A 57671-nucleotide genomic window follows, 5' to 3' on the forward strand; every position below is an offset into this window, starting at 1 on the left:
TCAGAAATAAGGTACGGTTAAAGTGTTCCAAAGCCAGACACTTAATCATGATGTTGGCTGTTGGATTGCACAACCTTAGAAATAAATTCAGAAAGCCAATAATAAATCATTCGTGATATTGTCTATTAATTAAAAATTATTTCAAACCGAGCTACGTTGAGGATCTTTATCAATTATAATAATCAAATATGAACAATTTAAATTAATATCGTGTTGACAGTGAAAAGTATACTCCGATGGGCAGAGACGATCCAGCCCTACGGCTTTAAGTGTGTTTGACACATACTTTGTTACGACATTTAAGGCATTTTTTAATATTATCTAATAATATGGCTCACAAAGTGGCTGTGTTTCGTAAAGAACACTTCAATGCAGCTCATCGACTTCATAATCCTGCATGGTCGGATTCGAAGAATGAGGAGATTTTTGGTAAGTGTAATAACCCGAATTATCATGGTCATAATTACGAACTTATCATTCAGGTAATAGGTGAATTGAATAAGGAAACCGGGTTTGTGATTGATGTGAAGGTACTGAGCGCTATTGTAAAAGATAATGTGCTTGACCGTTTTGATCATAAAAACCTTAACCTTGATGTCGAAGAATTCAGGAATTTAAATCCAACCGCAGAGAATATTGCGGTCGTTATTTACAATATTCTCAGATCAAAAATTGATGCAGAGCTTGCTCTGAAAATTAGATTATATGAAACAGAACGAAACTTTGTTGAATACCCAGTCGATTAACAATTATGATGTTGAGGAAATTGGTGATGAGCATCTTTTTTCTTCTATTGAAACGCCCATGCGTCCAGATGCTTTTGCATTGGAGGATGATGTGAAGATTGAACTGATCGAAAAACATTTTCGCCACATCATGGAAATTATGGGCTTGGATCTGACAGACGATAGTTTGAAAGGAACGCCAAAGCGTGTTGCAAAGATGTATATCAAAGAAGTTTTCAGCGGTCTGGATCCTAAGAACAAGCCGAAAGTTGCTTTGTTTGATAATAAGTACAAGTATGACCAAATGCTTGTTGAAAAAGATATTTCTGTTTTTTCCAATTGTGAACATCATTTTGTTCCAATTTACGGGAAAGCGCATATTGCCTATATTTCAAGTGGAAAAGTAATTGGTTTATCAAAACTAAACCGGATTGTGGAATATTTTTCAAAACGTCCACAGGTTCAGGAAAGATTGACTGTTCAGATAGCAAATGAGTTGAAACAAGCTTTACAAACGGAAGATGTAGCTGTTGTCATTGACGCGAAACACATGTGCGTACAGTCTAGAGGCGTTCGTGATGCAGGAAGCTCTACGGTTACATCATATTATGGTGGAAAGTTTGAACAGGAAGCTACTAGAAAGGAATTCCTGGCTTACTTAGGAATGTAATTAATGGTTAATTATTAATGGTAAATTGTTAATGCGGCATGTTGATTTAATTGGTACAGGTCCGCTTTCCTTTAAATTTAGATTATAAGTAAGAAACATATTCGCTCTAAAATAATAGCCTGATCCATCTAGTGAGATGAGTCAGGCTATTATCATTAACCATTAACAATTAAATAGTTGGTCCAACTCTTTCCAAAAGAGCCTTGGTTGCTTTAATTCCATCGCGTTCAGAAAGTTTGCTTCCTTCGTATTCGATACCGGCAATACCTTTAAATCCGCTGTCTTTTACGATTTTAAGGATTTTGGTATAATCTGTTTCAATACAGTTTCCTTTTTCATCAAAATCATATGTTTTTGCACTCACACCTTTTGCAAAAGGCATAAGTTCTTTTGTGCCCTGATAGCGGTCGTATGATTCCTCACATTCAAAACTTCCAGCTTTTCTTTTGATGCAGAAATTACCGAAATCAGGCAAAGTTCCTACATTTTTCATATTCACCTGTTTCATTACACCAGACAACCACTGGCCGTTCGAAGATGAACCACCATGGTTTTCAACGATTACATTGATTCCTGTTTTCTTCGCAAATTCTCCAAGTTTACCGAGTCCTTCCACAGCCGCTTTTGCGATTTCTTCATTGGTTCCTTTTCCAAATGCGTTCACACGAATGGTTTTGCAACCCAGATATTTTGCGCATTCAACCCATTTGTAATGGTTTTCTACCGCTTTGTTTCTTACAGCCGCATCCAATTCTCCAAGTCCGCCTTCACCATCTATCATGATAAGGTTGTTGGTGATACCGTTGTCCTTACATCTCTGTAACAGTTCGTTCAGGTATGTTTTGTCTTCTGCTTTGTCTTTGAAAAATTGATTGACATACTCAACGATTGAAATTCCAAATTCTTTTTTTGCCAATTCAGGAAAATCCATATTCGTGATTTTCTTGGCAAATAATTCCTTGTGAAGTGACCATTCCGCTAGTGAAATGTCAAAGAACATTTTTTTAGCGGCGGATTCCGCCAAAAGGTCTGTCAGGGTAGTAGCCATCAGCGCAGTTGCGCCTGCTCTCTTTAAAAAATCACGTCTTGAAAAAGTCATTTCCTGGTTAGAATTTAGATTTAAGATATAGAAAAATTATACATTCAGTTTAAGGCTGGCATCTTCATAAAGCTTTTGGTTTTTGACAAGATTTGCAGCATCCCAATCAATGTCTTTTACAAAATCATATTGTCGGACAGGACAAACTTTCATTTTGCAGAAGTAACAGCATTTTGGAAGACATGGGTCAGCATGGACAAAAATCTCGGTCTCACCTGTATGATTTTCTTTTAAGATATTTTCAAATTCATGAATTGCCTCATGTGCTTTTTGTAATTCCCAATAATAAGGCAATGTAAGATGGCAATCAATATGCAAATCAGAACCGTACTGCTGAACACGCAAATTATGTACATCAACCCAGTGATCTTTTTTATTTTCAGAAATTGATTGCACGATTTTGTCAAGCAAACTTTCATCCGTTGCATCCATTAATCCGGCAACGGATTTACTAACAAGCTGAAAGCCGTTGTAAGCTAAAAACAATCCGAACAATAACGAAGCCGCGCTGTCGATCCACACTTGCCCTGTCAGCAAAATTAACCCAACACTTACAATTAGAACTACACTACTGACGCTATCGGATAACAGATGTCGTCCATCAGCGGTCAGTGCAAGTGAATTGGCTTTTTTTCCTTCTTCAACAAGTTTATATCCGATCAGCATGTTAACGATGATCGTTATTACAATAAACACGGCTCCTTGCGCCAGATTTTGGATAGGCGCCGGTTCCATTATTCTTTTTACCGCTTCAATAATGATAAATAACGATGCGATAACGATTAAAGCGCCCTCAAAGCCGGCAGAGAAAAATTCGATTTTGCCATGACCGTAAGGGTGGTTTCTATCCTTTGGCTGCGCCGAAAGATAAATGCTGTAAAATGCAAATCCGCTCGCAATAACATTGATGATGGATTCAAGCGCATCGCTCAGGATTGCGTTGGAATCTGTCAGGTAATATGCGAAAAATTTTAATCCCGTCAGGAAAATACTCGCTACAAAAGAGAGCAGGATGAGACGTTGTTTACGCTTATTTTGGTTTATTTGCATCAGAGATTAATATTTCAGAGACCAAAAATACTAAGAAAATGCCGGGAATAAACACAGAAAATAATTGGAAGACGCTTTCTTCCAAGACAGTGTATGAGAATGCGTGGCTGGAAATCAGTCACCGTGAAGTGATTAACCCTGCCGGAAAAGATGGAATATATGGTGTCGTAAAATTTAAAAATAAGGCACTTGGCATTATTCCTATTGATGAGAACGGAAATATTTACCTTGTTGGTCAGTTTCGATATGCTTTAAATGAATATTCCTGGGAAATTCCAGAAGGCGGCGGACCTTTTGATGAAGACATGCTTGACGCAGCCAAAAGAGAATTAAAAGAAGAAACCGGTTTATTGGCCAGCAACTGGACTCAATTATCAAGAATTCACACCTCAAATTCTGCAACTGATGAGGAAGGATTTCTTTTTCTGGCGGAAGGTTTGAGCCAAAGTGAAGCAGAACCTGAAGAAACAGAAGAATTGCAGGTGAAAAAGATTCATTTGTCGGAGGCGGTGGAAATGGTGATGCGATCAGAAATTACGGATTCCATTTCAATTGCCGGAATTTTAATGGCCGCCAGACTGAAAGGTATTTAATATGATTGAAGCTTTGTTTTATGGTATCCTGACGGGTATAGGTTTGTGCCTCACTTTTGGGACGGTATTTTTCTCTTTGATTCAAAATAGTGTCGATAATGGTTATAGAACAGGAATTAAGATAGCTTTTGGTGTTTTTATTTCAGATGCTATTTTCGTCTTTTTTGCGATTTTTGGAACTGGCTTATTGCCTGATATCCATAATTTTCAAAAGTACATGGCTGGTGCCGGTGTTCTTTTTTTGTTGGTTTTGGGTGTTTCAAATCTTGTAAAAGGGCAGCCAAAGGTTGCTTATCCAAAAACCAGATTTGGTAATTTGTTATATTATTTTACAACCGGATTTTTTCTAAATGCTTTGAATCCGGTAAATTTTATTAGTTGGGTAACGATCGCGTCTTACATACGATCCACTTTACATTATAATTTCCACCAGGTTTTATTATTCTTCACGGCAAGTATAATCGCTGTTTTTCTTGTAGAAAGTTCGATAGCCGTTTTTGCAGATAAACTGAAAAAAGTTTTTACTCCGAAAGTTGTTTTGATTTTTAACAAGGTGACAGGTGTTGTCTTTATTTTGATTGCGTGTCAGATTGCTTATAGCAATTTTTTGAAATAGGAAAATGAAATTTTGAAATAAAAAAGGGCCAGAATTTAGATTCTGACTCTTTTTTATACTTTCATGAAACTTGTGATGGATCGCAAATGCGTTTTCCATGGGATAAATCCCATGGCTACAAAGTCGGTCGTGCCTAAGGCACTATGAATCTGAAATTTTCTTTAAATCATTTATAGCTTACAATGCCATAGGCATGACCTACATTGTAGCCGTGAATTTAAATCCACGGGAACTATTTAGAAAATACCTCATCCACAACATATCCATTGTTTTTCAAATATTCTTTCCAATCTTCGATCAAAAAGTTTTTCAGAACGCGTGGGAATTTATTTTGTCCACCCATTTTTCCTTTTGACTCCAGCCAGCCATAAAAAGCCTTATTGGGCAACACGGTTACGAAAACGTCTTTCAACGCATGTTTGCGTTCCACTGCGTAATCGTCGTTCAATTCACAAAGTTTTGCATCAATTTTGGTTTTCAAAATCTCAGGATCAACATTACTTTCATCTACGCCAATATACCAGTGATGCGCGAAAAGTGAATCGTGCTCAACGCCGCAAACCGTAAATTCTTTAACTGTCAAGCCTAATTCGTCAGAAATTAAATCAACGGCTTTGTTCATATTGTCAACCGAAAGATGTTCTCCGCACAAACTTAGATAATGTTTTGTGCGACCGGTAATTACGATTTCCGCCTTTGCTTTATCTACAAATTTAACGGTATCACCAATCAGATAACGCCATGCGCCTGAGCAGGTTGAAATCAAAAGTGCATATTCTTTTCCTTCTTCAACCTGATCTACCATCAGTGTTTCCGGAGAAGCAACTATTGTACCTTCCGAATCAAAATTCTTTTCATTAAAAGGGACAAATTCGAAGAAAATCCCATTGTCAAGAACCAAGGCCATTCCCGCTGCACCCGGACGATTTTGATAAGCAATGAAGCCCTCAGAGGCCAGGTAAGTATTGATATAAATGAGCGGTCTGGCCAGCAATTTTTCAAAACCTTTACGATAAGGTTCAAATGAAACTCCGCCGTGTGCGAATACCTGAAGATTGGGCCATATGTCGTGGATTGTTTTTACTTTATAATGCGAAATGATTTTTTCCATTAAAAGCTGTATCCATGCCGGTACGCCTACAATAAAACCAATGTCCCATTCATGGGCTTTCAGCGTAATTTCTTCCAGTTTTAATCCCCAGTCCTTTTCAGAAGCAATTTTTTCTCCCGGTTTGTAGTATGGGCGAAACCAGGCAGGAATCTGACTGGCTGTTATACCACTCAAATCACCTTCGTAGTGAGAATCCTGATTGTTAAGGTTTGTACTTCCTCCCAACATCAGAAATCCTTTTTCATATAAATCATCCGGAAGATCCTTATAGCTTCCAAGCGATAATATTTGTCGAATGCTGGTTTTCTGGATAGCCTTTGACATGGCCTTCGTTACCGGAATGTGCTTGGTCGCAGCTTCCGAAGTTCCTGAGCTTAAAGCATAATATTTAATGCTTCCCGGCCAGCAAATATCTTTTTCGCCATCCAGGGAACGATGCCACCATTCTTTAAAAATGGCGTTGTAATCATAAACCGGAACTGATTTTTTATACTGTTCATAAAACGCACCTTTATTGCCAAAAAGGATGGACGATAACAATTCATCAAAATTGTATTTTTCTCCAAACTCGGTATACCTGGCCTTCGCCAAAAGTTTTGCTAATGTCTTTTTCTGCTGCTGATGAATGGTTGCCTTCTTCCTGTTAGCAACGATGTTACTCAACCGGATTCCTCTTTTAAGCAAACTTCCTACTATGGCCATAGCTGATTTTCTAACGTGGGTTATAAATTCCAGGTTTCAAGCTCTTTCAAAGCTTTATACTCTGTTAAATCATATTGACAAGGTACAACGGAAATGTAATTATTATCCAATGCCCAAACATCTGTATCTTCTTTTTCTGTATCAAAGTTGACAAACTTGCCTGCCATCCAAAGATAACCCCGACCGTTTGGATCAACGCGATGGTCAAATTTTTCCTGCCATTTGGCATGGGCCTGGCGGCAAACTTTCACACCTTTAAGAGGTTCATCCGACTTCTCAGGAATATTAACGTTCAGGGCTATGCCCTTTGGTATACCATGTTTTAAGGCCGATTCTGTAATCGATTTTATGAAAGGTATACCATGACTGAAATCGGCATCTTCCTTGTAATCGCATAATGAAAAGCCGATTGCCGGAATGCCTTCAATAGCCCCTTCAATGGCTGCTGACATCGTTCCGGAGTAAAGTACACTGATAGAACTGTTACTTCCATGATTGATTCCGCTTACGACCAAATCAGGTTTTCTGTCTTGTAAAACATAGTTTTTCGCCAGTTTGACACAATCTGCCGGTGTTCCCGAGCATTCGTATTCTACAACATCTTGAAAAATATGCGTTTCATATAATCTTAACGGTTCGCCAATTGTGATGGCGTGACCCATTCCGGATTGCGGGCTATTCGGTGCTACAACGATAACATCGCCAATGGTTTTCATGATATCAACCAATGTGCGAATTCCTAACGATGTTATTCCATCATCATTTGTAACTAAAATAAGTGGTTTCATATATTAATTCAAAATTTACTCAACTTTATATCCGCCGAAATTCGAAGAATTTTGTACACGAAAATTAATTAGTTTTACGGCCAGCAGGATTCAACTTTACTTTAAAAAATCAAATTTAAGGAATATGCCTTCATTCTCAATAAAGCATGCTACCCTTGCCGACATACCCGTCGTGATCCGGATTCAGGAAAAAACGTGGGAACCGACTTACCGTGAAATCCTTACCAAAGAGCAAATAGATTATATGTTTGAAAAAATATATTCTAAAAATGCGCTGGAAATTCAAATGACAGAAGGCAAACAACAATTTTTACTATTGTTCAATACAGAAACTCCGGAAGGTTTTGCCGCAATATCTGAGGAAGAACCCGGATATTTCAAGTTACACAAGATTTATGTACTTCCAACAACTCAGGGAACAGGAGCGGGGAAATTTTTGCTGACGGAAGTAGAAAATTATGTCAGATCACTGGGTGGAAAAAAACTTGCGTTGAATGTGAACCGATACAACAAAGCCAGGTCATTTTATGAGCGGATGAATTTTCAGGTGACAAAAGAAGTTGATGTTCCAATCGGTCCTTACTGGATGAACGATTTCATCATGGAGAAACAATTGGAACAATAACGATCAGGCTTCCTCTTTGGCTGCAAGCTTTAATTTTTTGAGAGTCTTTTTCAGGCTTTTCATGCCTTGCAGCGGATTATAGTGGTTACTATTGCTAACATAATAACCGGTTCCGTCGTAAATTCTTTTATTCGGATGTGCCTTACATTCTGCTGAACATGCTCCTTCCATATCCTCACCACATTTGTGGCAAACGGGCACATGCGTGTTGCATTCCGCATTTGCGCAGTTAATCATCCGGTCGCATGGATCGTTACAAATGTGGCATTTTGAAATAACGGTCGGGTTCACCTGATTTACGTCAACGGTAATCCGGTTGTCAAAAACATAACATTTGCCGTCAAAATCTTCACCGCCTTCTTCCAGTCCATAACGGATTATTCCACCGTGAAGCTGGTAAACGTCTGTAAATCCTTTGTCAAGAAGATAGGCACTTGCTTTTTCACACTTGATACCTCCCGTGCAATAAGTGACAATTTTTTTATTTTTTAAATGCTCAATTTCATGAATATGATCTGGCAATTCACGCAAATTATGCATATCAAAAGTGATTGCTCCTTTGAATTTGCCTACTTCATGTTCATAATCAGATCGCATATCGACCAGAACCACGTCAGGATCCTGCATCATGGATTTCAATTCAGAAGGTTCCAGGTGTTTTCCCGTGCGTAAAAGTGGATTCACACCCAGATCAGAATTGACGATCTCGTCCTTTACACGTACATGCAACTTCTGAAAAGCAATTTCATCATGATCATCTACCTTGAACTGGACGTCCTTAAATCTTTCGTCCGAACGGACATAGTTCATGTATGCTTCACAGTCTTCAGGCGTTCCTGAAACTGTTCCGTTCAGGCCTTCCGGGGCAATGATAATTCTTCCGAGAAGATTGTTTTCAACACAAAATAAATGGTGCTCATCGCGATACGTTTCCGTATTTTCGATGGGAGCATAATAATAATAGAGTATTACTTGAAAAGGCTTCATTAATCTAATTTTCAAAGACTGAACGGGAAAGCAGCGGTTGATAAAAACGGTAACCCTTAAAATCGACTGCAAATATACGAATATCCCAACTTTATCCGAAACGTAAAAAACTAACTTTCGTCAGCCTTTCATTTAACGTTCAAATCCATATTTTTGTGCCACTTGTTGCACCACTTATTCATTACTTATTAAAATCTTAATTCAATGCACATTGCGATAATCGGGAATATCGGCGCAGGAAAAACAACGCTGACACAGATGTTAGGAGAACATTATGGCTGGGAAGTTATGTATGAAGCCGTTGAAGGGAATCCTTATCTTGCTGATTTTTATGAAGATATGGAAAGATGGGCGTTTAATCTGCAAATATTTTTCCTTAACAACCGCTTTGCTCAGGTTCAGACGATTCGGTCTACAACCTATGCCACAATCATTCAGGACAGGACGATTTATGAAGATGCTTTTGTTTTTGCACGTAATTTGTATGACTCGAAAATTATGACGGAACGTGATTATAAAAGTTATTTATTATTATTTGAATCGATCATGAAGACAGTTTCCCAACCGGATCTGTTAATATATCTCAAAGCGGATATTCCAAAGCTCATTTCGCAGATAAAAAAAAGAGGACGGGAATTTGAAGCAGATATTTCAGAAGAATACCTGACGAATCTGAACCGGTATTATGAAGATTTCAGTCAAAATTATGACCACGGGCGGTTACTCACCATTGACGTAAATAATATGAATTTTGCTTCTAATCCTGAGGATTTCAACACCATTATTTCAGCATTGAACAAGGAATTATTCTATGTTTAAAAACTTTAAGAGCTAACAGGATTTGACTCATTTTTGATTCTTCCTGTTAGCATTTGATCTTAAAAGCGGTCGGTTATTACTAATCCTCTTGCTACAATAGCGATCAGATCTTTTGAAGAAGTTGCTTTTTCCAGATCAGATTTCATGGATAAAAATTCAAACTTCTCTTTTTTGTCAAGACTCATTTTAAGGAATTTACTGATAGCTTTTGCTATGTAGCCTTTTACTTTATCGAGTTGTTTTACGTTTGAAGAAACCAGTTTGCTCAAATCTTTCCCTTCTTCAATATCGATCAAATTGGCCATCTGAATGCCGTGTTCGCCATTTTTTCCTTCCGAAGTTACATTTTTGAAAGCCCGGCGGATAAATGTTTCGTAGTCGTAGGCGTCGTTGTAAGCGTTGTCGTTTGTCATTATTCTTCTTAATTTTACCGCAAAGTACGGTTTTGCCGTTTCGTTACAATTTTATTATCCCTGATAATTTATTATTTGGATGTTCCTTATTATGAAATCGCAATTTTTGATGGGCCTGATTCGGTTATAATTTCACCCACTTCACCCATAGCTGATTCAATAAATATTCTCGACCAGAAACTTTGCGCTTTTTGATTCGTAGGAAACCAGTTTCTGTTTTCATTCACAAGGATAAGCAGTCCTTCTTCATTCCCTACAGCGGTGAAATTTTCCTGAGCAGGTTGTTTGTGAAATATGGACAGCTTATGTTTTCCTGAAATTGTGTTTGTAAGCGCCGGAACGTCATCCGTTACAATTCCTATTTCACTGACAGAAATAATGGATGAGGAATCAAATGTTTTCTCAGACTTATTGTCAAGATCAAAACGGCAAATTAATTCGAGTAAGTTTCCATTGTTGTCATAGAAGTAAATCGATTTTGCATTCCATAATTTTATATCTGCAATGTTACTTTCAGCCGTTACCGGAACTTTGGTAGAAAGCCATTCTATTGCTTCTTCGAGTTTATTATTTGGGATATCAAAGGCCAGATGATATACAGGTTCAGGAATCTGGGAAAGGATAAATTTTAAATGGGTAGTTCCGATGAAAAATGAAAGCTCATTTTCCATTTTTCGACTTACAGCTCTTCCTAAAAAGGCGTTGTAAAAAGTCTCAGTTCTATCCAGATTGTTAGTGAGCAGATGTAATTCCTTTATTTTCATTACAGTACTGAATTTAAATAATTTCGAGCAAAGGCTCTTACTATTTAAAAGAAACTGTAAAGGAATATAGTTCCTAAATATTTCGACAAGTTTACTCAAAATTGCCTGATGACAAAATGCCAAAAGGCCGTGGTACTGGTTTGTCTTATTGTCGTAAAATAATCCGTAATCATAATGGAATTATAATGGCACAATCGGATTCAGGAAAGGGTACGCGTTTTAGGATTGTACTACCAGTTTCCAGAGGTTAGGATATTCCCCTGATTTTCAAAAGATGACATTGTTCAAAAATTAGAAAAAAATCGTCCAGCTCAATCTGGCGAAAAACGGTGTTCCTGGTGTAAAATGAATTTCTTCAACAGGTGTTGTTTCATTTTTCAATCTGCTTTCGGTTGCAAACTGCGTTTCTTTCCATTTTGTATTTAAAATGTTTTGAATGGATAGCCCAATGTTATATTTGGGTTTGGTATAATTCAATTGTAAATCTCCGACAACATATCCTTTGGCTACAATAGAATTGTCTTCATTCGCAGCCCTGTTTGCCATATAACGATATCGCAATGATCCATTAAGTCCATTTTTCATTTGTAATGACAATCCTCCTGTTGAAGAGAAAAGAGGTGCGAGAGGCAAATAATTCATGCCAGTAGCTTCACCGATTGCCCGTGGTTTGGCAGAACTCACATCCACATCAGCATACAAAATATCGGTCAGCTGATATCGGATGGATACATCAATTCCCTTTCTTTTTGACTTTCCGCTCGGTTCAATGACGCCTGCGTCACCAACGTATACAAACTCCTGTTGAAGCCACAAATACCAGGCCGCTGCATTGATAAGCATTTTTGGAAATGGCTTCAAAATAATTCCAAGATCCGATCCATAAGCAGCAGGTAAAATCTGCTTTCCACCCTGTGGAACCACTACACGGGTATCATTGGAATGAAATCCTTTTCCCGAATTGAGATAGAGCTGCAAACGTGGGTTAAAGGTGTAATAAAAATTCAGTTTTGGAGAAACAATGGCATCACTTGCATGTTTTGTGTTGACGGGCTGTGCAAGCAAATCTTTATACTGGTTGTGGAAATAATCAATTCGGACTCCGGCATTGATCGTGAATTGGTCTGTTACCTGCACTAATTCATCTGCATAAATACCAGCATTTAGTTCATTCACATCGCCCAGCTGATATCTTTCAAGCGTTACAGATCTGTCTTTTGTATGAGATAATTCTGTTTTGTTTGTTAAATCATGACGGAACTGCGCGCCGACTGTTGTTGTAAACCTGGTTTTTCCGACATAGGTTTCCTTTGAAATACTTCCATTATATCCATACAAATTACGTTTTTCCTTTTGACGGATCTGGTCACCGTTGATAGAATCCTGTAAGAAAAATGTAAAATTGGAATATAATTCAAAATTATAATTGCTGTAAAAAACCTGATTTTTGATGACGAAATTCCTGGGAGTAACGGTTACAAATTGGGCATTGAAATTGGTACGGCTGGTTTCGCCACCTTCTGAAGGATCGATGGAACCATAAAAACCAATAAGCCCTGATTCGTAGGCGCGATCTGGAATTTGTCCGGAATGGTTCCATTTGCTGTAAAAGGTTGACCCTGTCAGCGTCAGATTTGTATTGGCTCCAATATGTCCGTGGTATTTCCCGACGATATTCAGTCGGTTAAAATGCTGAGGATTATCGAAGTAGGAGTTTGTGAAAGAATATTCGGAAGCAATGTAGGCCGACTGGTTTTTATTCCTTCCTTTTTGGCCTAACAGATCAATACCCGCCACGGCACGGTAAGAATCATATTGTCCGGCTTCCAGTTTAACAAAGGAATGGTCCAAAGCATCTTTTGTTCTGAAATCCACCCAGCCAGCGGTTGTGAAGTTTCCTTTTTCAGCATTGTATGGTCCTTTTTTGAAATCGACACCTTTCACAAGTTCCGGTATCACAAAATGCAGATCCGCATAACCTTGTCCGTGTGCGTGCGAAACCATATTAACAGGCATTCCATCGACAGTCAGGCGAATATCGGTACCATGATCAAGATCAAAACCACGAAGAAAAATTTGTTCAGCCTTCCCGCCACCAGCATGTTGTCCGATAAAAAGTCCGGGTACCATCCTCAGGATTTCCTGCGAATTGGTGATCGGCCTGAGCTTGATATCCATACTGCTGATGAGCTGTTGATCATGCGCGCGTTCCGAAGAAATAACCACTTCACTTAACTCAATATTGGTATTTGAAAGTGAAGTTTTGATAAATGACGTTAAGTTATCGGCAACTATTATTTCTATGATCTGAGAGCTGAAACCTACGTGAGAAAGTTCTATTTTGTATTTTGACGCCACCAGATCTTCAAATTTGTATTGTCCCAAATCATTGGTCACGCAAACTTTACCCTGGTTGGAAAGCTGCACATTCACGCCTTTCAAAGGAAGATTGGTAGTGATGTCATACACAGTACCAGAAATATTTCCAAGGTGCGCGAATGCACTCAGACTTACCAGCAAAAAGAGTAAAGAAAATAGATATTTTTTCATAAGTTTTGAGTTAACGCAATTTTAGGTGAGGGGCAAATATTCTTTAATCCAGTCTTAGAAAACAAATTTTGGATTCACTTTCTTTGCCTGTGCAATCAGCTTATTTCCTGATTCTTTATTACCCATGGCCAGTTCAATGTTGCTTGCTATTTGCAGTATTTCAGGGTCTTTACTACCAGTACTCATCGCAATATCAATGTGTTGTTTTGCTTTTGCCGTATTTTTTTCAAGGAAATAAACTTTGGCCAAAGCGTGATTTACATCAATATTCTGAGGACGTCTTGAATATTCCTTTAATCCGTAAACCAGGGCAGAATCAAGTTGGGCAGTTTTTGTAAATAATTTGCAAAGTTCAAGATCAACGGTATGTCCTGAACGAGCATCTTCACCCAGCATTTTTACAACGTCAGCATACTTTTGCTTCGCTTTCGGCGCATTTCCCTGAAGAGCATAAATATCAGCCATTTCTTCATGGAAAGAGAATTCAGGCATTATTTTGGCTGCTTTTTCAAGCTCTGTCAAAGCCTTGTCATATTCTTTTCTGGCCTTGTAAATCTGGGCTTGTCCGCGTAGTGCAAAGGCGTAACTTGGGCGCATAGCGAGAATTTGCTGATACTGGATTTCTGCTTCTTTTAACTGGCCCGTTGTTTCATATAAATGTCCAAGCGTATTTTTGCTCCAGCATTGTGGTTCCGATCCGGGTAAGCCTGCTTGTACCGCCAGCTGCATGGCAGCGATGGATCCAGGATAGTTGCCATAAATTTCACGCAGGTAAGATGCACGGGAATAAGATTCCAGCGAAGGTTTCAGCTCCTGCATTTTATCAGACATTAATACGGCTTCTTTATAATTTCCAAGTTCAACATTAGCATCAACCAAAACCCCGTAAACATAAGCGTTGCTGGGATTGATCTGACGGGCTTTTTCTGCCAGGTCTCTTGCTTCTGAAAACTGGTGCTGTGACATTTTTACCGATGATTTGAAGGTAAGTGCTTCAAAGTTTTTAGGGTCCATTGAAAGTACACCATTCAGTATTTTAAGTACAGCTGGGTAATAGTAAGGGTGCTCTCCGGTAATTCTTGCCTCTGAAAGATAGATGACAACAACTTGCAGACGTGACTTGATATCACTTGGGTTATCCTTTATTTTTTTCTTCAACTCATCGACCTTCTCTTTTGTCTTTGGCCATTCAACAGCGTTGGATAATTCGCCGTGACGTTCGTACAATGGAGGAATTTCCATGCTCACCTGATTACTTTCAGTGCTTTCAGTTTTCTTTTTTTCTGTACAGCTAAACTGGACAAATAACAGTGTGGATATGAATAGTGTAAAAAGAGCTTTCATGACAGGATATAAGTTTATAAATGGTGAAGGATTCTGGTGTTTTTAAAAAGGCCGGGAATCATAAGATAATTTGATTATCATTCCAATTCCCGGCCAATTCATGTAATATAACTAATTCTACCTGCGTAGAATTTTAATCGTGTATTTGTCGTCTGGTGTTGAAACACGAAGGAAGTAAATTCCCGGCTGGTTACCCAGTTTCACAGCACGGCGTTCTGTTGTATTGGCATTACCAATAACCTGCTGGCCAATAACCACCCCCGAATTATTAGCAAGATCAAGTTGTACTCTTTTTCCAAGAGCACCTTTTACTTCAATCACTACTTCTTCGTTGGTCGTTGGATTTCCCATGATAACGGCAGATAAAGGAACCACTTTTTCTCCGTTTTCAGGAACACCCATACGGGCAGCTTTACATGGCGCACGGAATTCAAATTCCAGGGAAACTTCCGAAGCAGGCTCGTTCACATAACGCGCTTTTGCATACAGTTTACTTCTGCTGTTGGCATCTTTAAAAAGTTCGGATTCGATCATTCTGTCAACCGAAGTTCCCCATTGCCCGTTTACAACGCCAGCTGCTGAGTATTCAACAGTTTTTGTTTTGTCGCCACCTGTGCGTCCAAATGTGAAACCGCCTGTCGTACAGTTAAGATTCGATATGGTAATAGCAAGTGCTTCCGGCATTTCAGAATCCTGTCCTTCGTAGCTGTTGCCACGGAAACCCGGCCATGGATTTTGAAGGTATGGGAAAGTCGTTTTAAGCGTAGTATCGTTTTTGGTAACACCAGCATTAAAACTCAAAACACTCACAAGGTTAGGTGTTACAGGGCTCGCTGTTACACTCGGAACGTAATCGTCATACCAAAGTCCAATAGCTGCAAGAACAACACCACCCACAGCTTGTAATTCAATCGTTGTAACATCATCTTCCAAACGACGACCATTTGGGAAACCGTCCATATTCGGGATAAATTGAAGATCTGTCGTTTTGTTATAAGTCGCATCCGTTAATCCAAGTGCAGCCGCCTGAACAAGTCCCAATGAACTAAATTTAGGATCGTCACGTGGCGTTGCTGGCACAGCCATATTCAGACGAAGCCAGTCACCCAAGGTAGGCAGGAAGTTATTGATGAATGGTTTTCCAGGGGCAAGCGGATTTCCGTTTTTACCTGTTGCCAATTGGTAAGGAGGCAAATTAGGAACACCCGTGTAGAATATAGGCAGAATGTCAACTGCGCGTGGACTCATGGCATCAGGAAGCAAAACTTTTCCAAAAGCTGCTTCTGATAATGCAGTACCATCCAGTGCAGCTGTTCCTTTCAAACTAAACAAACCAGCTTTTCCATTACGGAAATCAAATGCACCAAGCGATTTAGTCTGAATACGCAAAGGAGCAAGGCCTGGAACCGCAGTACCGAACGCAGAATCGTCCATATAAAGTGCCAATTCCGGGTTTGTGAAATACTTGGCAAATTGCAGATCGTTATCTGGCGTCGTTGCGTTCCATCTGTCTTTCATGCCAACCGGAATAACTGCTTCGTTGGTAAGCGGCATGCCAAGACGCGAAACTTGTACCCAGTCTCCATCATATCCTACATCACTTCCACCGTAAAGTGTTGTGATTTTTTTGCGGCTTGATGACGCATAAACTCCAATGACATAATCAGGGTCAAGAATATTGGATGCCATAGCCACAGCTTTATGACCTTTTTGCAGCGTTGCCACAGGAACTTCAATGACAATGGAATGACAGTTGAATTTGGCTACTCCATCTTTTCCGCTTCCGGCACGAATATTACCCAGGTCAAAAATTCCACCCAAATCTACGAAAAACGGATCGTCCACAGGGCCGCAGAATATTTTTTCTCCTGTGCTGGCTGTCATAATAGATTTTTTTACCAAAGCATCATAACCTGCGCCAAGTCCTACTGTTTTGTTATCAATCGAGCGTGGGCCGATGTGTGGCGGAGGTACTGAACCTTCTGAAATAATAGTTTCAAAAGATTTTCCGCCATCCATACTACGTTCGCACATGTAGGTTGTTTTCAAGTTTTCTTTTCCAAGACGGATGAGGAAAAATGTTGTAGGATCCTCATTCTTTTTCATGAACGTAAAACGGTAAACGATATCCGCACCCGGTGTGGCAGCGTTATTGTCAACATGCACTTCATACCTGATATTTTCTCCGAATGAATACCAGTTTGGTCCACCGGCAGGGTGTTCAAACGGAATATAATTCGCTACAAGTACAATGTTTTCTTTGTCAACAGGGCTTTTAAACGCATAAACATCCGTGTTATCAGCCAGGGGATCATTTGAAATGAGCGGCGCTTCACGATGTGAGGAAGCCTGAGATTGGTAGGGCTGCAGGCACAAGGCCGCCACAAACCCTATCAGATATAGAATATTTTTCATTTGAATCTTTTTTAGATTGTTGTTGATCAGAATCTGGCTTTTTCAGGATAGTCAAATCCTCTCCATGGATTTTGCACGTAAGGGAATTTGCTTTTCAGTTCCGTGTCATTTTTAGTAGGTCCGGCGTTGAAGCCAAGAACACTTAAAAGGGCAGGGGATACCGGAGCTTCCTTTGTAGCATCGTCGTAAAACAAACCCACAGCTGCAAGTACAACACCTGAAACGGCTTGCAATTCGATCGTTGTAACATCGTCTTCCAAACGGCGGCCATTAGGGAATCCATCCATATTCGGGATAAACTGCAAAGCAGTAGAACCGTTAAACTCAGGATCGGTAATACCAAGAACCGCCGCTTTGATAAGGCCCAGAGAGCTAAATCTTGGATCATTACGTGGTGTTGCAGGCACAGCCATATTTAACCTAAGCATATCTCCAAGTGTCGGCAGGAAGTTATGTATAAAGGGTTTTCCTTTGGCAAGGGGATTGTTGTTTTTCCCGGTTGCCAATTGGTAAGGTGCAAGGTTAGGAACACCGGTGTAAAAAATCGGCAGAAGATCCACTGCGCGCGGACTTGCATTGTCAGGAAGTAAAACACCTCCAAATGCTGCTTCCGCAAGGGCCGTACCGTCCAGGGCAGGATTTCCTTTTAAGCCGAACAAACCGGATTTTCCATTACGGAAATCATAAGAACCCAAAGATTTTGTCTGAATACGTAAGGCGTTTAATGAAGGAACCGCAGTACCGAATGCAGAATCATCCATATAAAGTGCAAGTTCCGGATTGGTGAAATATTTTGCAAACTGCAAATCTTGTCCGCCGTATGGTGTTTGAGAATTCCAAAGATCTTTCATTCCGATTGGAATAATCGCTTCGTTTGTCAAAGGCATTCCAAGACGCGACACCTGTACAAATTTTCCATCATATCCCACATCGCCACCGTTGTATAAAGTTTTGATCATTTTACGACTTGCAGAAGCCCAAACACCGATCACAAAGTCAGGATCCAGAATATTTGCAGCTTGCGAAATTCCCTTGCCGTCTTTTTGAAGAAGGTTGACAGGAACTTTAATCGCAATAGTATGCACGTTGAAGCGGTTTAATCCGTCTTTTGGTGCATTGGTTGTATTTCCCTCAGGGCGGAAATTCCCTACATCAAAAGCGCCAGCCAAATCCACAAAGAAAGGATCATCAACCGGGCCACAGAAAATCTTTTCTCCACTGTTGGCCGTTGCAATGGCTCCTTCAACAAGAGAATTGTAATCTGTTTCCAGGCCTACCGTTTTTCCTTCGATCGAGCGTGGCCCTATGTTGGCAGGAGGAACAATTCCACCCATCACGATTGTGGTAAACGAGTTGCCGCCATCCGTACTTTTTTCACACATGTATGTCGTTTTCAGATTTTGTTTTCCTAAACGGATATTGAAAAAAGTAGTAGGGTCTTCGTTGGTGCTTGAAAAAGTAAACCGGTAAGTAATGTCGTCGCCTGCTGATGTAGTTTTATTTTTGATGTGAATTTCGTAGCGAACGCTCGTGCCGAAATTGTAGTAATTGGGACCGCCTTCGGGAGATTCGAAAGGAATGTAATTGGCGATGATCGTGATACTATTAGGATCGTCTGGACTTTTAAAGGCGTAGACGTCGGTATTGTCTGCCAGCGGGTCGTTAGAAATTAACGGGGCTTCCCTATGGCTTGATGCGAAACTGCTGACCGAGAGCAGTAGTGCCGCGCAGCCAAGGAATCCAATCCTGAGCTGCCGTTGCAACGAAGAAACATGCATAAAGTAGAATTTTTAGATATGAAAAATGGATTAGAATGAACGTTTAAACAACTTCTAAAAGCAATAGGGCTTTATATCTCACACGATACAAGCGACACATCGAAAACACCGGATTTTGATTTAATTCCAGTCAAAAAAAATTCAAGTAGCTAACTTGATCACATATACGATGATGACTTGTTTTTAGATGTAATTAGATGTAGAATTTGTTTAACTTTTTTAAGTACATCAGTCTGGGTGGTCTCAAAGTCATATTTAGTCAAAATTATATTGTAAAATCTCTTGTATCATTCCGTAGCAATTGTATGCAAGCTTTGCTTGTTTTTAATAGCTTTTTGGATTAACTATTTTTAACGGTTTGATAAAGCTGAGGACTCGATGTGTGTATTAGGGTGATCTCAACACTATGTGAGGCAGAAATGTATGGCTTTGATATTATAGTGGAATATCAAAATGATTTAATTTGTTTTTTATTGATTATTTTTGATCGTTTTATTTGTTTCATAAATAACTTCCTGCTTATCTTTGGAGCATGGAATATCAATCTGCACTTTTTTTAAATTTCTGGTGGCGCAATACCCAATTCCGGTATTGTGAACGCTGACTTGCCTGTTAGAAAATTCTACTGAATTATACGCGAGACTCTCTGTTCACAGGGAGTCTTTTTTCATTTTAAACCAATATTCTTATGAACTATCAAGTTGATGAAAACGGGTTTTACGGTCCTTATGGAGGAGCGTATGTACCCGAAGTTTTGTTTTCCACTGTGCAGAATCTAAGCCAAAGTTATCAGGGGATTCTGGATGATCCGGAGTTTAAGAAAGAGCTATCACGTTTGTTGAAGCTTTACGTTGGCCGGGAAACGCCGCTTTATCCTTCTCCCTATTTATCCGGATTACATCAGACGAATGTTTTTCTTAAAAGAGAGGATTTGTGCCATTCCGGTGCGCATAAAATTAACAATACACTCGGTCAGGTTTTGCTTGCAAAAAGGTTAGGCAAAACACGGATTGTGGCCGAAACGGGTGCCGGATCACATGGCGTAGCTACCGCTATGGCTTGTGCGCTTTTGAAATTGCCTTGTTTTATTTATATGGGAGAGGTTGACATGAAGAGGCAATTTCCAAATGTCGAGCGGATGCGGTTACTCGGAGCAACGGTTGTTCCTGCACTTTCAGGTAGTAAAACCCTGAAAGATGCAACCAATGAGGCCTTTCGTGACTGGATCAATAATCCTGTTGATACTTTTTATGTAATTGGTTCAGTGGTTGGTCCACATCCGTATCCGGATATGGTCGCCCAGTTTCAATCGGTGATCAGCAAGGAATTAATACAGCAGGTTCCGGATTTGACTGGTAAGGAAGTACCTGATTATGTCATTGCCTGTGTGGGCGGCGGAAGTAATGCGGCAGGTTCTTTTTATCACTTTTTGGATAATCCTGCTGTAAAACTCGTTGCGGCAGAAGCGGCTGGCAAAGGTCTGGATTCCGGTTTTACTGCTGCCGCTACTTTCCGGGGGAAATCAGGGATTTTACATGGAAGTAAAACCAAATTTATGCAGACAAATGAAGGTCAGGTTCTGGAAGCGCACTCAATTTCGGCCGGGCTGGACTATCCGGGAATTGGACCTCTGCACGCTTGGTTGCATGATACCGGGAGAGCACAATTTGTAGCGGTAACGGATGAAGAAGCTTTGGATGCAGGAATTGCTTTAAGTCAAAAGGAAGGAATCATTCCGGCTATTGAATCTGCCCACGCGCTTGCCGCGCTTTCGCATCTGGATTTTAAGCCTACTGATGTTGTCGTGGTTTGTCTGTCCGGCAGAGGCGACAAAGATCTGGAAACATACATTCAATATTCAACTTCTAAGAAATCATCTCATGATCAAATTTAAAGAAAACCGGCTAAAAGCTATTTTTCAGAACGCTGGAAAAAAACTTAGCATTTATTTCACCGCGGGTTATCCTGATTTATATGATACGATACCTATTTTGGAATTGTTAGCCAAATCAAATGTTGATTTTGTAGAAATTGGTATTCCGTTTTCCGATTCTGTTATGGACGGCGAAGTGATCCTGAATAGTCATAAAGTTGCACTGGAAAACGGGATGACGATTGATATTTTATTCGATCAACTAGAAAAAATTCGGAAAAAAATTTCTATTCCGATTGTATTAATGGGGTCGATGAATCCGGTTTATCAGTATTGTTTTGAAGAATTTTGTCGGCGTTGCCATGAGGTGGGAGTGGACGGATTACTATTGCCAGATCTACCTTTGGACGATTATGAAAAATACTACCGCAGTTCGTATCAACAGAAGAATCTCGCACCGATTTTTATGATTTCACCTCAGACAAGTAATGAACGGATGTCCAGAATTGACGCATTGGGTGAAGGCTTTTTGTATGCACTTTCGGGTAATTCAACAACGGGAGGTTCCAGTGAAATCGGTAAAAGCTCAGATTATTTAACAAATCTGTCAAACCATACATTTAGAAATCCGGTTGTTCTTGGTTTCAATATCAAAACCAAAGAGGATATTCAGTTTGCACATGAGTTTGCAGACGGAGCAATTGTGGGTTCAGCTTTTGTGAAAATTTTGAAGGACGGATTTGATAAAACACGGATTGAACATTTTTTGAAACAATTGATATGAAAAACGGAAACGGCGACTTGGTATTACATCCTCACAATAGTTATTTTATTCAGTCGCCTTTTTCTGTTTTGCTTCAAACTAATTTAAACAACGATTTATGAATAAAACCAGTGTTTTTTTGAAAATTTTTGTATAATATCTGATTGTATATCAAAGCTTGGTTATATTGATTTCTTAAATCAAAACCGATCCGAATATGAGAAACAAAGTTCTATCATTCCTCTTGTTATTCACTTGTTTTTCTGTTTCAGCCCAAAAAACGAAAACCTATCAGGTTGGCCAGATCAAGACCAGTTTTGGGGAAATCCTCTTTTGGTTATACGATGAAACACCAAATCATAAAACCAGTTTTGTGAAATTGGCGAGTGAAGGTTATTGGGATTCTTTGACATTTAACCGGGTGATAAAAGATTTTGTAGCTCAGGGCGGCTGTCCGGATACACCAGCAGGATTCTCGGATTCGCCATATCTGCTCAAACCGGAATTCAACAAAAATATTCGCCATATTTATGGAGCTGTTGCATCCGGGCGCGACAATAATCCTGAAATGCTATCGGCCGGATGTCAGTTTTACATTGTTCAAAACAAAAAAGGCCTGGCAAGACTGGATGACAAATACACCATTTTTGGACAGGTTTTCAAAGGAATGGATCTTGTTGATAAAATTGTAAGTGTGAAAACAGATTCAACAAACACGCCGCTTACGCCAATAAAACTGGACGTTAATGTGATCAGTATGACAGAAGCGGATTTGAAAAAAAATGGCTATCTGGAAATCCTGAAATAAATTCAGAATTTCAAACAATTACTTAGATTCATTTCAAATCTTACCAACGGATTCTTCCTTTTGATTAATCCGGCAACATGCAAGTTACTTTTGTATATTATAAAGCGAGTTCATTTCTATTCCTAAAATAATACCAGCATTATGAAATTAAAACTGCTCGTTTGTTCCCTGGCTTTTGTCGCTATTCACGCAGAGTCATTTAGTCAGGCATTTAATAATTTTCCGGTTACCACGCAAAAACCACCTCTTCACGCAAAACACTGGATGGGTATTACCGGAAAACCGTTAGCGGCTACGGCCGGCGCAATGATTTTTAGTAAAGGTGGCAATGCAATTGATGCGTCCTGCGCTATGCTAGCGTCCACGTGTACGATGTGGGATGTACTAAGCTGGGGAGGTGAAACGCAGGCGCTTATCTACAATCCTAAAACCAAAAAAGTGATTGCACTCAATGCCATGGGCGTTGCGCCGACAGGTGCCACAGCGGATTTTTTTAAGGGAAAAGGAATGAAATATCCTCCTGAATTTGGGCCCTTAGCCGCCACAACTCCCGGAACAGCCGGAGGGTTAATGACGATGCTTGCGGAATATGGGACGATGAGCCTGAAACAGGTTTTGGCTCCGGCCATGCAATTGGCAGCTGGGTATCCGATTGAAGCCCAGACGGCAAATTCCATTGAAAGAGGAAAAGCAAAAATCAAAGAATGGCCATATTCCAAAAAGGTTTTTTTACCACATTTAGGTGAGAAAAGAGAGGCGCCGGATGCGGGTGAAATTTTCGTTCAAAAGGATCTTCTGGCTACGTTGCAAAAACTGGTTGACACAGAGGAGTTGGCTTTGAAAAAAGGGAAATCCAGGAAAGAAGCCATTTACGCAGCATATGATCGTTTTTACAAAGGAGATATCGCCAAAGAAATTGCCAGAAGCTGTCAGGAACAAGGCGGATTAATTACGGAACAAGATCTTGCCAGCTGGAAAGTGAAAATTGAGGAACCGCTCATGACGAATTATAAAGGCATTGAGGTATACAAAATGCAGCAATGGACACAAGGTCCGGTGATGTTACAGGCCTTGAATATGCTGGAAAACTTTGACCTGAAAAGTATGGGTTATAATTCTTCACGTTATGTGCATACGTTATACCAAACAATGAACCTGGCTTTTGCTGATCGTGATTTTTATTATGGTGATCCTGCATTTGCACCTGCTGGGCCGATAAAAGGTTTGCTTTCGAAAGAGTATGCTAAGGAAAGGATCAAGCAAATTAATTGGGAAAAGAATGATCCGAAAATTTTACCGGGTGATCCTTATCCTTTCGAAGGAAAGACAAATCCTTATACAGACCAGATAAAAAACTGGGGGACAAAACAGCTTTCCATGAGAAATGATCATGGGCTTGATGAGAAATTCATGGAAGAATTTACGGCCGGAACGACTTCCGTAGAAGCGGCGGATGAGGAAGGTTGGGTAGTTTCAATCACGCCAAGCGGTGGCTGGGTACCGGCAACAATTGCAGGAACTACCGGCGTAGGATTAAGTCAGCGTATGCAAAGTTTCGTTTTGGATGCCAAAGAAAACCCTTTCAATGTGGTTGAGCCTGGAAAAAGGCCACGGGTGACGCTGACGCCAAGTCTGGCTTTGAAAGATGGAAAACCATTTCTTTCTTTTGCTAAACAAGCGGGTGACGAGCAGGATCAGTTACTGCTTCAATTTTTCCTTAATATCGTAGAATTTGGGATGACGGTTCAGGAAGCCACCGAAGCGCCAAGCTTTAAAACTTTGCAGATGTATGCCAGTTTTGGAGAACATGAAAAAGATCCGGGCGGGTTAATTCTAAACGAAGCAATGCCGGATTGGACAAGAAAAGAATTATCAAGAATGGGTTATAGAAATTCATATCAGCCGCGTACCAGCGGGCCAATCAACGCCATTTATTTTGACTGGATCCATGGAAGCATGTGGGGCGGGTCAAGTAATCACGGGGAAGATTATGGCATTGGCTGGTAGGAATATACAGATATTTTGTGATAATAATTCCATTCAATTTGGCAAAACCTGCTTATTCCAAATACAGGCGACGCATACAAAAATAGTAAATCCAAATCAATCACGGACAGAGCAGGATAGTTACTTTACCTAAAAAATATAAATTGCCTTTACATGGTAAATTGTCATTTTTTAGATAATTAGTTATATTTAATTACAATTATTTGTAATTTCCTCTATGCTTAGAATTCCACTATTCCTAACTCTTATCATTAGCCTGGCATTGACATTTCAATGTTGTGACAGGGGAGCTTCAAATGAGGCAAAAGAAGAAAAAATACCGGAGAAAATTAGTTATAATTTTGATATTAGACCAATTCTTTCGGATAAATGCCTGGCTTGCCATGGACCTGATGCCAACAAAAGAGCGGCAGGTTTGAGGATGGATATGGAAGAAAGTGCGTTTCAGGCACTGAAAGAAAATCCAACGGCACATGCGTTGGTGGCTGGAAAACCTGAATTTTCACAGGCATATCTGAGGATCACTTCGAAAGATACAGCCTTACTGATGCCCCCGCCATCGTCAAATCTGAAACTTTCCAGCCATGAAATCAGCCTGATTGAAAAATGGATTAAGCAGGGAGCTAAATATGAAAAACACTGGGCTTTTGTTGCGCCTGTAAAACCTGCGATTCCAACGGTAACTTTGAAAGAATGGCCAAGAAATGAAATTGACTATTTTGTTTTACAAAAACAGGAACAAAAAGGATTTACGCCAAATCAGGAAGCGGATAAGGAAAGATTATTGAAAAGATTAAGCCTGGATATCACGGGTTTGCCTCCAACACTGCAAATGATGGATAGTTTTCTGGCTGATAACAGTGCCGGAGCTTATGAGAAAATGGTTGATAAACTCATGCAAAATTCTGCATATGGTGAAAAAATGGCACTTCACTGGCTTGATCTTGCTCGTTATGCTGATTCACACGGCTATCAGGATGACGGGTATCGTACACAATGGCCGTGGCGCGACTGGGTGATTCATGCCTTCAATGAAAACATGCATTATGATGATTTTGTAACCTGGCAACTGGCAGGAGATCTTATGCCAAAATCAACAAAAGAACAGCTTTTAGCCACGGGATTTAACCGAAATCACAAGATCACAGAAGAGGGTGGTGTGATTCCGGAAGAGTATCGGATGATGTACGTTACGGACCGTAACGACATGTTTGGTAAGGGATTGTTAGGTGTGACGTTGGAATGCGCCCATTGCCATGACCATAAATACGATCCTTTTTCTCAAAAGGAATATTACCAGATGTTCGCATTTTTTAATAATGTGAAGGAGGTTGGTATCGAATCCGTTATCGGCGGACCTGAAACCTATGCGAAAAAGCCGTTGATGGAAATTAGTAATGAAGATGCAAAAAGTATTTTAAAATTTGTTAATAAACAGGATACGAGCCGCTTGATTGTTTCGGTTATGGGTGATCTCGACACAACAAGAAAAACATATATTCTAAAACGCGGCGTTTATGATGCTCCCGGAGATGAAGTACAGCCCGGTACTCCAAAATCCATTTTACCATTCAATGATAAATATCCTAAAAACCGTTTAGGATTATCCCAATGGCTTTTTGATAAGAAAAATCCGCTCACGGCCCGGGTTTATGTCAATATTTTGTGGCAGGAATTTTTCGGACGAGGCATCGTCAAGACTTCTGGCGACTTTGGTATGCAGGGCGAACTTCCGTCACATCCTGCTCTGCTCGACTGGCTTGCATCGGATTTTATGGAGCACGACTGGGATATAAAAAGACTTGTAAAACAAATGGTAACTTCTGCCACTTACCGTCAGTCGGCTGTTTTTACAAAAGAAAAGCTGGCAATGGATCCTGATAATATTTATCTATCAAGAGGTTCGCGATATCGTATTCATGCAGAATTTATAAAAGATCTGGTTTTGTCGAGCAGCGGTTTGTTGAATAAAACGATAGGAGGGCCTAGTGTCAAACCTTACCAGCCGGCTGGGTTATGGGAAGGGGCTACCTCCGGGCGTGGATTATTATCCGTTTACAATCAGGATCATGGTGGAAATCTTTATCGCAGAGGTATGTATACGCTGATCAAGCGAACGGTTCCGCCGCCTACTATGGGAATTTTTGATGCGAGCAACCGGGATTTGTGTGAGGTGAAAAGATTAAAAACAAACACACCGTTACAGGCGCTTGTGATGATGAATGATCCCGCAGTTTTGGAAGCTTCCCGTGTTTTGGCAGCGAAACTTTTGCAGGAAAAAACGGCATCGCAGGATAAGATCATCAAAGCATTCCGTCTGATTGTTTGTCGCAAACCAACTGAAAAAGAGATTGAAGTTTTGATGGGATATTACAATAAGGAATTGAAAATTATGAAGCCAGATGTGGCTGAAAATATGATAGCCGTAGGAGAATATCCAATAATCAAAAATGTTGACAGAAAATCACTCGCTGCTCTCATGCGTGTGGTGTCAGCTATTTATAATCTGGAAGAAACGATAACAAAAACCTGATAATGTTTAGTTGTTAAGGGTTAATTGTTAATGGGGGGAATTGTTAATTGCGGGTTGAGCAGAATCAATATTTAATTATGGAAAAGGAAATCCTGGAACATGGTCTGAATTTTAATAGAAGACGTTTTCTGTCTTCGATGAGTTTGGGTATAGGTGGCGTCGCGCTGGGTTCGCTTCTTATGCCGAATCTTTTTGACGGAACAGGGGTGGAGGAAGGCCTTGCACCCGGAATTCCTCACTTTGCTCCAAAAGCTAAACGGGTAATCTATTTATTCCAAAACGGAGCTCCGTCCCAGCAGGAATTATTTGATTATAAACCGAAATTGAGAGATTTGTTTGGTCAGGAAATTCCACCGTCTGTCAGAGGTACTCAGAGGTTAACGGGCATGACGGCAAATCAGGCCTCTTTTCCACTGGTCGGTTCTTTTGTAGATTTTAAGCAATATGGAGAATCACGGGCCTGGATCAGCGATTTGATGCCTTATACTTCCAAGATTGTGGATGATATATGCATCATTAAATCCATGTATACCGAGGCTATTAACCACGATCCGGCTCTGACATTTTTGCAAACCGGCTCGCAGCAGGGAAACCGGCCGAGTATGGGTTCCTGGCTTAGCTATGGATTGGGAAATGAGAATAAAAATCTTCCAAGTTTTACAGTTTTACTTTCCCGTGGTGTTGGAAACGGACAAGGTGTGTATTCTAAATTGTGGTCTAACGGATTTCTTGATTCTGTCCATCAGGGTGTACAGTTTAGCAAAGGAGAAGATCCGGTACTGTACCTACGCGACCCGGAAGGTATGGACAGGAAGGACCGCAGAGATATGCTCGACAATATTTCTCAGTTAAATGAACTTTCGTACCAGGAATTTGGAGATCCGGAAATTACAGCCAAAGTCAAACAATACGAAATGGCGTACCGTATGCAAACCGCCGTGCCGGAAGTAATGGATTTGTCAAAGGAATCGGATGATATAATCAAATTGTACGGGCCTGATTGTCTCGTTCCAGGAACTTTCGCGGCGAATTGTCTTTTGGCCAGAAAATTATCTGAAAATGGTGTTCGTTTTGTCCAGCTATACCATCAGGGCTGGGATCAACACGGAAATCTGCCTTTTGAAATTGCAAAACAGGCAAAAGACGTTGACCAGGCTTCTGCCGCTTTGGTAACCGATTTAAAACAAAGAGGATTGCTGGACGAGACTTTGGTAATCTGGGGCGGAGAATTTGGCCGGACAAGCTATACGCAGGGAAAACTGACAACAGATAATTACGGACGCGATCACCATCCGCGCTGTTTCACGATCTGGATGGCGGGTGGCGGTATCAAGCCGGGTATTGTGCATGGCGAAACGGATGAATTGGGATACAATATAGCCAGCAATCCAGTACACGTCCACGACTTTCAGGCGACCGTTTTACATCAGCTTGGGCTTAATCATGAAAAGCTTATTTTCAAACATCTTGGCAGAAGATACCGTCTTACCGATGTTTCGGGAAAAGTGGTTAATGATATTATTAGTTAATTAAATTATTGAAAATCAATAGTTTGATAAAAAATAATTATTAAAAAGATTGACATTTGAAACGGATAATTCACAAAAATATCCTTTTCCTAAACCCTGAAAAATTAATAAACGAACCGGTTTTGTGATACATATAAGATTAAAAAGGTTTGCCGAGCAGATATTATTTGCGTCCAATATTTTTATAGCTTTCTTGCTTATTTTTGAAAACAAACTGGTTATTCCGCCGTGGCTTCAAACACTTGGCCGGATGCATCCCCTTATCCTTCACTTTCCGATTGTCATTTTATTACTGGCGATGATCATGGAGTTTTTCAGGTTTAGAACGGAAAACTCAACCAATATTTTTTACAGGAATTATTCACAAAACCTGCTGCTGACAGGTGCTTTGTTTGCCGCAGTAACCCTTATTATGGGACTTTTTCTTTCAAGAGAAGAAGGATATTCCGGGGAAACTTTGATCTGGCACAAATGGACTGGCGCAATGTTGTTTTTTGTATCATCATTCATTTATCTTGTTCGTAATAACAGTTGGTACAAAGCACCGTTTGCTAAAAGTGCGGCTTTTATAACGGTTGTCGCACTTGTACTTACCGGCCACTATGGTGCGGCCATAACACATGGAGAAAACTTCATTTTTGAACCTGTTTCGAGTCAAAAACAAATGGCGGCCATACCGCTTGAAAAGGCGGAGGTTTTCAATGATGTGATCAAACCCATTCTGGAACAGAAATGCGTCAGTTGCCATAATCCTGATAAAATGAAAGGAGAGCTTGTTTTGACAGATCCGAAATCAATTCTTAAAGGCGGTAAGACCGGAAGGTCATTTGTTCCTGGAAATCCTAAGGTAAGTTTGATTTTACAGCGTGTACATTTATCTATTGATGATAAAAAACATATGCCGCCAGTTGGGAAAACACAACTTACGGCTGAGGAAATTACATTGCTGGCTTTGTGGGTTAAAGAAAATGCGGGTTTTAACAAAAAAGTTTTAGGACTTCCTGTTACGGATTCATTGAGGATATTGGCAACGGCCAGGTTAAAGCCTGTTTCAAAGGATGAAGAAATTTTTGACTTCGATGCTGCGGATGAAGAAACAATAAAAAAGCTGAACAACGATTACAGGACCGTATCAGAACTGGCACGGGAATCGCCTGCATTATCGGTCAATATTTATAACCGAAGTGCTTTTAAGGCAAGCCAGCTGGATGAACTTGAAGAAGTAAAAAAACAGATTGTATCGCTTAATCTAAACAAAATGCCGGTTAAAGATTCCGATCTTAACCGTATTAGCAAATTTGAAAATCTGAGAAAACTGGATCTGAATTTTACTGATATTACCGCCAAAGGTTTGAAAGAACTGATCTCGTTGAAATATCTCCATAATCTGACAATATCAGGAACAAAAATAAATTTCACAGATTTACAAGCTGTAATTCCCAACTTTAAAAACCTGAAAACAATATCAGTTTGGGACACTGGACTTTCGTCTTCAGAATTGGAAAAGCTGCAAAAAGCAAATACTAAAATAACCTTTATCGGTGGCTTTAAGGACGACGGTACGAAACCTTTAAAACTTAATCTTCCGCAAATTAAAAACAGCTCAACCATATTTGCCGAGACAACTCCTTTGTTGCTAAAACATCCTATAAAAGGCGTGGAGATAAGATTCACAACGGATGGAACAGAACCTGATAGTGTGAAATCTCCCATTTCTGATGGCAAAACGGTGTTAAGTAAGAATACTACAATCAAGGCAAAAGCCTTTAAAACAGGCTGGTTGTCGAGTGATGTGGTTACTTTCGATTTTTTCAGAAGTGCATACAAACCAGATAGTGTCAATATATTATTCCCGTTGGATCGGGTCCATCAGGCGGAAGGGGATAAGACATTTTTCAATAGTAAACTAGGCGTTATCGGTGCAAATAATCCGGCATGGGCTAATAATTGGGCGGCTGTCAAAGAAAATGATATGGCTCTGGTTTGTGAATTTAAAAAACCGGTAGCAATTTCATCCGTTGGATTACATTATATGGTCGAAGAAGATACCGGTATTTTTCCTCCTGAACTGGTTGAAATCTGGGGCGGAACAAATCCGAAACAATTAAAATTATTAACCAAAATGACTGCCGCCCTTCCATCAAAAGGCGACAAGCCCTCTCTTAAATCCATGGAAGGGAAATTTAAAACCGAAACGGTAACCTACCTGAAAATTGTAGCCAAACCATTAAACAAAATGCCAAAATGGCATCGCGATAAAGACAAAAAAGCGTTGCTGCTAATCGACGAAATGTTTTTAAATTAAGGAGATTATTTAAATCAAAAACATAATAAGAAAAGCGAAATAAATACAAAAGAGGGGCAATAGAAAAAACTCTGCGCCCCTCTTTTTATCTCCGTGCCCCTCTGTGTAACCCAACCGAATAAGCAGAAAAACAACGTAAAGCCAACGCCAAACAAACAGGCAAATAAGCAAAATTAAGCTGCTGAGGCAATATCGCCCAACCCAAAATTGTCAGGACCAGAAGCAAACCATAATAGAAATAGTACCCGGCAATAATACGATTATTCTTTCGCGAAAACAGGCCAAAAGATAAGAATAAGCCCAACGGATTAGCCCAAAGTAAATTTAGATTTACCTGTGAATAATGTGTAGTGAAAAACCACAAGAAAAGGAGGAGGAAGCCAGCTATTCCGCAGACGAAAAATAATGTAAAATCAAAAATCCGGGCCAGGATAGATTGCTTAAATTTTGGAAAACTGATGATAAAAGCCAGCAGTAAAATAATGCTAAAACAAACGATTGGGCTAAAATAGCCTGATAATGTTACTTTATTTATCTGCTCATTACTTTGGTACAAAACGATTTTATCCATCACAAGCGGGATAAATCCATGATCAGATTTTATTTCAGCTTTGTCATAATTCCACATCAAAAAATCAGGAAGAAATTTGAATTGCTCTGGCTTTATTTTTCGATCCATCTCAATGCCCAAACAGGTTTCAATTCCTAATTCACCCCATTTGCTTTGTTGCAGATATTGATGTGTTAATTGTCGAATAGTAGAACCCGATTGGCTGCGTTCTTCTGCAACCTTGTCTGCATAGAATTTCAGACTATACCCAAAAACTTTTTTCAGGGCATTGTCTATCCGATTGGAACAATTGTCGTAAAAATAATCATATCGGTATGTCCTATTTTGAACGAGTGCATTATTTTCCAGAAAATGATATAAATCGTTTTTTTGCGGTACAGTGAGATTGAGTGTTTGCTGTATCACAGTCCTGTTTTCCTTTATGGCCCAGTAATAATATTCTTGCTTAAAAGGCACAACGGAGAGCCAGTAAATGTTTTCTCCTTTGGCAAAATTTATATAAAAATTGTTATCAAAAGTGAATGTCCCGTAATTGTATACGTTATCAATTCCGGTAGCAGGATCCGAAATCCGAATTGCACTATGGCCAAAGGCTGAATACACATCTTTGCCTGGGCCAATAGTAAGCAAACTGATTTTTGAATTTTCTGCTAACTGGGCTGAAGCATGATTAGAAATAAAAATCAAAAGAAAGAAGATCAACGAACTGTTTTTTACTTTTAATTTCATTTGAATTTTGTCCGCTTTCTACGAATAATTGGTTGAAGCAATTTAATGAGTTTGTTTCGTGTAGTGATAAATATAATCACAGGGGAAATTTGGTTATTAAAACAATATTGTAATTAAATTAGAAATTTTAGGAATTTTAATTTTTAAAATTGAAATTATGCAATAATAAATTGGTTTTGGTATAATGGATTAAATAAACTTTCTTTGCGAAACGTTAATTTAAAACTTTATATATGCTCAACTTCTTCCAAAGTACGTTTCAGTTCAGTTCATTTCGTAAGTCTGTTTATTTATTATCAGTTCAATTTTTCTTTTTAGCGGTGTTGACGCAAAGTTCAACTGCATCTAATTTTTTACCTGTACCGCTTGCTGCAACTACACTTACCTTCACAAGCGACGGTTCCTGGTCCGACGGGGTGGCCGAAGATGGCGAAGGTGGCTCCACTAATATTCCTGGAATTACTATCCAGATAAGAAATATTACTGATATTAATGGAGCAAATCAGGGTTCAATGGCGTGGAAAGCTCATAATTTTTTAAATAGTGGTGATGCAAATTTCACTGCTTTAACGTACGAAGACAATGCTGGTAGTAAAGGCATGTCAATCAAGTCAAGTGATGGCGGTAATTTTCAGCTAAATAGCTTCAGATATTATAACTGGGGCGAAACAGAAGATTTTACCAATACGGTTAAGGGTTTTAGGGATGGAGTAGAGGTAGCGTCAATGACATTCAATGGTTATATAGATGGATATATTCCAATCACCGTTTCTCTGGATAACACTTTTGATAATGTTGATGATGTAAGGCTTTACATCACCGAAGGTGGTTATTTAGGGACTCAGGCATCTACCAACCATTCGATTAATAATATCGTGATTGATGCGGCCTCACCTTTGCCGGTTACGCTGGTAAATTTCTCAGCAAAAACCAGCGAAAATAATATTCAGTTGGCATGGCGAACTACTAGTGAAACCAATGCATCTCATTTTGAAATTGAAAAAAGTAATGACGGTAAATCTTTTACCAATATTGGTAGTGTAAATGCGAAAGGAGAAAGCGTGGTCTTGGAAACGTATACATTCACAGATATTTACAACAAAAGTACTACTTCTTTAACGCAGTATTACCGTTTAAAAATGATTGATAACGATGGCACTTATGCCTATTCGCGTATAGAAACCGCACGATGGAATAATGTAGAAGCAGTTCGCAACATAATAATTTCGCCAAATCCGGCAAGAAACAGCTCACAGGAACTCAGTCTGAGGTTTGAAGGCTTATCAAAAGGAAATTACACAATTCAAATCATAAATCTTCTTGGGCAAAAACGCGCGGAAAGAACATTTGTCTGGGATGGAATTTCAGAATCAAAATTCAATACAAGCAATCTTCCCGCAGGACTCTATCTTGTAAAAACGGTCTATTCTGGTGAGGAAATTGTCAGAAGACTGGTGATTCAGTAGTCGGGAGTTTACGCTTAGTCTAGTGGTATAAACGTTGACTGGATATTTAGAATATTAAGACTTTTCGTTTTTATGCTAAAAGACTAAAATTTTTTCGGATAAAAATGAAAAGTCTATATCATTACAGATCGTGGTTGATACGAATCATTTCCAGCGTTTCATTATTGAAGAACTACTTTTCGATTTCTCTTCCCCCACTTATATTGATGCGTCCAGTAAGCAACTTTCATCGATAAAAAACCGATTCCGGCACCTACAAGCACATCACTGATGTAGTGTCTGTTATTAGCAACGCGTAAGAGTCCCACCGAAGATGCAACCGTATAAGACGCATAAGGCATCCATTTGTAGCGATCTTTATATTCCTCGCTTAAAAAAGTTGCCGCAGCAAAAGCCTGAGTGGTATGGCCGGAGGGGAAAGAAGTATAGGCACTGCCGTCAGGGCGAAGTTCATGGGTCATTTTTTTTAAAAGTGTAGCCGTTCCTATGGCCAGGATTTCACCTTTCAATAAAATTACAGATCGGTTCATGAAATCTGTTTTAGATTTTATACCGATCGCATCAAGTCCATACGCTATTGCCAAAGGCGAAAATTGCAGGTAATCATCGAGGTGCGTTTTGAATTTTGGTATATACTCATTCCGCTCTTCAGCTACCTCATTTTTAAAAGATTCCTTCGAATGCCCGTTAGCCAATAGTCCTGCTAAAACAACTAAACCTGGTGTATAAAGCTGTTTTGTCGAAAAACGAATTTCATGATGCAGGCTGTCCGCAGTTTGGGAAAACGACGTTACCTGAAACAGAAAATAAAACGCTAAAACCAGGACAGATTTCATAAGCGAAGATTGAAGCTAAAAGATTAATTTTCAGAACTTGGGGCATTATGCAAAAAATCATTTCCCTGTTCTTTCCCTTTTTTAAATTCGAGCTTTCCAAATTTATAGGTCAGGCTGATTCCGAAAGAACGATACGGTACAAGGACAGTGTTTGTGGCCACGTAATTTCCTGTTTTAACAGTAGTAACCTGGCTTATATATTTGGTAAACGGATTCGTCGCCGTAAAACCAATACTGGCGTTTTTATGGTAAAACTGCTTTCTGAATGCAAAGTTGTAGGTAAGCTGCTGCGGTCTTTTTCCCTGGATTGTATTGATGGCAGAAGAGTAATTTCCAAAACCTTCCAGACTCAAATCTTTTGGCAATTGGTACGTAGCATTCAGGTTAAAGCGCCAGTTTGTTCCGTTGGTAACATTCCCGCCAAGGAGATTATTAACCACGCGCTTCTGTGTCACAACAAAATTTCCTCTCAGATTCAGGTGATCAGTGATCGGCATGGAACCTGACAAACTTACGCCGGAGTTATATTCAGTACCAATATTTTGACGATTGGTAACCGAAACATTCTGATAAGTTGAGTCGCCGATCATGTAGGTTGGGTAGAAAGTAGTGTAAGGTTTAACGTCGCTGGTATTGATCCGTTCAATTAAAGCAACGTAAACACTTCCTCCATTTTTGAAAGGTTTGTTATAACCAATTTCAAAATTGTTTCCGATTTCGGGTTTCAAAAGCGGATTTCCGGCGGTGATATTGTAAGGGTCGCTCAGGTTCATAAACGGATTGATTTCCCGGTATTCTGCTCTTTCGATTCGGCGTGTAAAAGCAAATTTAACTGACTGGTCATCCTTGAAATTATGGGAGAAAATAAGAGAAGGAACCAGATTGTTGTAAGAAGGAATCGTCGTATTAGGATAATCAATTTTTACATCTGTATGCTCAAATCGCGCCCCTGCCTTGATATTCAGCCAGTTGAACATTGAAAAAGTCGTTGACAAATACCCCGCATAAATCTTCATGTTGTAGCTCAATTGATAAGACTGTGTTGGGTCGTGGACAAACTGGTTTTGAACCGGCGTGAAAACGCTGATATCCGCAATACTTTTTATATCCTGCAAAACTGTTTTTACACCGGTTTCGATGATAAATCCTTTTTTAATTGGATGCGCGTAATCAATGGAAATATTGGTCTGTTTGTCATTTCCAGGGGTATTTCCCATTGTACCGGAGTTGGCAAAAGATTCGCCGTTATAGCTTTGGATCTGACTATAATTATTACGTGGTTTTCCAAAACTGGAACTGTAAAGCACATTCAGTTCCTGTCCTTCTTTTTTTAATTTTTTGATATAATTCAGACTCCAGTCAAAAGCACCAATGCTGTTTTTACTGGATGAATTTCGTAGAATATCCTGGGCCAAAGTGGGGATTCCTGCCTGGTTGTACGTTGTTTGATTGATATTGGTAAGGCCGCTTCCGCTACTGCTGAAACTGTTATAGCCAAAAGATCCGATCAGATTGTCTTTTTTGCTAATCGTCCAGTCGAAACCGAGACCTGAACGGTAACCGCTTCTTTTAAAATCCTGAAAACCGTTTTGCAGAAGGCGGGTTGTAGTCGTGTCGGATACATTGTTGGACAGTCGATCCTGAGTACTAGGTGTTCTGGAACTTAGCTGCTTATTTCCACTAAAAAAGGCGTTGATCCCAAAATTATTTTTTCTGAAATTCAGGTTGGCAGATCCGTTTTGCAGTCTCGTTCCTCCCGTCAGGCTGACGTTTCCATTAATTCCCTGCAACTTGTTATCTTTCAGTATAATGTTAATAATTCCCCCGGTTCCCTGTGCATCATATTTGGCACCCGGACTTGTGATTGCTTCAATACTTTTGATCTGGCTGGCCGGAATTGAGGAAAGGGCATCGGTAAGGCTGTTTCCAAAAACGCTGGATGGTTTTCCATTTATTAAAAAACGCACATTCGGATTTCCCTGAAGTTCAACATTTCCATCAATATCCACCGAAACCTGTGGTACCTTTTTCAGAACATCAAGTGCAACTCCAGCCTGGGAAGTAATATCATTCGCGGCGTTGTAAACAATTTTATCAATCTGGTTTTCAACAATGGTTTTGTTTCCCGTCACGGTCACTTCTTCCAAAATATTTACCGTTGGCGTTAAAGTTATTGTATTGAATGAAACGGTTTTTGAAGAGCCCGAAATGATCACATCTTTTATTACTTTTTTCTGGTAGCCAATAAAATCCACAGTGACAATAAAAGTGCCGGTTGGCAATTGGGTAATTTCAAAATATCCGGATGTATCCGTCACGGCTCCGTTAACTATAGTATTTGTTTGTTGATTGGTAATTCCCACGGAAGCATATTCAACGGGACGGTTTGTGGTGGCGTCCTGTATTTTGCCGGTTACTTTATAGTTTTGCTTACTTTGGGAATGAGCGCTTACAACAACGAGAAAGAAAAAAAATACGCTCAAAAATGTTGGCTTCATAGCTAATGTTAAAATATGTAGCGCAAACGTAAAACCCAATTCTGAATTTTTTCGGAAAAAACTTGCCTTGTGAAAGTTATTAGAGAAATTAATGATAATTTAATATGAGCCGAAGCGAAATTTTTAGCTAATTATTTCGGGTTACAAATTTGACTTTTTCTATTTTGTCAACTTTCTAAATCATAGTTCTTTACAATCCGGAACTTATTTATTCGCGGTCGGTGTTAGCAAAATATATCAGAAAATTTGGAAATGATTACTACCGCTTTGGAATCCTGTATAAATGGATGTTGCCGGAAAATCAGTTTGAATTATTATGTATAGATTTAACGCTGAGTATTCCGGATAGTTATTTTTACAATATTTCTTTTGTGTACCTTTTTCATTACTAAATCTATGCTGTCAGGCAACCGGAAAGCTTTAATTGTTTTTCTGTGTACAATCGGTGCAAATGTATTTTCTCAAAGCCTCAAACCAGGCTTAACGGGTATGGCTCCATCCAAATGGATGACAATGCGGTATACGCATTCGCCTGGTAAAGTGTATGATTTTCCTAACGCAGGTGCTAAAAAATTTACGCATGAGGAATATTATTTCAGAGCCTGGCTGCCTGTTGTCCATAGCGATAAAGTGACCATTCTGATGGGCCCAAATTATCGGACAGAGCAATTTGAGATAAAAACTCCGGGAGACAATCCAATCCAGAAAATGGGTGGCTGGAATCTTCGTTCCTTTGGGATGGATGTTAATGCGATCGTAAAACTGGATAGTACTTCCTGGCTTGTTACCACTTCAAATTTTAGTAAAAGCGGCAATTTTGATGATCTGACTTTCAAACAAGTTCCAATTAACTATACTGTTTCAGCGACTTTTCTCCGTAAAAAATCTGCCAATAAGGAAATCGGATTTGGCGCGATGCTGAACAAAAGCTACAAACTGACCGTGCTGCCGGTTTTTGTGTTTAATTATAATTATGCCGACAACGCGGGTATTGAAATGATGCTGCCAAAAAGAATAGCATGGAGAAGAAATTTGTCGCCTAATGACATCATTTATTTGAAAGCAGAAACAGTAAGCCGAACCTATTATGTGAATTCGTCAAACAATGATTTGCCAGGTGTATACCGCCGTGTGGATGTTGATATGGGTATAAGTTATAATAAGAAACTGGGTAACTTTGGAGGGGTTGATATTATGGCAGGGTATAGAAAAAATTTAAGTACGAAAATGGTTGAAGGTGGCATTCCTATAAAAACATCAGGTCTGGCGGTTACAGTTGATTTTTACATTCAACCTCCAAGATTTCATAAAAAGAAATAATAATCTGATATAGTTTTAATTTAAAAATTCCAGAAACACGAGCTCATCGCTTTTGTTTTTGGAATTTTTTTTAACCTGATTTTAAGTGATTATTAATTGACTGAATGTTAGATTCTAAAACAATTCAAAATTGGCTCGAAGGTTTACTTTGACTTATTACTTCTTCCTGAACGTTTAGCATCCTACGTTCCACATCCATGGAATAATTTCTTTATTGTTGTTTAAGATGATTAGCAGCTTTGCTAACATTAATGGTTCACGCAAAACAAAAAAGTTAAAAACGCAAAGTGCACCAAGAAAAAGCTTAGCGATCTCTGCGCTTAACTTTTTTGCTTTGGGTGAAAAAGAAGGTACTAGAAATATACGGATTTAAGTATGTCCATTTGATTATTTACTATTATCGTTTCAATCAATTTTTAATAATTTCCTTTCGGTGCGCTAATCCCCAAAAGTGCAATTCTTCCATTACCTTTTCAAGCGACTTTCCGTGCTCGGTAATCGTGTATTCTACGGTTGGAGGAAATGTGTCATAAACATCCCTTTTAAGCAATTTATTGGCTTCCAGATTTTTTAATTCTTTGGACAGCGTTTTGTCCGTAATTCCGGTTACTTCCTTCGATATTTGCTTAAATCGTCTCGGGCCAGCTGACAAAGCAAACAAAATCAAAAGTTTCCATCGACCTTCCAGAGCTTCCAAAGCATCACGTATAGAAAGGGCAGTTTTTGGGCATCCACCTGTGGTCAGCATTTATTTGTGGTTTTAAATTTCACGATACTATCCCTTTGGATAGCACTATCCAAAGTGGAAGCGCTATCAAATGGAAAGTAAATATAACTAGGTTTGCTGCATAAATAAAAAACTTATCACGACATGACTGAACAGCAGAAACACTCAAAAACAATGAACATTATCCTGTGGATGGCACAGGTAATCTTAGCAGCCTTTTTCATGATGGGCGCTGTGATGAAATTTATGCCAATCGAAAAAATATCGTCTATGATGCCCTGGACTGGACAACTGGCACCATTTATTGTAAGACTTCTCGGCTTAATCGATTTGCTCGGTGCAATTGGTTTAATTCTTCCATCCTTAATCAAAATAAAACCACAGCTGACATCGTGGGCTGCTATCGGGATTATTTTGATGATGATTTCTGCAATCATTTTTCATGTTTCGAGAGGTGAAGGATCGGTGATTGGGATGAATTTGTTTTGTAGTGTTTTGGCTGGGTTTGTGGCTTGGGGGAGATTTGAGAAGGGGTGACTTCAATAAATTTTTAGTCACAGATATTATGCAGTCGGCAAGAATCAAACTTAATTAAAGATTTCAAAATGAAAAGATCTCATTTTGAGTTCATTGATTGAGAAGAAAAGTTTTTCTAGTTAAGGTTGATATGGATTCATAGAGGATTGTCTTTTTCTTAATATACTCAAAATATTAGATTAAATCGAATTGCTTATATCTGCATTACAACACTAATAATTTTGTAATCAACCACAATTCACACAGATATAACCAAGATTATTTTTTCCCGATAATACAAAATCCTATCTTGACGCAGTTTAGTATCAACCATAATTTTTAAATCTAAAAACATGGCTAAGATCACTGTAAAAGACGGTACCGAGATTTTTTATAAAGACTGGGGAACGGGACAACCGATAGTTTTTCATCACGGATGGCCATTATCGGGCGACGATTGGGATGGACAAATGATGTTTTTCCTGAGCCAGGGATACCGGGTTATTGCGCATGACCGCAGAGGCCATGGAAGATCCTCCCAGACTTCTGAAGGACATAATATGGATACTTACGCGTCGGATGTAGCGGAACTTATAAAGGCACTTGACCTGAAAGACGCGATCCACGTGGGTCACTCGACGGGTGGGGGAGAAGCGATTCACTATGCAGCCAAGTTTGGACAAGGACGAGTGGCGAAAGTTGTACTGATCAGTGCCGTTACGCCCTTGATGGTCCAAACGGCCGATAATCCAGACGGTGTTCCCATGTCTGTATTTGATGAAATACGTGAAGGAACTGCTACAAAAAGAGCGCAATACTTTCAGGATTTTACAATTCCTTTTTATGGATATAACCGTGAAGGAGCAACAATATCTCAGGGCATCCGCGATAACTGGTGGCGCCAGGCTATGATGGGTGGAATTAAGGCTCATTATGACGGAATCAAAGCCTTTTCGGAAACAGATTTTACAGAAGATCTTAAAAGCGTGGATTTCCCGGTATTGGTTTTGCACGGAGAAGATGACCAGATTGTCCCATTCCCAATTTCCGGCGCAAAAGCGGTAAAACTTTTGAAAAATGGAAAGCTGATTTCATACCCTGGTTTTCCACACGGTATGCCTGCAACAGAAGCCGCTACGATCAATAAAGATCTTTTGGATTTTTTTAAATCCTGACCGAGGAAGTGAACTAGTGAGTCAGGTAAATCAACATAAAAAAATTGCGTTGCTTTATGACCGTTTGGCATTAGGCAACGCAACGTTTTTGTAAAACCAAATCAGAATTTGTTATTACTTAATTGCGGCAATAGCAGCAGTGTAATCCGGCTCCTGGCCAATTTCCGGAACCTGTTGTTCGTAAACAATCTTACCTTCCGGATTGATTACGATTACAGCACGACTTAGTAAACCTTTCATCGGGCCATCTGCGATTTGAACGCCATAAGCTGTTCCAAAATCTGTTCTGAAATCCGAAAGCATAACAACATTATTGATTCCTTCTGCTCCACAAAAAGCTTTTTGAGCAAAAGGAAGGTCTTTGGAGATGCAAAGCACAGTTGTATTTTTCAGGCCCGCAGCATCTTCATTGAATTTTCTTACCGATTTGGAGCAAACACCCGTATTGACACTTGGGAAAATGTTCATGATAATATATTTTCCTTTGTATTCTGCTAACGATTTGTCTTTCAGATCAACGCCGGTTAATGTTGAATTTTTAACCTCGGTTCCAACAGCAGGCAGTTTTCCAACGGTATGTATCGCATTTCCGCCCATCGTAATGGCAGTACCTATTTGTGCAAACGAGCTGGCTGTTACGAAAACGCCAAGAAGTCCTATAAAAAGAATTTTAACGGTAGATGAAGATTTTTTTACGCTGGTCATGTAGATTGATTTGTTAAAAAATGAATGTCCGAATGTACAAATTAAACAAATGTATTTACTTATTTGTCCGGCTTTCTGAATAATTTGGTTTAAACACCCTTGTTTAAAATTATTGATATCCTGTAACCATTGAAAAGCCTCGGATTTCAAATAAGGCTTTATATCTGCATTTCGTGTACTACCGTCATCGAAATAACATTCAAGAAAATATCCTTTGAGGACTTTTAATTTTTCGATTATTCTTATCATCGAAGTGTGTTTAATTTCTATAAATATACTTCATCTATCCGATATCAAGAAAATTGAGAGTTTTTACCCGGAGATTTTAAGCTATTAGGAATACCATCTCCAATATTCCTTTTACCCAAGTCCGAAGGACTGACATTATTATAGAAGATTTAAATCTCCTCCTCATTTTTTTAACCACGAAGTGGTGGCATAAATCTATTTGTATATTCTAATCGATACTAAAACCCAACCTCCCCAATTCCGGCTACAACAAAAGTAGATTCAGCTACTTCCACCGGTTTTCTGTTGCCGAAATTTGTATAGGATGTAATCATTGCCCAGTTGGAATTGCTGCTGACGTATTCCGACCGGTTTTGTAGCCGACAGTTTATAACCAGAAATATCACTAACCACAAAATTTTAAACCGGCGGGAAGAAATTCTATCAGCATATTTTGATAGTGACGCTATGGAAAAAAATGGATTGCCTTCCGTTCAGTATATTGCAGAGGCTTTAAATACTTCACCAAATTATTTAAGCGGATTGCTCAAATCCCTGACTGGCCAGAGTACGCAACAGCATATTCATGACAAATTGATTGAAAAAGCGAAAGAAAAATTATCTACGACAGAGCTGTCAGTAAGTGAAATTGCCTACGCACTGGGATTTGAACATTCGCAGTCGTTTAGTAAATTATTTAGAAACAAAACCAATCTCTCTCCTTTGGAATTCCGGCAATCTTTCAATTGACCGAGGTATTGCACTGATTAAGTGAGCGATTAAACAATATGTCAATTACTATTGGTAAATGGCTTTCGAAATCCTTGATTTTGGAAGCCATTTCTTTTTTGAAAACAGCCATAACTTCAAATATTTTTAAATGCTTTTTTAACTTATTGATACCCTATTGGCTGAAGGTATCATTAAAACAGGATGTCTGGAAAAGCATAAGTTTACAAGATTGGATCTGTGAATAACCATTTGGAAATAGTCTCCAATCTGACGCGTTGTAGCATTACCGCATGTATTAAAAATCCCATAATTGCCAGTACACAATACGTAACCGACTTATCAGACATTGGTTAAAGCCACCCATTTTTCTGCGAAAAAGGAATATGATTTTTTATAGAAGTGAAAATGTGTCCAATCGAAAACTTACGTTTTCAGTATTTAAATAATCACATTCAGTTTCAGTAATTCATAAAAATTGTTTTGTCATATTTAATATTGGCAGATTAATACGCTCGCTAATGTTTGATGATATTTTAATTCCATTTTAATTTAGCTTTAATACCATGCTAATCAATATTGACGCTATTTGTACCCGGGACTCAACCATTACTGAGCAACGACCTCAATTAAGATTAAAGTTTTGCGGCTAATGATAAAGAAAATTAGATTCATATTACCATTGTTTATTGTATTGTTGAGTGGATATATTCAACATATCGGACGTGGATACAACGAATCTTTTTTCCTTTCCGCAATAAAAGATTTCGAAGGTTGTGTATTCCCTGACTTCGTTAGTCTGCCTGGTAATCAGGGCATGTTAATCCAATCTTTGCCATCCGGATCCGAAGACGGAAATGTCAAAAATCATGCAACGGCAATTGAGGAAAAGGATGAGGAATTGGTTGCCTTCAAAAGATATCTGGAATTCAGTTATGAATTTTTTACTCCATTTTTCACACACACTCCGGTAGGTTTTCGCCACTTTGTCAAGCGACGATTATTTTGCTCTAAAGATTTTTGTTATTTTCAATCATATAAAGTGCTGTATCTTTTTTTTAAAGTTTTCAGGATTTGATAAAAAATTTGACAAGAATGCAAGTTACTAGTTCTGCCTCATTTACGATATAGTTTAATATAACGTTCAGCAGGAAAGGTGCTTAGGTGTGTTAAGAGCTACATACTTTTAAGATGAATTACCAAAAACTCATATAGTATTAAATAACAAAATCGTCATGAAGAGAATTCTCATGGTCATTAGCTTGTGTGCGTTGTTGCTACATACAAGCTGTGAATCAAAAAAGGAAGAAAAAGAAGAAGAAGTGGATTATCAGGTTACCAGCCCTTTGCAAAAAGATACACTGGTTACTAAGGAGTATGTCGCTCAAATTCATGCTATTAGCCATATTGAGCTGAGAGCTTTGGAAAAGGGTTATCTTCAGAAAATCTATGTGGACGAGGGACAGTCGGTAAAGAAAGGCCAGCTTATGTTTCAGATCATGCCGATGATCTATCAGGCAGAAGCACAAAAAGCTCAGGCAGAGGCTAATTTCGCAGAAATTGAATACAAAAACACAAAGTCGCTTGCCGATAGCAATGTTGTTTCCAAAAACGAACTTGCATTAGGAAAAGCCAAATTTGATAAGGCAAAAGCAGAACTTGGATTAGCCAATGTCCATTTAGGATTTACTGAGATCCGTGCTCCATTCAATGGTATCATGGATCATTTCCAGGGACGACTTGGAAGTCTTGTGAATGAAGGCGATTTGCTTACAACATTATCAGACAACAGTAAAATGTGGGTTTACTACAATGTACCGGAAGCTGAATATCTTGATTACAAAACCAAGATAAGCAAAGAAGGTCCATTGAAAGTAGAATTGTTAATGGCTAACAATAAGCTGTTTGATTATCCGGGTTATGTTGAAACTATTGAAGCTGACTTTAATAATGAAACAGGAAATATCGCTTTCAGAGCTACTTTCCCTAATCCAAAAGGTTTGTTGAGACATGGTGAAACAGGTAATATCCAGGTGAAACTTCCGTACAAAAACGCACTTATCATCCCTCAGAAAGCTACTTTCGAGGTTCTTGAAAAGAAATATGTCTATGTGATTGATAAAGACAATGTTGTTAAATCAAGAGAAATAACGATAGCAGCCGAATTGCCGCACATTTTTGTCGTTAAATCAGGGCTGAATAAGAGTGACAAAATCCTTCTTGAAGGTTTACGTCAGGTACACGAAAATGAAAAAATTCATACAAAATTCGTGAAGCCTGATTCTGTTATCTCTCATTTAAGCCTATATGCCGAATAGTTAGGTATTTTAAAAAGCAAAAGACATGTTCAATCAATTCATACGAAGACCTGTATTCGCTATTGTGATCTCGATCATGATAGTCTTTATAGGCGTCCTGGCGATTGAGAAATTACCCATTTCTCAATTCCCGGACATTGCACCAACAACAGTAAACATCTTTATCGCTTATCCGGGAGCAAGTGCTGATGTGCTAGTGAAATCCACATTGATTACCCTGGAACAGGCTATTAACGGTGTTCAGGATATGCGTTATATTGCTACCGATGCAACCAGTGCTGGTGAAGCCACGCTGAGGATTATCTTCGAGCCCGGGACCGACCCGAACGTGGCGGTTATCCGGGTAAAAACGAGGGTGGATCAGGTTATGCCTCTTTTGCCGGAACTTGTTCAGCGTGAAGGGGTTATTATCTCGCCAGTTCAGCCTAGTATGTTGATGTACGTCAATCTTTATTCAAAAGCAAAAGGTTTTGATGAGAAATTCCTTTTCAACTACGCTACTGTAAAAATGATTCCTGAGATCCAACGGACCAAAGGTATCGCGAGAGCACAAATATTGGGTAGTAGAAGATATGCGATGCGTCTTTGGTTGAATCCCGAGCGTATGCGTGCTTATAGTATTTCGACGGAAGAAGTAATGAAGGCAGTTGGCGAACAAAGTATCGTTGGTCGCCCGGGCCGGATCGGTCAAAGCTCCGGTATTGCTGCGCAGTCACTGGAATACGTACTTACTTATAAAGGTCGGTTTGATAAACCGGAAGAATATGAAGATATTATTATTCGTGCCAATTCAAAAGGTGAAAGTATTCACCTTCGGGACATCGCCAGGGTTGAATTGGGTAGTGAATTTTTTGATATTTATTCTAACCTTGATGGCCATCCTTCCGCGGCTATTGTATTGAGACAAAACTATGGTAGTAATGCCAGTGATGTAATTGAGGAAGTAAAAAAGAAGCTTGAAGTGATGAAGGAATCTTTCCCTCCGGGAGTGGATTACAAAATCAGTTATGACGTTTCCAATTTCCTTGATGCCTCTATCGAGCAGGTTATTGATACCCTGCGTGATGCCTTTATTCTTGTTGCCCTGGTAGTATTCGTATTCCTTGGCGACTGGCGTTCAACTTTGATTCCGATCCTTGCGGTTCCGGTATCACTCGTCGGGGCGTTCTTTGTGATACAGGCCTTTGGACTTTCGATCAACTTGATCACGCTGTTTGCCCTTGTACTTGCTATTGGTATCGTGGTTGATGATGCGATTGTCGTCGTCGAGGCCGTCCATGCCAAGTTTGAAGAAGAGCCCGGGATATCACCCTTTAATGCAGTGAAAAAAGTGCTTTCCGAAATCAGTGGTGCAATTATCGCGATCACAGCTGTAATGGTTTCGGTGTTTCTTCCGATTTCGTTCATGTCTGGTCCAGTTGGTACTTTCTACCGGCAGTTTTCGATCACGATGGCTAGTTCCATTGTAATTTCGGCCTTGATCGCCTTGACCCTTACTCCGGTATTGTGCGCCATGTTGCTTCAAAATCATCATGGACATGAGAAGAAGAAAAATATTCTTACAAAAGCACTGGATAGTTTCAACCGTGTCTTTGATAAACTTACGGGTAGATATGTAAGCCTGTTGAAAAGAATCGTTAGCCGTAGATTTGTTACCTGGGCTGTATTGCTGGTTTTCTGTGCCGGAATTGTTTTTGTGAATAAAATTCTGCCAGCAGGTTTTATCCCGAATGAGGATCAGAGTACGATTTATGCCATTATTCAGACCCCTCCGGGTTCTACTCTTGAAAAAACGAATGAGGTTTCACGACGTCTTCAAAAGATCTGCGAAGAAGTGGGTGGAATCGAATCGGTATCTTCTCTTGCAGGTTACGAGATCATGACAGAGGGACGGGGTTCTAACGCCGGTACTTGTTTGATCAACTTGAAATCGTGGCACGACCGCGACAAAAACGTGAAGGAGATCATGGAAGAACTGGAAGCAAAAACAAGAGGACTTGGCGCCGTTGTTGAATTCTTTGAACCGCCTGCAATTCCTGGTTTTGGTACATCCGGTGGTTTCTCAATGCGTTTGTTAGATAAAAATTCTGAAACAAATTACAGCGAGTTTGATAAGATCAACAAGAAGTTCATGGCAGATCTTGCTAAACGTCCTGAACTAACCGGTTTGTTTACTTTCTTCGCTGCGAATTATCCGCAATATGAATTGAAGATTGATAACCAGCTTGCCATGCAAAAAGGAGTTTCTATCGGAAAAGCAATGGATAACCTTAACATCATGATCGGTAGTACATACGAACAAGGTTTTACCAGATTTAACCAGTTCTTTAAAGTTTACGTACAATCGGATCCAAGTTTCAGAAGACTTCCATCGGATCTTTTAAAGCTTTTTGTTAAAAATGATATGGGAGAAATGGTGCCTTATTCGTCTTTTATGACGCTTAAAAAAGGTCAGGGACCAAATGAAATTACCCGTTTCAACTTGTACAATTCAGCAGCGATCCAGGGTCTTCCGGCCAAAGGTTACACAACAGCTGATGCCATCCAGGCGATTCGTGAAGTGTCGGCCAAAACATTACCAAAAGGATACGATATCGCGTTTGAAGGTCTTTCTTATGATGAATCGATTCGTGGAAATGAGTCACTTGTGGTATTCATGATCGTATTAGCGTTCGTATATTTTGTATTGGCAGCGCAGTATGAAAGTTTCATTATTCCTTTTGCAGTAGTATTATCGCTGCCGGTTGGGGTATTTGGTTCGTTCTTGCTTCTAAAACTGATGGGACTTGAAAACAACATTTATGCTCAGATCGGGCTTATCATGTTGGTTGGTTTGTTAGGTAAAAATGCGGTACTGATCGTAGAATTTGCCGTCCAGAAACGGTCGCAGGGAGAGACGATCCTGAACGCGGCCATCGAAGGAGCCAAAGTTCGTTTCCGTCCTATCCTGATGACATCATTCGCATTCGTTGCCGGTTTGATACCTTTGATCAGTGCAACAGGTGCAGGAGCTATTGGTAACCGTACGATCGGTGCTTCGGCCATGGGTGGTATGTTATTCGGAACGATTTTCGGGGTAATCATCATTCCTGGATTGTACTTTATATTTGGCACTTTGGCCGATGGTAGAAAAATGATCAAAGATGAAGAAGATGGCTCATTGTCTGAACAATTTGTTCATGCGATCGATGCTTTCCCTCAAACTAATGAACCTCATAACGATGCGCAATAACAGAATATTAAGTTGGGTCGGGATAGCATTTATATCTCTAACTTACACCGCTTGTAAGGCACCAACTCTGGTAACGAAAACTGAAAATAAAGCAGTACCTGTGAGCTATAACAGCTCACAGGACTCAACGAATGCCGGAAAGCTTTCCTGGAAGACGTACTTTGCGGATACTGCATTGGTGGCGCTTATCGATCAGGGATTACTGGGAAACCAGGAATTAAATATCACATTGCAGGAAATCCAGATTGCCAACAATGAAATTATGGCAAGAAAAGGGGAGTACATGCCTTTCGTGAATTTGGGTGGTGCAGCAGGTGTTGAAAAGGCATCACGGTATACACTTCCGGGTGCGACTGAGGAAATCACTGAAATAAAGCCCGGAAAGAAAACACCGGATCCATTATCCGATTTTCGTTTCGGCGCTACGGCTTCCTGGGAAATCGATATCTGGCATAAATTAAGAAATGCAAAAAAGGCAGCCGCTTACCGGTATCTGTCTTCTGTGGATGGTAAAAATTTCACGGTGACGAATCTTGTGTCAGAAATTGCCAGTAATTATTACGAACTACTAGCTCTGGACGCGCAGCTTGAAATTTTGCAGAGAAACATTGACATTCAGAACAACGCCTTGAGAATTGTCAAAATGGAGAAAGAAGCGACCCGTGTTACGGAACTGGCGGTTAAGCGGTTTCAGGCGCAGGTGCTAAATACTCAGAATCTGCAATATGATATCAGACAGAAGATTGTGGAATCTGAAAACCGAATCAACTTCCTTTTAGGCCGTTATCCGCAGCCGGTTGTGAGGACTCATCAGAATTTTGAAACATTGATGCCAACCATCATTCAGACCGGTATTCCTACTCAGTTACTGGAAAATCGTCCGGATGTTAAACAGGCTGAGAATGATCTTGCGGCTGCAAAATTGGATATTCAGGTTGCAAAAGCAAATTTTTATCCTCGTCTGGGTCTTTCAGCTGTACTTGGTTTTCAATCCTTCAATCCGGTTTATCTTGCAAAAATGCCAAAGTCGATCATAACATCGATTGCAGCAGATATGGCAGGTCCATTGATTAACAAAAACATGATTAAGGCGACCTATTACAGTGCAAACGCGAAACAAATACAAGCGGTTTATAATTATGAGCGTACTGTTTTGAATGCTTATATTGAAGTTGCCAATCAGATTTCAAGAATTGGTAACCTTGAAAAAAGCTACGATTTGAAAAAGAGCGAGGTGGACGCACTTAATGAATCAATCAACATCTCAAATCGTCTTTTCGCTTCGGCAAGAGCAGATTATATGGAAGTTCTTTTGACTCAGCGTGATGCGCTAGAATCAAGATTCGACCTTATTGAAACAAAAATGAACCAGATGAATGCAACGGTAAGTATCTATCGTGCGTTGGGTGGTGGATGGAGATAATAAAATGCTAAAAGTCATTAGCAGATTTATTTCCAAAATACAATCAAGAAATGGTTGCAAGAGCTCTAAAAAGCACTTGCAACCATTTCTTTTTCATAACCATCCACCTATACATGACAACTCTTGACAAAAAATGACAAATCCTGACCTAACTTTAACAACAACTTAATTCTCAGTAACTTCTAAATCCACACCAATTTCCGTATACTCCAAAATATCCCCGGGCTGGCAGTTCAAAACTTTGCATATAGCATCCAGTGTAGTAAACCGGATTGCTTTGGCCTTTCCAGTTTTAAGTACAGAAAGATTCGCAAGCGTCAGTCCAACTTTTTCAGAAAGCTCATTCAATGACATTTTTCGTTTAGCCATCATCACATCCAGATTCACGATTATAGGCATGGCTTATACGGTCAGGTCGTTTTCTGATTGCATTTCGACGCCACGTTTGAAAATCTGGGAAATGATAAACACCAATCCGGCCATAAAAATAAATTCTTCCGCTGACCTGGATTCACTTGTAATACCTGTTCTTTTTAACAACCAGCCAGCATGTTCGTTATTTAGCACGACAATGATCCATATCTCCAATAAAATGTAGCTAATCTTTTCAAGTAAACGGGCTACTTCACTTGTGAAAGGATTAGCCAGATTGACCTTGGAGAGGGCCTTGATGACCAGAAATAAAACAAATGCTTTCATTCCTGATATTGCGAGTACAAAGGAGACTGACATGGTGTATTGTCCAAGACTGAAAGCTCTAAGCTCCTGTAAATTGAGATTTTTGTACAGATTTTTCGCTGCTCCGGGATTAAAACAACTTACGACATAAGAAACCAGAATTGCTCCTGTTTCTATCATTAAACCAATAAATGCGATCCATGTCAGGACGTACATTACTTTTAAGATCTGTTTTGTTCTTGTATCAGTTTCCATAATAAGATTGATTGAATAATCAAAGGTAGATAAATATTTATTGTTTATCAATAAATAAAACATTTTAATCGATAAAATTGATCACACCATCAATCTGTCTAAAAAGTGTTAGAGTTGCTGTGGAAGCCGATTGTGCCCCATTATGAGTTTGTTAGTTTTCTGATGCTTGTTGAAGTCTAAATTGCACGCGGTATAGTTACAATAAATAACAAGTTTCCCGGATACAATTTGCTGCGTCTTAAACAATATTTTATTCTTTATTACAAGCATCGTAATAGGGAAGGCCCTGAATTATTAATAGCTAATTCAAATAACAATCCTTTTTTAAATTTTAAAGAGTTTGCATTTTCTTTATTGATATATAATTAAATGATTATCAGTTTAAACCAGACATTGCTAATATTGAAATGTATCCATTATTTATTTAGTAGCCAGCTTTTCTTTGCAAGGTAATTTTTAAGAAAGTAATTTGTGGTTATAAAACCTCAAATCTATCTGTGTAACATTTAACTTCCCTCATGAAATTTAATTTTAATTTACTTCAAATTCTATTATCACTTACCTTTTGTCAATCTGTTTACGCACAGAAAAACTATGAACCCGGATACATTGTAAAAGCGAACCGGGATACGCTTAATGGTACTATTGAGTATCTGAACTGGTCAAAAAATCCAGAGAAAATTAATTTCAAATCGGCTGTCAACGGCGCTGAAAAAATCTATGGTTTGGCTGAATTGTCTTCCTTTCAGGTACATGATGAAAATTACATAAAGGCATTTGTCGAGATAGACGACACCCCAAATAAAACCGGGGAACTTTCGACTTCTCCAATTCCAAAAAGTCATGCAGATACTGTTTTTTTAAGAGTGTTGGCCTCAGGCCCGAAGAGCTTGTTTTTTCTCAAAGGCGAGGAGGGAAGAGAGCACTTTTATATTAAAAATGATGCTAATTATGAAGCGCTGACCAGTTACCGTTATGAGTTTCGTCAGGATGATAAATCAGGCGTAGTGGTAATTGATACGTACAAACAGCAACTAAGTGAATATCTGGGCGATTGTCCTGCGGTGGTTGGAAAAACGGCGCTGCTGAATTATTCTCAAGCCGCTATCATGAGGTTATTTGAAATATATTATCAAAAATGTTCTGTAAAGAATTCGAACATAGTTTATAAAGCTGATGGCATTAAAACCGAATTTGGCGTCATTGCGGGGCTTTCTGTTACAAGATTAAATTTAAAGGGGCCAACTGCTGCGTTTATTATGAAAGGGAGTTTTCCTGTATCACGCCAGATTTCCGGAGGAGTGTTCCTGAATCTGGTCTTACCGCGTACACAGAAAAAGGTGTCTATTTATAATGAATTATTCTTTTCTTCATACAAAGTTACAAACCATACTGAAAAATATGTCAGTGACCAGGACCATTCCTACACGGATTTGAGCATAGGATATTCCTATCTGAAATTGAATAATATGGCCCGATATACCATTCCGCTTCGTGCGGTATCTTTGTTTTTAAATGCCGGAATTTCGAATGGATTTGCGCTGTCAGAGAACAATTATAACAAAACCGTAACCTATTTTTATTCAAATCAGGGAGGAGTTACAGAAGGTAAATTGATCAAGGAGACCAGGAAATATGAGCAAGGAATATTGTTTGGAATCGGTGGTATGGTCAAAAAGCTTTCTTTTGAGGTTCGTTGTGAGCGTGGTAATGGAATGTCGGCTTACAACGATCTGAGGACGGGCGTCAGACGGTATTACGCGCTGTTATCATACCGTTTAAAATAAAAAGCATCATTTCATGATCTGTTCTTTTTGTTATTTATTTAGATAGCTCAGACATTTAGAAAGATTTTTATAATTAAGAAATAGTTTATTCATGTAAGGCGTTTGGCTTAATAATATTAAGACGAGCTTGAATTATTAGTTGAATCTAAGTTATTTATTTAAAATTGCCATGTCAGATTCAGTGTTTCATCAAGGCGAGCTGTATGTTCAGCAAAGTACTGGTGAAGAATATTTTGCGATGCAGAATCGCTCAATTGTGAGGGATAGTATCGTGGGAGGTGCGCTTCATTTTGTGCTTAGCCAAAGTTTCTTTTTTGTATCAAGCAAAGATAAGGAAGGTATGCTCTGGGCTTCTGTACTTTCAGGAAATCCTGGTTTTCTGGACATACAGGATTCTCGCAATTTACTTTTAAATGTAGATTTTCTTAATTCCAATCCAGATGATATTTTCTGGAAAAACATACTGAATAACTCCTCGATCGGTCTGTTGTTTATTGAATTGGCATCACGCAGAAGGTTCAGGGTCAATGGCAATATCACCAAACCTGACAAACTTTGGAAGATTGAAATTGAACAGGCTTATCCAAATTGTCCAAAATATATTCAAAAAAGAAAAAGCATATCGCCTGATGCACTTGCCGAACCGGCGAGCAATGATATGAAAAAATGGATTGCAGAGGCGGATACAGTATTTGTAGCAAGTTCTGATAGTGATAATAATCTGGATGTGTCACACCGGGGCGGAAATCCTGGATTTATTTCATGGGCAGCGGAAAAACGTATTACGAATACCTGATTATAGTGGAAATTCGATGTTTATGACGCTGGGTAATTTTCATGAAAATCCGCAGGCAGGATTACTTTTTGTCAATTTCAACAATGGTGAAACGATGAAATTATCAGGCAAGGCAGAGATATTTTTAAACGATGAAGAAGCAGGTTCTTTTACAGGCGGAACAAACCGCTACTGGCATTTTCACATAGAAAAGGTGATTTTCGAAAAATCGATCAAAAATTTTTCGATGCAGCTTGTTGATTATTCACGGTATAACCCTTAACGTGATGATCTGATTGTATTTATTTTACTGATTAAATAAATAAAATTTAGGCAAGCAAATAGATGGAATCAGTTCACGATTTCCATTTATTTGCTTGCCCAGGATTTTAGTCCAATCAAACTGTTACCAATTAATTTCCCCGTTTTTTGGCCGACTCATCGTGAGATTCGTTGGCGGCATTTATTTTATCCTGTTCTGCCAAAACATCGTCCCACATGGTATCTCCACATTCTTCATTGACAAAAGGGAGTTGATCTTCTTCCACTTTGGGGATTGAGGTCACTAATCTTTCAGTTTCCATAAAATTGATTTTTCTTTATGATTTCACTATAACTTTTGTGCAATCGGGAAGTCAATCGGGACATTTGTGATTGCATACAAATAATTGGTGAATACCTTTTCAGCTACAACAAGTAATACATCAATTAGATTTTCCTGGGTATATCCTGCCTTAAAAAATTCTTCAATGACTGCCTCGCCTGCGTGGCCCTTATTTTCCGAAGCATTCTTTGTGAACTTCGCGAGCGCATCCAGTTTTTTATCAAAACTAGCCTGGCCTGTTCGGATTTCAAGTATTTGCTCATCAGTAAAACCATTCATTTTCCCGATGGCAGTGTGTGCGCTATTACAATAATCACAATTATTAACCTGGCTTGTCACCAGATTTACTACTTCTTTTTCCTTTGCTTTCAAAGAGCTTTTAGCCATGGATAAATTAAGAAATGTTGCCAATGCGTTTTGGGAAAGTGCCATGGCAGCATATAAGTTTGGGACCATCCCAATGCCTTTTTTTAAATTATCAAATAAAACCTGGTTAGAAGGACTAACTTCTTCTCTTGTTGGAACCTCGAAAGTTTTCATTTTTGGAAATGTTTTGTCTGTCGTTATTGACATTACAAAGTTGTGGGATCCGTATCCCTTAAAAAATGTAGATTATTCCCTAAGAATTGTCAAAATTCCCTTTTTATTCCAATAATAATTAATACCATTCAAGCCCTGATTAATACCGTATCCAATAGAAATCTCAGATTAACTTTACAGTTGGATATAGCAAACAAACGAAGAACTATTCATGTAAAAAATTCGGTTTGACGCGGGTAAATTCTTAAAAATTTTACATTTTGACAGACTTAAAATGATACTTAAACATACAGATTCGCGGACTGGCGGTGAAATTACTTTTATTCAAAATGAAACGTCATTTCGGCAATCAGCTGCGCAAAATGGAAATGTTTTTACCCTTTGTTGGAATCAGGGCCCGGACCAGCAGGTTTGGATAGATGGAATAGAATTTAAATTTACTTCAAATAGTGTTTTACCGCTGTTTGCAAACCAGTCTTTCTCTTTTGAAAAGGCTTCTGATATAATTGCCTGGCAGTATAATCGTGATTTTTACTGTATCATCGATCACGATAAAGAAGTGGGTTGTGCAGGTTTTTTGTTTTTTGGCTCTTTTGGAAATCTTTTTATCCGGATGGATCAAATACATCAGCAAAAACTTGACACATTGAAAAGTATCTTTATTGAAGAGTTCAAAACCATGGATGATATTCAGACCGAGATGCTTCAGATGCTTTTGAAGCGGCTGATTATTATCACAACACGGCTGGCTAAGGAGCAATTTGCGGATCTATATCCGGATAATAAGTTTGATCTGATCAGACAATTTAATATGCTGGTTGAGAGAAATTTTAAACAGCAGCACGAAGTGCAATATTATGCCGGTGAATTAAATAAATCACCCAAAACGCTATCCAATCTTTTTGCGCGCAGTAATCACAAATCACCGTTGAAAATTATTCACGACAGGATTATTATCGAGGCAAAAAGACTGATGCATTACACGGATAAGTCCTCAAAAGAAATAGCGTATGAATTGGGTTTTGAAGATGCGGGGCATTTTAGCCACTTTTTTAAAAACGTCACCGGACAAAATATCAAATCTTATAAAAAATGGGAAAGTGAAGGTATATCTTTTGAACTGGTAAAATAATCCTGTTTTTACTTGAGATTTCCTGCATAGCCAATCCTAAGCTTAAAAGCTTGATTAAGAACGGCTATATTGTTTCGGCTTCATCCCGATGTGATCATTAAAAACTTTTGAAAAATGACTGAGGTTGGTAAAACCCAGTCGGTAACCTACTTCTGACACAGATAATTTTTCTGTTTTTAACAAAAGTGCAGCTTCTTTCATTCTGAATTGTTGGTAATAATTGAAAATGCTGTTACCAAAAATTTGGCTGAACAATCGTTTTAGCTTGGTTGGGCTCATGTGGGCGTTGGCTGCCAATTCCTTTATGACGGGTGGCGTCGCAAGATTTGTCAGCATTTGATCTTTTATTTTGTAAAGGATTTGTATATCCTGTGCGTTCAGATCATAGATATTCTTTTCGTTCCGCCTGTCCAGTTCCAATAATAATCTGCAAATCAGTTCCTCTGCCTTTACCCTCAGAAAAAATAATTGAAAAGTTGGATCAATAGGTTCGAATACAATTTCATCTACAATTTTCTGCAAAGAAGGATTTATCATATGTTCAAATACCAATGGCTGCGTATTCTGTAACAGACTTTGCAAAACCGGCGACTTTTCTGACGTGTCAAATAATCCATTCAAATAGTTCGCATCCATCTCTATATTAATCGTAGCTGTATGGGTATGAATCGGAAGAATCGCATCTGTGTTGATAGGTATAGTGGCAATCAGAACAGACGGAATTGTCATAAATTGATCCACATTTGATACTTTTTCCGTTTTGGGAAATATATTCTGAAATTTAAAAAGTATCATTTTGGCACCTGAATCGTTGCCCGGATTTTCGACAATCATATCCTCATTTAATTCATAATTGAGGATTAGCATTCGGATATGTTCGTTAAAAACAAATCCCGAGCAATAACCCTTCCCAAATTTTTCAGGGATTTCCAGTCTTCTGTTCTTTATATCGGCCCCAAGTAAATGAGCAAATCCTTTTAAAATATTTGGAACTGTTGGTTCCTGGTGTGTGATCATAAAAGTCTGTTACGGCTATTTTTGAGTCTTTTTTGATTATATTATCTCTAATATACCGAATATTTTTGTCTGTACGATTAATGATACCAGGCATGTTACTGAATAATAAACAAATAGCCATTATAGGAGGTGGCCCGGGAGGGTTAACGCTGGCAAAGCTTTTACAACATAAAGGAGTAAATGTAAAAGTATATGAACGGGATTTTGATATAGAAGCCCGAATCCAGGGATCACCTCTTGATATGCATGAGGAATCAGGGTGGGCTGCTATTCGCCAGGCAAATTTGGTTGAAGCGTTTAAAAAAAATGTACGCAGGGGCGCAGATAAAAAGATCATTGTAAATGAACACGCAGAAATAATTTTCAGCGATCATAAATCCGGTCAAAATGAAAATTTCGCAGATGAACCTTCCCGTCCGGAAATAGACAGGGGAGCGTTGAGAAAGATATTTTTGGAATCTTTGGAGTCGGAAACAATTGTGTGGGACAGTCATTTTATTTCGATGGAAAAACAAAATGATGGCTGGCTGATATATTTTAAAAACGGCTCTTCGGCTTATGCCGATATTGTTGTTGCAGCGGACGGCGCTCATTCTAAAATCCGTCCCTACGTCACAGACATCAAGCCATTATATTCCGGTTTTACAATGGTTGAAATCAATATTGATAATGCAGAAAAAGCGATTCCCGAAATTTATGATTTGCTGAATGGAGGAAAGATAATGGCTTTCGGAAATGGGAAAAATATTCTGGGAGGCCAGAAAGGTGATGATGGGTTGGGTTTTTATGCAAGTTTTAAACCTGATGAAAACTGGGTTTCAGACAGCAAATTGGATTTTTCTGATCAAAAACAAATGTTGCAGTGGTTTAAAAAGGAATATAGCGAATGGAGTAGTATGTGGCACCAGCTATTTGAAAAGGCTAGAATGCCCATTATTCCGCGTCCAATTTATTGTGTGCCTTTGGACCAAACATGGGAAACGTTGCCCAACTTAACCTTACTTGGAGATGCGGCTCACCTAATGCCGCCTTTTGCCGGGGAAGGTGCAAACACATCCATGTTTGATGCCTTGGAATTGTGTGAATGTTTAACATCTGATAAACACAGTAATGTGCTCGAAGCTATTTCTTTTTACGAAGTAACAATGCGAAAAAGAGGAGCAATGGCAGCTAAACATTCACTTGAAAATGGCGAACGGATGCACTCCAAAGAAGCACTTGAAAAAATGCTGGGGGTATTTGGAATTAAGTAACTGCCGATTATAAAAAACACCTTAAACAAAAAATCGCACCTTGGTGCACTAACTATGACTAAAATCGCAATGCCATTGATATTTCGGGTTGTTCCTGAATTTTGCTGGGTCCATGAAACGCCATCAACAGAAGTGACAATTATGCCGCCAGTACCTACTGCGATAAAGCTGCCATTTACATAAATAATGCTGCTCAATGCTCCGTACTCGCTCAAATTTGTCGGTTGCGTTGTCCATTCAACACCGTCTGTTGACGTACGAATGATACTTGCCGAACCTACGGCAATGTA

At 39.2% G+C, this 57671-nt stretch carries 48 protein-coding genes and 1 pseudogene; 28 read left to right on the top strand and 21 right to left on the bottom strand.

Features of this window, described 5'->3' with window-relative positions; genetic code table 11:
- The first annotated feature begins 329 nt into the window (after positions 1 to 329).
- Together FZF08_RS24305 and folE are read left to right on the top strand one after the other, a co-directional pair.
- Entirely contained in the window at positions 330 to 746 is a 417-nt protein-coding gene (locus FZF08_RS24305; RefSeq protein WP_159474831.1) for a 6-carboxytetrahydropterin synthase, read from the top strand.
- Positions 706 to 1395, top strand: coding sequence for a GTP cyclohydrolase I FolE (folE, locus tag FZF08_RS24310; RefSeq protein WP_159474834.1), 690 nt, complete (start codon positions 706 to 708; stop codon positions 1393 to 1395). The genes FZF08_RS24305 and folE overlap by 41 nt, the downstream gene beginning before the upstream one ends.
- Positions 1396 to 1564: 169 nt before the next feature.
- Here folE and FZF08_RS24315 read toward each other — a convergent pair whose 3' ends face one another.
- Complete coding sequence (locus FZF08_RS24315) at positions 1565 to 2494, bottom strand: sugar phosphate isomerase/epimerase (protein WP_159474837.1); 930 nt, start codon at positions 2492 to 2494, stop codon at positions 1565 to 1567.
- 36 nt (positions 2495 to 2530) lie between these two features.
- Positions 2531 to 3544 carry a cation diffusion facilitator family transporter gene (locus FZF08_RS24320; RefSeq protein WP_159474840.1) on the bottom strand — a complete coding sequence of 338 codons (1014 nt, stop codon included), beginning with the start codon at positions 3542 to 3544 and terminating at the stop codon, positions 2531 to 2533.
- A 38-nt stretch (positions 3545 to 3582) separates the two neighbouring features.
- Between FZF08_RS24320 and FZF08_RS24325 the strand changes: the two genes are divergently transcribed.
- A complete protein-coding gene (locus FZF08_RS24325) occupies positions 3583 to 4137 on the top strand; it encodes an NUDIX hydrolase (RefSeq protein ID WP_159474843.1) in 555 nt (184 codons plus the stop codon).
- A gap of 1 nt (position 4138) precedes the next feature.
- Positions 4139 to 4753: a LysE family translocator gene (locus FZF08_RS24330; RefSeq protein WP_159474846.1), complete on the top strand. Its 615-nt coding sequence runs from the start codon at positions 4139 to 4141 to the stop codon at positions 4751 to 4753.
- 232 nt (positions 4754 to 4985) lie between these two features.
- Here the strand turns inward: FZF08_RS24330 and FZF08_RS24335 are convergent, their stop codons facing one another.
- Entirely contained in the window at positions 4986 to 6566 is a 1581-nt protein-coding gene (locus FZF08_RS24335; protein WP_159474849.1) for a GH3 auxin-responsive promoter family protein, read from the bottom strand.
- A 20-nt stretch (positions 6567 to 6586) separates the two neighbouring features.
- Positions 6587 to 7354 carry a 5'/3'-nucleotidase SurE gene (gene surE / locus FZF08_RS24340; protein WP_159474852.1) on the bottom strand — a complete coding sequence of 256 codons (768 nt, stop codon included), beginning with the start codon at positions 7352 to 7354 and terminating at the stop codon, positions 6587 to 6589.
- A gap of 124 nt (positions 7355 to 7478) precedes the next feature.
- Between surE and FZF08_RS24345 the strand changes: the two genes are divergently transcribed.
- Positions 7479 to 7979 carry a GNAT family N-acetyltransferase gene (locus tag FZF08_RS24345; protein ID WP_159474855.1) on the top strand — a complete coding sequence of 167 codons (501 nt, stop codon included), beginning with the start codon at positions 7479 to 7481 and terminating at the stop codon, positions 7977 to 7979.
- A gap of 3 nt (positions 7980 to 7982) precedes the next feature.
- Here FZF08_RS24345 and FZF08_RS24350 read toward each other — a convergent pair whose 3' ends face one another.
- Complete coding sequence (locus FZF08_RS24350) at positions 7983 to 8966, bottom strand: rhodanese-related sulfurtransferase (protein ID WP_159474859.1); 984 nt, start codon at positions 8964 to 8966, stop codon at positions 7983 to 7985.
- Between the two features lie 204 nt (positions 8967 to 9170).
- Here FZF08_RS24350 and FZF08_RS24355 point away from each other — a divergent pair, with 204 nt between their 5' ends.
- Positions 9171 to 9785, top strand: a complete 615-nt coding sequence (locus FZF08_RS24355; protein WP_159474862.1) for a deoxynucleoside kinase — start codon at positions 9171 to 9173, stop codon at positions 9783 to 9785.
- 59 nt (positions 9786 to 9844) lie between these two features.
- Here the strand turns inward: FZF08_RS24355 and FZF08_RS24360 are convergent, their stop codons facing one another.
- Both FZF08_RS24360 and FZF08_RS24365 read right to left on the bottom strand, forming a co-directional pair.
- Positions 9845 to 10198: a hypothetical protein gene (locus FZF08_RS24360; RefSeq protein ID WP_159474865.1), complete on the bottom strand. Its 354-nt coding sequence runs from the start codon at positions 10196 to 10198 to the stop codon at positions 9845 to 9847.
- 89 nt (positions 10199 to 10287) lie between these two features.
- A complete protein-coding gene (locus tag FZF08_RS24365; RefSeq protein WP_159474868.1) occupies positions 10288 to 10962 on the bottom strand; it encodes a VOC family protein in 675 nt (224 codons plus the stop codon).
- 116 nt (positions 10963 to 11078) lie between these two features.
- Between FZF08_RS24365 and FZF08_RS32365 the strand changes: the two genes are divergently transcribed.
- Positions 11079 to 11213, top strand: a complete 135-nt coding sequence (locus tag FZF08_RS32365; RefSeq protein ID WP_159474871.1) for an ATP-binding protein — start codon at positions 11079 to 11081, stop codon at positions 11211 to 11213.
- A 40-nt stretch (positions 11214 to 11253) separates the two neighbouring features.
- Here FZF08_RS32365 and FZF08_RS24375 read toward each other — a convergent pair whose 3' ends face one another.
- The 4 genes from FZF08_RS24375 to FZF08_RS24390 all read right to left on the bottom strand — a co-directional run bounded on the left by FZF08_RS24375 (position 11254) and on the right by FZF08_RS24390 (position 19049).
- Positions 11254 to 13512, bottom strand: coding sequence for a TonB-dependent receptor (locus tag FZF08_RS24375; protein ID WP_159474874.1), 2259 nt, complete (start codon positions 13510 to 13512; stop codon positions 11254 to 11256).
- Positions 13513 to 13566: 54 nt separating this feature from the next.
- A complete protein-coding gene (locus FZF08_RS24380) occupies positions 13567 to 14856 on the bottom strand; it encodes a lipopolysaccharide assembly protein LapB (protein WP_229216678.1) in 1290 nt (429 codons plus the stop codon).
- A gap of 117 nt (positions 14857 to 14973) precedes the next feature.
- Positions 14974 to 17271 carry a DUF4331 family protein gene (locus tag FZF08_RS24385; protein ID WP_159474877.1) on the bottom strand — a complete coding sequence of 766 codons (2298 nt, stop codon included), beginning with the start codon at positions 17269 to 17271 and terminating at the stop codon, positions 14974 to 14976.
- Positions 17272 to 17297: 26 nt separating this feature from the next.
- Positions 17298 to 19049, bottom strand: coding sequence for a DUF4331 domain-containing protein (locus FZF08_RS24390; protein WP_159474880.1), 1752 nt, complete (start codon positions 19047 to 19049; stop codon positions 17298 to 17300).
- Between the two features lie 688 nt (positions 19050 to 19737).
- Between FZF08_RS24390 and trpB the strand changes: the two genes are divergently transcribed.
- From trpB to FZF08_RS24425, 7 genes are all read left to right on the top strand, one after another.
- Positions 19738 to 20943 (top strand): tryptophan synthase subunit beta, encoded by a 1206-nt coding sequence (gene trpB, locus FZF08_RS24395; protein WP_159474883.1) that lies wholly within the window; start codon positions 19738 to 19740, stop codon positions 20941 to 20943.
- Positions 20930 to 21706 carry a tryptophan synthase subunit alpha gene (trpA, locus tag FZF08_RS24400; RefSeq protein WP_159474886.1) on the top strand — a complete coding sequence of 259 codons (777 nt, stop codon included), beginning with the start codon at positions 20930 to 20932 and terminating at the stop codon, positions 21704 to 21706. The genes trpB and trpA overlap by 14 nt, the downstream gene beginning before the upstream one ends.
- Before the next feature lie 196 nt (positions 21707 to 21902).
- Positions 21903 to 22493, top strand: a complete 591-nt coding sequence (locus FZF08_RS24405) for a peptidylprolyl isomerase (RefSeq protein ID WP_159474889.1) — start codon at positions 21903 to 21905, stop codon at positions 22491 to 22493.
- A 141-nt stretch (positions 22494 to 22634) separates the two neighbouring features.
- Positions 22635 to 24500, top strand: coding sequence for a gamma-glutamyltransferase family protein (locus tag FZF08_RS24410; RefSeq protein ID WP_159474892.1), 1866 nt, complete (start codon positions 22635 to 22637; stop codon positions 24498 to 24500).
- Positions 24501 to 24717: 217 nt separating this feature from the next.
- On the top strand, positions 24718 to 27033 hold the full coding sequence (locus tag FZF08_RS24415; protein ID WP_159474895.1) for a PSD1 and planctomycete cytochrome C domain-containing protein: 2316 nt from the start codon (positions 24718 to 24720) through the stop codon (positions 27031 to 27033).
- 77 nt (positions 27034 to 27110) lie between these two features.
- Entirely contained in the window at positions 27111 to 28562 is a 1452-nt protein-coding gene (locus tag FZF08_RS24420) for a DUF1501 domain-containing protein (protein WP_159474898.1), read from the top strand.
- A gap of 250 nt (positions 28563 to 28812) precedes the next feature.
- Positions 28813 to 30867: a c-type cytochrome domain-containing protein gene (locus tag FZF08_RS24425; protein WP_229216679.1), complete on the top strand. Its 2055-nt coding sequence runs from the start codon at positions 28813 to 28815 to the stop codon at positions 30865 to 30867.
- Between the two features lie 85 nt (positions 30868 to 30952).
- Here FZF08_RS24425 and FZF08_RS24430 read toward each other — a convergent pair whose 3' ends face one another.
- Positions 30953 to 32167: a DUF4105 domain-containing protein gene (locus tag FZF08_RS24430; RefSeq protein WP_159474901.1), complete on the bottom strand. Its 1215-nt coding sequence runs from the start codon at positions 32165 to 32167 to the stop codon at positions 30953 to 30955.
- A 233-nt stretch (positions 32168 to 32400) separates the two neighbouring features.
- On the opposite strand from FZF08_RS24430, the gene FZF08_RS24435 reads away from it, so the two are divergent.
- Entirely contained in the window at positions 32401 to 33633 is a 1233-nt protein-coding gene (locus tag FZF08_RS24435) for a T9SS type A sorting domain-containing protein (protein WP_159474904.1), read from the top strand.
- Positions 33634 to 33794: 161 nt separating this feature from the next.
- On the opposite strand, the gene FZF08_RS24440 is transcribed toward FZF08_RS24435, so the two are convergent.
- A complete protein-coding gene (locus FZF08_RS24440) occupies positions 33795 to 34469 on the bottom strand; it encodes a phosphatase PAP2 family protein (RefSeq protein WP_159474907.1) in 675 nt (224 codons plus the stop codon).
- A gap of 23 nt (positions 34470 to 34492) precedes the next feature.
- Positions 34493 to 36967, bottom strand: coding sequence for an outer membrane beta-barrel family protein (locus tag FZF08_RS24445; protein ID WP_159474910.1), 2475 nt, complete (start codon positions 36965 to 36967; stop codon positions 34493 to 34495).
- Positions 36968 to 37363: 396 nt separating this feature from the next.
- Here FZF08_RS24445 and FZF08_RS24450 point away from each other — a divergent pair, with 396 nt between their 5' ends.
- Positions 37364 to 38287: a DUF6268 family outer membrane beta-barrel protein gene (locus tag FZF08_RS24450; protein WP_229216680.1), complete on the top strand. Its 924-nt coding sequence runs from the start codon at positions 37364 to 37366 to the stop codon at positions 38285 to 38287.
- Positions 38288 to 38696: 409 nt separating this feature from the next.
- Here the strand turns inward: FZF08_RS24450 and FZF08_RS24455 are convergent, their stop codons facing one another.
- Positions 38697 to 39035, bottom strand: a complete 339-nt coding sequence (locus FZF08_RS24455) for a helix-turn-helix domain-containing protein (RefSeq protein WP_159474913.1) — start codon at positions 39033 to 39035, stop codon at positions 38697 to 38699.
- Between the two features lie 123 nt (positions 39036 to 39158).
- On the opposite strand from FZF08_RS24455, the gene FZF08_RS24460 reads away from it, so the two are divergent.
- Positions 39159 to 39551: a DoxX family protein gene (locus FZF08_RS24460; protein ID WP_159474915.1), complete on the top strand. Its 393-nt coding sequence runs from the start codon at positions 39159 to 39161 to the stop codon at positions 39549 to 39551.
- 332 nt (positions 39552 to 39883) lie between these two features.
- Positions 39884 to 40705, top strand: a complete 822-nt coding sequence (locus tag FZF08_RS24465) for an alpha/beta fold hydrolase (RefSeq protein WP_159474917.1) — start codon at positions 39884 to 39886, stop codon at positions 40703 to 40705.
- 114 nt (positions 40706 to 40819) lie between these two features.
- Here FZF08_RS24465 and tpx read toward each other — a convergent pair whose 3' ends face one another.
- Positions 40820 to 41410: a thiol peroxidase gene (gene tpx / locus FZF08_RS24470; protein WP_229216681.1), complete on the bottom strand. Its 591-nt coding sequence runs from the start codon at positions 41408 to 41410 to the stop codon at positions 40820 to 40822.
- Positions 41411 to 41965: 555 nt separating this feature from the next.
- Between tpx and FZF08_RS24475 the strand changes: the two are divergent.
- The 5 genes and pseudogenes from FZF08_RS24475 to FZF08_RS24495 form a co-directional block, all read left to right on the top strand.
- A pseudogene (locus tag FZF08_RS24475) lies at positions 41966 to 42388 on the top strand (helix-turn-helix domain-containing protein); the annotation flags it as partial.
- Positions 42389 to 43019: 631 nt separating this feature from the next.
- Positions 43020 to 43445: a hypothetical protein gene (locus FZF08_RS24480; protein ID WP_159474921.1), complete on the top strand. Its 426-nt coding sequence runs from the start codon at positions 43020 to 43022 to the stop codon at positions 43443 to 43445.
- A 157-nt stretch (positions 43446 to 43602) separates the two neighbouring features.
- Positions 43603 to 44685 (top strand): efflux RND transporter periplasmic adaptor subunit, encoded by a 1083-nt coding sequence (locus FZF08_RS24485; protein ID WP_159474923.1) that lies wholly within the window; start codon positions 43603 to 43605, stop codon positions 44683 to 44685.
- A 25-nt stretch (positions 44686 to 44710) separates the two neighbouring features.
- A complete protein-coding gene (locus FZF08_RS24490; RefSeq protein WP_159474925.1) occupies positions 44711 to 47917 on the top strand; it encodes an efflux RND transporter permease subunit in 3207 nt (1068 codons plus the stop codon).
- Positions 47907 to 49340 (top strand): TolC family protein, encoded by a 1434-nt coding sequence (locus FZF08_RS24495; protein WP_159475217.1) that lies wholly within the window; start codon positions 47907 to 47909, stop codon positions 49338 to 49340. Before FZF08_RS24490 ends, FZF08_RS24495 begins: the two co-directional genes overlap by 11 nt.
- 165 nt (positions 49341 to 49505) lie before the next feature.
- On the opposite strand, the gene FZF08_RS24500 is transcribed toward FZF08_RS24495, so the two are convergent.
- Together FZF08_RS24500 and FZF08_RS24505 are read right to left on the bottom strand one after the other, a co-directional pair.
- A complete protein-coding gene (locus tag FZF08_RS24500) occupies positions 49506 to 49739 on the bottom strand; it encodes a helix-turn-helix transcriptional regulator (protein ID WP_159474927.1) in 234 nt (77 codons plus the stop codon).
- Positions 49740 to 49742: 3 nt separating this feature from the next.
- Positions 49743 to 50273, bottom strand: a complete 531-nt coding sequence (locus FZF08_RS24505) for a DUF2975 domain-containing protein (protein WP_159474929.1) — start codon at positions 50271 to 50273, stop codon at positions 49743 to 49745.
- A 518-nt stretch (positions 50274 to 50791) separates the two neighbouring features.
- On the opposite strand from FZF08_RS24505, the gene FZF08_RS24510 reads away from it, so the two are divergent.
- The 3 genes from FZF08_RS24510 to FZF08_RS24520 all read left to right on the top strand — a co-directional run bounded on the left by FZF08_RS24510 (position 50792) and on the right by FZF08_RS24520 (position 53118).
- A complete protein-coding gene (locus FZF08_RS24510; RefSeq protein ID WP_159474931.1) occupies positions 50792 to 52060 on the top strand; it encodes an outer membrane beta-barrel protein in 1269 nt (422 codons plus the stop codon).
- A gap of 169 nt (positions 52061 to 52229) precedes the next feature.
- Positions 52230 to 52856: a pyridoxamine 5'-phosphate oxidase family protein gene (locus tag FZF08_RS24515; RefSeq protein ID WP_159474933.1), complete on the top strand. Its 627-nt coding sequence runs from the start codon at positions 52230 to 52232 to the stop codon at positions 52854 to 52856.
- A 22-nt stretch (positions 52857 to 52878) separates the two neighbouring features.
- Positions 52879 to 53118, top strand: a complete 240-nt coding sequence (locus FZF08_RS24520; RefSeq protein WP_229216682.1) for a pyridoxamine 5'-phosphate oxidase family protein — start codon at positions 52879 to 52881, stop codon at positions 53116 to 53118.
- Positions 53119 to 53248: 130 nt separating this feature from the next.
- On the opposite strand, the gene FZF08_RS24525 is transcribed toward FZF08_RS24520, so the two are convergent.
- The gene (locus FZF08_RS24525) at positions 53249 to 53419 is read right to left on the bottom strand and encodes a hypothetical protein (protein ID WP_159474937.1); all 171 of its coding nucleotides are present in this window, start codon (positions 53417 to 53419) and stop codon (positions 53249 to 53251) included.
- Between the two features lie 26 nt (positions 53420 to 53445).
- A complete protein-coding gene (locus FZF08_RS24530) occupies positions 53446 to 53979 on the bottom strand; it encodes a carboxymuconolactone decarboxylase family protein (protein WP_159474940.1) in 534 nt (177 codons plus the stop codon).
- Positions 53980 to 54253: 274 nt separating this feature from the next.
- Here FZF08_RS24530 and FZF08_RS24535 point away from each other — a divergent pair, with 274 nt between their 5' ends.
- Positions 54254 to 55111, top strand: a complete 858-nt coding sequence (locus FZF08_RS24535; RefSeq protein ID WP_159474942.1) for an AraC family transcriptional regulator — start codon at positions 54254 to 54256, stop codon at positions 55109 to 55111.
- 54 nt (positions 55112 to 55165) lie between these two features.
- Here the strand turns inward: FZF08_RS24535 and FZF08_RS24540 are convergent, their stop codons facing one another.
- Entirely contained in the window at positions 55166 to 56128 is a 963-nt protein-coding gene (locus tag FZF08_RS24540) for an AraC family transcriptional regulator (RefSeq protein ID WP_159474944.1), read from the bottom strand.
- Between the two features lie 92 nt (positions 56129 to 56220).
- Between FZF08_RS24540 and FZF08_RS24545 the strand changes: the two genes are divergently transcribed.
- Complete coding sequence (locus FZF08_RS24545) at positions 56221 to 57381, top strand: NAD(P)/FAD-dependent oxidoreductase (protein ID WP_159474946.1); 1161 nt, start codon at positions 56221 to 56223, stop codon at positions 57379 to 57381.
- Positions 57382 to 57671 lie beyond the last annotated feature (290 nt).

Source organism: Dyadobacter sp. 3J3 (genome assembly GCF_009801115.1).
GTDB lineage: Bacteria > Bacteroidota > Bacteroidia > Cytophagales > Spirosomataceae > Dyadobacter.

Coding starts and splice junctions, on each gene's coding strand:
- FZF08_RS24305 (WP_159474831.1), top strand. CDS start 330: ATGGCTCACAAAGTGGCTGTGTTTCGTAAAGAACACTTCAATGCAGCT.
- folE (WP_159474834.1), top strand. CDS start 706: ATGAAACAGAACGAAACTTTGTTGAATACCCAGTCGATTAACAATTAT.
- FZF08_RS24315 (WP_159474837.1), bottom strand. CDS start 2,494: ATGACTTTTTCAAGACGTGATTTTTTAAAGAGAGCAGGCGCAACTGCG.
- FZF08_RS24320 (WP_159474840.1), bottom strand. CDS start 3,544: ATGCAAATAAACCAAAATAAGCGTAAACAACGTCTCATCCTGCTCTCT.
- FZF08_RS24325 (WP_159474843.1), top strand. CDS start 3,583: ATGCCGGGAATAAACACAGAAAATAATTGGAAGACGCTTTCTTCCAAG.
- FZF08_RS24330 (WP_159474846.1), top strand. CDS start 4,139: ATGATTGAAGCTTTGTTTTATGGTATCCTGACGGGTATAGGTTTGTGC.
- FZF08_RS24335 (WP_159474849.1), bottom strand. CDS start 6,566: ATGGCCATAGTAGGAAGTTTGCTTAAAAGAGGAATCCGGTTGAGTAAC.
- surE (WP_159474852.1), bottom strand. CDS start 7,354: ATGAAACCACTTATTTTAGTTACAAATGATGATGGAATAACATCGTTA.
- FZF08_RS24345 (WP_159474855.1), top strand. CDS start 7,479: ATGCCTTCATTCTCAATAAAGCATGCTACCCTTGCCGACATACCCGTC.
- FZF08_RS24350 (WP_159474859.1), bottom strand. CDS start 8,966: ATGAAGCCTTTTCAAGTAATACTCTATTATTATTATGCTCCCATCGAA.
- FZF08_RS24355 (WP_159474862.1), top strand. CDS start 9,171: ATGCACATTGCGATAATCGGGAATATCGGCGCAGGAAAAACAACGCTG.
- FZF08_RS24360 (WP_159474865.1), bottom strand. CDS start 10,198: ATGACAAACGACAACGCTTACAACGACGCCTACGACTACGAAACATTT.
- FZF08_RS24365 (WP_159474868.1), bottom strand. CDS start 10,962: ATGAAAATAAAGGAATTACATCTGCTCACTAACAATCTGGATAGAACT.
- FZF08_RS32365 (WP_159474871.1), top strand. CDS start 11,079: ATGCCAAAAGGCCGTGGTACTGGTTTGTCTTATTGTCGTAAAATAATC.
- FZF08_RS24375 (WP_159474874.1), bottom strand. CDS start 13,512: ATGAAAAAATATCTATTTTCTTTACTCTTTTTGCTGGTAAGTCTGAGT.
- FZF08_RS24380 (WP_229216678.1), bottom strand. CDS start 14,856: ATGAAAGCTCTTTTTACACTATTCATATCCACACTGTTATTTGTCCAG.
- FZF08_RS24385 (WP_159474877.1), bottom strand. CDS start 17,271: ATGAAAAATATTCTATATCTGATAGGGTTTGTGGCGGCCTTGTGCCTG.
- FZF08_RS24390 (WP_159474880.1), bottom strand. CDS start 19,049: ATGCATGTTTCTTCGTTGCAACGGCAGCTCAGGATTGGATTCCTTGGC.
- trpB (WP_159474883.1), top strand. CDS start 19,738: ATGAACTATCAAGTTGATGAAAACGGGTTTTACGGTCCTTATGGAGGA.
- trpA (WP_159474886.1), top strand. CDS start 20,930: ATGATCAAATTTAAAGAAAACCGGCTAAAAGCTATTTTTCAGAACGCT.
- FZF08_RS24405 (WP_159474889.1), top strand. CDS start 21,903: ATGAGAAACAAAGTTCTATCATTCCTCTTGTTATTCACTTGTTTTTCT.
- FZF08_RS24410 (WP_159474892.1), top strand. CDS start 22,635: ATGAAATTAAAACTGCTCGTTTGTTCCCTGGCTTTTGTCGCTATTCAC.
- FZF08_RS24415 (WP_159474895.1), top strand. CDS start 24,718: ATGCTTAGAATTCCACTATTCCTAACTCTTATCATTAGCCTGGCATTG.
- FZF08_RS24420 (WP_159474898.1), top strand. CDS start 27,111: ATGGAAAAGGAAATCCTGGAACATGGTCTGAATTTTAATAGAAGACGT.
- FZF08_RS24425 (WP_229216679.1), top strand. CDS start 28,813: ATGCATCCCCTTATCCTTCACTTTCCGATTGTCATTTTATTACTGGCG.
- FZF08_RS24430 (WP_159474901.1), bottom strand. CDS start 32,167: ATGAAATTAAAAGTAAAAAACAGTTCGTTGATCTTCTTTCTTTTGATT.
- FZF08_RS24435 (WP_159474904.1), top strand. CDS start 32,401: ATGCTCAACTTCTTCCAAAGTACGTTTCAGTTCAGTTCATTTCGTAAG.
- FZF08_RS24440 (WP_159474907.1), bottom strand. CDS start 34,469: ATGAAATCTGTCCTGGTTTTAGCGTTTTATTTTCTGTTTCAGGTAACG.
- FZF08_RS24445 (WP_159474910.1), bottom strand. CDS start 36,967: ATGAAGCCAACATTTTTGAGCGTATTTTTTTTCTTTCTCGTTGTTGTA.
- FZF08_RS24450 (WP_229216680.1), top strand. CDS start 37,364: ATGCTGTCAGGCAACCGGAAAGCTTTAATTGTTTTTCTGTGTACAATC.
- FZF08_RS24455 (WP_159474913.1), bottom strand. CDS start 39,035: ATGCTGACCACAGGTGGATGCCCAAAAACTGCCCTTTCTATACGTGAT.
- FZF08_RS24460 (WP_159474915.1), top strand. CDS start 39,159: ATGACTGAACAGCAGAAACACTCAAAAACAATGAACATTATCCTGTGG.
- FZF08_RS24465 (WP_159474917.1), top strand. CDS start 39,884: ATGGCTAAGATCACTGTAAAAGACGGTACCGAGATTTTTTATAAAGAC.
- tpx (WP_229216681.1), bottom strand. CDS start 41,410: ATGACCAGCGTAAAAAAATCTTCATCTACCGTTAAAATTCTTTTTATA.
- FZF08_RS24480 (WP_159474921.1), top strand. CDS start 43,020: ATGATAAAGAAAATTAGATTCATATTACCATTGTTTATTGTATTGTTG.
- FZF08_RS24485 (WP_159474923.1), top strand. CDS start 43,603: ATGAAGAGAATTCTCATGGTCATTAGCTTGTGTGCGTTGTTGCTACAT.
- FZF08_RS24490 (WP_159474925.1), top strand. CDS start 44,711: ATGTTCAATCAATTCATACGAAGACCTGTATTCGCTATTGTGATCTCG.
- FZF08_RS24495 (WP_159475217.1), top strand. CDS start 47,907: ATGCGCAATAACAGAATATTAAGTTGGGTCGGGATAGCATTTATATCT.
- FZF08_RS24500 (WP_159474927.1), bottom strand. CDS start 49,739: ATGCCTATAATCGTGAATCTGGATGTGATGATGGCTAAACGAAAAATG.
- FZF08_RS24505 (WP_159474929.1), bottom strand. CDS start 50,273: ATGGAAACTGATACAAGAACAAAACAGATCTTAAAAGTAATGTACGTC.
- FZF08_RS24510 (WP_159474931.1), top strand. CDS start 50,792: ATGAAATTTAATTTTAATTTACTTCAAATTCTATTATCACTTACCTTT.
- FZF08_RS24515 (WP_159474933.1), top strand. CDS start 52,230: ATGTCAGATTCAGTGTTTCATCAAGGCGAGCTGTATGTTCAGCAAAGT.
- FZF08_RS24520 (WP_229216682.1), top strand. CDS start 52,879: ATGACGCTGGGTAATTTTCATGAAAATCCGCAGGCAGGATTACTTTTT.
- FZF08_RS24525 (WP_159474937.1), bottom strand. CDS start 53,419: ATGGAAACTGAAAGATTAGTGACCTCAATCCCCAAAGTGGAAGAAGAT.
- FZF08_RS24530 (WP_159474940.1), bottom strand. CDS start 53,979: ATGAAAACTTTCGAGGTTCCAACAAGAGAAGAAGTTAGTCCTTCTAAC.
- FZF08_RS24535 (WP_159474942.1), top strand. CDS start 54,254: ATGATACTTAAACATACAGATTCGCGGACTGGCGGTGAAATTACTTTT.
- FZF08_RS24540 (WP_159474944.1), bottom strand. CDS start 56,128: ATGATCACACACCAGGAACCAACAGTTCCAAATATTTTAAAAGGATTT.
- FZF08_RS24545 (WP_159474946.1), top strand. CDS start 56,221: ATGTTACTGAATAATAAACAAATAGCCATTATAGGAGGTGGCCCGGGA.